The sequence below is a fragment of the Solidesulfovibrio sp. DCME genome, assembly GCF_049995385.1.
Taxonomy (GTDB): Bacteria; Desulfobacterota; Desulfovibrionia; order Desulfovibrionales; family Desulfovibrionaceae; genus Solidesulfovibrio.
In genome coordinates this window covers 2,291,866-2,348,619 of the sequence record NZ_CP188261.1, presented here as the reverse complement: position 1 = coordinate 2,348,619, position 56,754 = coordinate 2,291,866, and the positions used below count along the sequence as shown (strand labels likewise).

Annotated in this window: 52 protein-coding genes, 1 tRNA gene and 2 pseudogenes (2 of these 55 cut by a window edge); 28 read left to right on the top strand and 27 right to left on the bottom strand. The window is 61.7% G+C overall.

Translation table 11 applies throughout. The features are described 5' to 3' along the window. The 6 genes from ACP59X_RS10025 to ACP59X_RS10000 all read right to left on the bottom strand — a co-directional run. A protein-coding gene (locus tag ACP59X_RS10025) for an acyltransferase family protein (RefSeq protein ID WP_428568789.1) crosses the window boundary here: on the bottom strand, window positions 1-467 show its 5' portion. It extends 781 nt beyond the left edge of the window; the window shows 467 of its 1,248 coding nt (coding positions 1-467); the start codon lies at window positions 465-467; its stop codon lies beyond the left edge, outside the window. Between the two features lie 338 nt (window positions 468-805). Then, entirely contained in the window at window positions 806-1,249 is a 444-nt protein-coding gene (locus ACP59X_RS10020; RefSeq protein WP_428568786.1) for a MarR family winged helix-turn-helix transcriptional regulator, read from the bottom strand. A gap of 4 nt (window positions 1,250-1,253) precedes the next feature. After that, a complete protein-coding gene (locus ACP59X_RS10015) occupies window positions 1,254-3,158 on the bottom strand; it encodes a heavy metal translocating P-type ATPase (RefSeq protein ID WP_428568784.1) in 1,905 nt (634 codons plus the stop codon). A gap of 162 nt (window positions 3,159-3,320) precedes the next feature. Then, a complete protein-coding gene (gene gap, locus ACP59X_RS10010; protein WP_428568780.1) occupies window positions 3,321-4,337 on the bottom strand; it encodes a type I glyceraldehyde-3-phosphate dehydrogenase in 1,017 nt (338 codons plus the stop codon). Window positions 4,338-4,350: 13 nt separating this feature from the next. Then, entirely contained in the window at window positions 4,351-4,911 is a 561-nt protein-coding gene (locus tag ACP59X_RS10005; RefSeq protein ID WP_428568777.1) for a GAF domain-containing protein, read from the bottom strand. A 169-nt stretch (window positions 4,912-5,080) separates the two neighbouring features. Continuing rightward, complete coding sequence (locus ACP59X_RS10000; RefSeq protein WP_428568774.1) at window positions 5,081-6,151, bottom strand: GGDEF domain-containing protein; 1,071 nt, start codon at window positions 6,149-6,151, stop codon at window positions 5,081-5,083. 187 nt (window positions 6,152-6,338) lie between these two features. On the opposite strand from ACP59X_RS10000, the gene dksA reads away from it, so the two are divergent. The 5 genes from dksA (at window position 6,339) to ybeY (ending at window position 12,119) form a co-directional block, all read left to right on the top strand. Beyond that, the gene (gene dksA, locus ACP59X_RS09995; protein ID WP_428568771.1) at window positions 6,339-6,701 is read left to right on the top strand and encodes an RNA polymerase-binding protein DksA; all 363 of its coding nucleotides are present in this window, start codon (window positions 6,339-6,341) and stop codon (window positions 6,699-6,701) included. Between the two features lie 93 nt (window positions 6,702-6,794). Beyond that, window positions 6,795-8,327, top strand: a complete 1,533-nt coding sequence (locus ACP59X_RS09990; protein ID WP_428568768.1) for an NFACT RNA binding domain-containing protein — start codon at window positions 6,795-6,797, stop codon at window positions 8,325-8,327. Between the two features lie 96 nt (window positions 8,328-8,423). Continuing rightward, window positions 8,424-9,410 (top strand): PhoH family protein, encoded by a 987-nt coding sequence (locus ACP59X_RS09985; RefSeq protein WP_428568765.1) that lies wholly within the window; start codon window positions 8,424-8,426, stop codon window positions 9,408-9,410. Further along, window positions 9,373-11,679, top strand: a complete 2,307-nt coding sequence (locus ACP59X_RS09980) for an HD family phosphohydrolase (protein WP_428568762.1) — start codon at window positions 9,373-9,375, stop codon at window positions 11,677-11,679. Before ACP59X_RS09985 ends, ACP59X_RS09980 begins: the two co-directional genes overlap by 38 nt. After that, entirely contained in the window at window positions 11,676-12,119 is a 444-nt protein-coding gene (ybeY, locus tag ACP59X_RS09975) for an rRNA maturation RNase YbeY (RefSeq protein WP_428568760.1), read from the top strand. The genes ACP59X_RS09980 and ybeY overlap by 4 nt, the downstream gene beginning before the upstream one ends. Window positions 12,120-12,261: 142 nt before the next feature. Here ybeY and ACP59X_RS09970 read toward each other — a convergent pair whose 3' ends face one another. Next, on the bottom strand, window positions 12,262-13,905 hold the full coding sequence (locus ACP59X_RS09970; protein WP_428568755.1) for a PAS domain-containing sensor histidine kinase: 1,644 nt from the start codon (window positions 13,903-13,905) through the stop codon (window positions 12,262-12,264). Between the two features lie 131 nt (window positions 13,906-14,036). Between ACP59X_RS09970 and ACP59X_RS09965 the strand changes: the two genes are divergently transcribed. Next, window positions 14,037-14,372, top strand: coding sequence for a hypothetical protein (locus ACP59X_RS09965; protein ID WP_428568751.1), 336 nt, complete (start codon window positions 14,037-14,039; stop codon window positions 14,370-14,372). 16 nt (window positions 14,373-14,388) lie between these two features. Here the strand turns inward: ACP59X_RS09965 and ACP59X_RS09960 are convergent, their stop codons facing one another. The 5 genes from ACP59X_RS09960 to ACP59X_RS09940 all read right to left on the bottom strand — a co-directional run bounded on the left by ACP59X_RS09960 (window position 14,389) and on the right by ACP59X_RS09940 (window position 19,716). After that, window positions 14,389-16,494, bottom strand: coding sequence for an ATP-grasp domain-containing protein (locus ACP59X_RS09960; protein ID WP_428568748.1), 2,106 nt, complete (start codon window positions 16,492-16,494; stop codon window positions 14,389-14,391). 124 nt (window positions 16,495-16,618) lie between these two features. Continuing rightward, on the bottom strand, window positions 16,619-17,263 hold the full coding sequence (locus ACP59X_RS09955; protein ID WP_428568745.1) for a 2-oxoacid:acceptor oxidoreductase family protein: 645 nt from the start codon (window positions 17,261-17,263) through the stop codon (window positions 16,619-16,621). Next, window positions 17,260-18,096, bottom strand: coding sequence for a 2-oxoacid:ferredoxin oxidoreductase subunit beta (locus ACP59X_RS09950; protein ID WP_428568740.1), 837 nt, complete (start codon window positions 18,094-18,096; stop codon window positions 17,260-17,262). Before ACP59X_RS09950 ends, ACP59X_RS09955 begins: the two co-directional genes overlap by 4 nt. A 118-nt stretch (window positions 18,097-18,214) precedes the next feature. Next, window positions 18,215-19,357 (bottom strand): 2-oxoacid:acceptor oxidoreductase subunit alpha, encoded by a 1,143-nt coding sequence (locus ACP59X_RS09945; RefSeq protein ID WP_428568736.1) that lies wholly within the window; start codon window positions 19,355-19,357, stop codon window positions 18,215-18,217. Further along, the gene (locus ACP59X_RS09940) at window positions 19,354-19,716 is read right to left on the bottom strand and encodes a 4Fe-4S dicluster domain-containing protein (protein WP_428568733.1); all 363 of its coding nucleotides are present in this window, start codon (window positions 19,714-19,716) and stop codon (window positions 19,354-19,356) included. Before ACP59X_RS09940 ends, ACP59X_RS09945 begins: the two co-directional genes overlap by 4 nt. 149 nt (window positions 19,717-19,865) lie before the next feature. Between ACP59X_RS09940 and ACP59X_RS09935 the strand changes: the two genes are divergently transcribed. Both ACP59X_RS09935 and ACP59X_RS09930 read left to right on the top strand, forming a co-directional pair. Next, window positions 19,866-20,474, top strand: a complete 609-nt coding sequence (locus ACP59X_RS09935; protein WP_428568729.1) for a peptidylprolyl isomerase — start codon at window positions 19,866-19,868, stop codon at window positions 20,472-20,474. Between the two features lie 166 nt (window positions 20,475-20,640). Continuing rightward, window positions 20,641-20,717: transfer RNA gene (locus tag ACP59X_RS09930), tRNA-Arg, on the top strand. Window positions 20,718-20,994: 277 nt separating this feature from the next. Here ACP59X_RS09930 and ACP59X_RS09925 read toward each other — a convergent pair. Then, the gene (locus ACP59X_RS09925; protein WP_428568726.1) at window positions 20,995-21,783 is read right to left on the bottom strand and encodes a LexA family transcriptional regulator; all 789 of its coding nucleotides are present in this window, start codon (window positions 21,781-21,783) and stop codon (window positions 20,995-20,997) included. A 216-nt stretch (window positions 21,784-21,999) separates the two neighbouring features. On the opposite strand from ACP59X_RS09925, the gene ACP59X_RS09920 reads away from it, so the two are divergent. The 3 genes from ACP59X_RS09920 to ACP59X_RS09910 all read left to right on the top strand — a co-directional run bounded on the left by ACP59X_RS09920 (window position 22,000) and on the right by ACP59X_RS09910 (window position 24,409). Beyond that, complete coding sequence (locus ACP59X_RS09920; protein ID WP_428568722.1) at window positions 22,000-22,431, top strand: hypothetical protein; 432 nt, start codon at window positions 22,000-22,002, stop codon at window positions 22,429-22,431. Then, complete coding sequence (locus ACP59X_RS09915; RefSeq protein ID WP_428568719.1) at window positions 22,428-22,643, top strand: helix-turn-helix domain-containing protein; 216 nt, start codon at window positions 22,428-22,430, stop codon at window positions 22,641-22,643. Before ACP59X_RS09920 ends, ACP59X_RS09915 begins: the two co-directional genes overlap by 4 nt. A gap of 203 nt (window positions 22,644-22,846) precedes the next feature. Beyond that, the gene (locus ACP59X_RS09910) at window positions 22,847-24,409 is read left to right on the top strand and encodes an integrase catalytic domain-containing protein (RefSeq protein WP_428568716.1); all 1,563 of its coding nucleotides are present in this window, start codon (window positions 22,847-22,849) and stop codon (window positions 24,407-24,409) included. Window positions 24,410-24,593: 184 nt separating this feature from the next. Here the strand turns inward: ACP59X_RS09910 and ACP59X_RS09905 are convergent, their stop codons facing one another. Beyond that, on the bottom strand, window positions 24,594-25,040 hold the full coding sequence (locus ACP59X_RS09905) for a hypothetical protein (protein ID WP_428568712.1): 447 nt from the start codon (window positions 25,038-25,040) through the stop codon (window positions 24,594-24,596). Window positions 25,041-25,222: 182 nt separating this feature from the next. Between ACP59X_RS09905 and ACP59X_RS09900 the strand changes: the two genes are divergently transcribed. The 8 genes from ACP59X_RS09900 (at window position 25,223) to ACP59X_RS09865 (ending at window position 30,383) form a co-directional block, all read left to right on the top strand. After that, window positions 25,223-26,368, top strand: a complete 1,146-nt coding sequence (locus tag ACP59X_RS09900) for a phage protease (RefSeq protein WP_428568709.1) — start codon at window positions 25,223-25,225, stop codon at window positions 26,366-26,368. Beyond that, entirely contained in the window at window positions 26,368-26,766 is a 399-nt protein-coding gene (locus ACP59X_RS09895; RefSeq protein WP_428568706.1) for a hypothetical protein, read from the top strand. Before ACP59X_RS09900 ends, ACP59X_RS09895 begins: the two co-directional genes overlap by 1 nt. An 11-nt stretch (window positions 26,767-26,777) precedes the next feature. Then, window positions 26,778-27,653, top strand: a complete 876-nt coding sequence (locus ACP59X_RS09890) for a Mu-like prophage major head subunit gpT family protein (protein ID WP_428568703.1) — start codon at window positions 26,778-26,780, stop codon at window positions 27,651-27,653. A gap of 28 nt (window positions 27,654-27,681) precedes the next feature. Next, on the top strand, window positions 27,682-28,305 hold the full coding sequence (locus ACP59X_RS09885) for a phage major tropism determinant (protein WP_428568701.1): 624 nt from the start codon (window positions 27,682-27,684) through the stop codon (window positions 28,303-28,305). After that, window positions 28,230-28,571, top strand: a complete 342-nt coding sequence (locus ACP59X_RS09880; protein WP_428568698.1) for a hypothetical protein — start codon at window positions 28,230-28,232, stop codon at window positions 28,569-28,571. The genes ACP59X_RS09885 and ACP59X_RS09880 overlap by 76 nt, the downstream gene beginning before the upstream one ends. Continuing rightward, entirely contained in the window at window positions 28,568-29,218 is a 651-nt protein-coding gene (locus ACP59X_RS09875; protein WP_428568696.1) for a DNA-methyltransferase, read from the top strand. The genes ACP59X_RS09880 and ACP59X_RS09875 overlap by 4 nt, the downstream gene beginning before the upstream one ends. Before the next feature lie 32 nt (window positions 29,219-29,250). Continuing rightward, complete coding sequence (locus ACP59X_RS09870) at window positions 29,251-29,676, top strand: hypothetical protein (protein WP_428560457.1); 426 nt, start codon at window positions 29,251-29,253, stop codon at window positions 29,674-29,676. A gap of 500 nt (window positions 29,677-30,176) precedes the next feature. Continuing rightward, a complete protein-coding gene (locus tag ACP59X_RS09865) occupies window positions 30,177-30,383 on the top strand; it encodes a hypothetical protein (protein ID WP_428568693.1) in 207 nt (68 codons plus the stop codon). 56 nt (window positions 30,384-30,439) lie between these two features. Here ACP59X_RS09865 and ACP59X_RS09860 read toward each other — a convergent pair whose 3' ends face one another. The 3 genes from ACP59X_RS09860 to ACP59X_RS09850 are packed head-to-tail and all read right to left on the bottom strand — an operon-like array spanning window position 30,440 to window position 33,822. Further along, window positions 30,440-31,489, bottom strand: a complete 1,050-nt coding sequence (locus ACP59X_RS09860) for a GNAT family N-acetyltransferase (RefSeq protein ID WP_428568690.1) — start codon at window positions 31,487-31,489, stop codon at window positions 30,440-30,442. A gap of 54 nt (window positions 31,490-31,543) precedes the next feature. Continuing rightward, window positions 31,544-32,347, bottom strand: coding sequence for a ThiF family adenylyltransferase (locus tag ACP59X_RS09855; RefSeq protein ID WP_428568687.1), 804 nt, complete (start codon window positions 32,345-32,347; stop codon window positions 31,544-31,546). Further along, window positions 32,344-33,822, bottom strand: coding sequence for an adenine nucleotide alpha hydrolase family protein (locus ACP59X_RS09850; RefSeq protein WP_428568685.1), 1,479 nt, complete (start codon window positions 33,820-33,822; stop codon window positions 32,344-32,346). The genes ACP59X_RS09855 and ACP59X_RS09850 overlap by 4 nt, the downstream gene beginning before the upstream one ends. A 369-nt stretch (window positions 33,823-34,191) precedes the next feature. Between ACP59X_RS09850 and ACP59X_RS09845 the strand changes: the two genes are divergently transcribed. After that, window positions 34,192-35,508: a hypothetical protein gene (locus tag ACP59X_RS09845; protein WP_428568683.1), complete on the top strand. Its 1,317-nt coding sequence runs from the start codon at window positions 34,192-34,194 to the stop codon at window positions 35,506-35,508. Continuing rightward, a pseudogene (locus ACP59X_RS09840) lies at window positions 35,492-36,600 on the top strand (pyridoxal phosphate-dependent aminotransferase). The gene ACP59X_RS09845 and the pseudogene ACP59X_RS09840 overlap by 17 nt, the downstream one beginning before the upstream one ends. On the opposite strand, the gene ACP59X_RS09835 reads toward ACP59X_RS09840, so the two are convergent. Both ACP59X_RS09835 and ACP59X_RS09830 read right to left on the bottom strand, forming a co-directional pair. Beyond that, the gene (locus ACP59X_RS09835) at window positions 36,530-37,756 is read right to left on the bottom strand and encodes an ABC transporter substrate-binding protein (RefSeq protein ID WP_428568680.1); all 1,227 of its coding nucleotides are present in this window, start codon (window positions 37,754-37,756) and stop codon (window positions 36,530-36,532) included. The pseudogene ACP59X_RS09840 and the gene ACP59X_RS09835 sit on opposite strands and share 71 nt — an antisense overlap. A 26-nt stretch (window positions 37,757-37,782) precedes the next feature. Continuing rightward, window positions 37,783-38,397 carry a Fe-only nitrogenase accessory AnfO family protein gene (locus ACP59X_RS09830; RefSeq protein WP_428568677.1) on the bottom strand — a complete coding sequence of 205 codons (615 nt, stop codon included), beginning with the start codon at window positions 38,395-38,397 and terminating at the stop codon, window positions 37,783-37,785. Window positions 38,398-38,707: 310 nt separating this feature from the next. Between ACP59X_RS09830 and ACP59X_RS09825 the strand changes: the two genes are divergently transcribed. From ACP59X_RS09825 to ACP59X_RS09800, 6 genes and pseudogenes are all read left to right on the top strand, one after another. Further along, window positions 38,708-39,706, top strand: coding sequence for a SphA family protein (locus ACP59X_RS09825; protein ID WP_428568672.1), 999 nt, complete (start codon window positions 38,708-38,710; stop codon window positions 39,704-39,706). A gap of 10 nt (window positions 39,707-39,716) precedes the next feature. Continuing rightward, a complete protein-coding gene (locus tag ACP59X_RS09820) occupies window positions 39,717-39,956 on the top strand; it encodes a hypothetical protein (protein ID WP_428568669.1) in 240 nt (79 codons plus the stop codon). Window positions 39,957-40,123: 167 nt separating this feature from the next. After that, window positions 40,124-41,128, top strand: a complete 1,005-nt coding sequence (locus ACP59X_RS09815; protein ID WP_428568665.1) for an HAD family hydrolase — start codon at window positions 40,124-40,126, stop codon at window positions 41,126-41,128. Window positions 41,129-41,454: 326 nt separating this feature from the next. Beyond that, window positions 41,455-42,462: a transporter substrate-binding domain-containing protein gene (locus ACP59X_RS09810; RefSeq protein WP_428568660.1), complete on the top strand. Its 1,008-nt coding sequence runs from the start codon at window positions 41,455-41,457 to the stop codon at window positions 42,460-42,462. 141 nt (window positions 42,463-42,603) lie between these two features. Further along, window positions 42,604-43,446, top strand: a pseudogene (locus ACP59X_RS09805) (ArsB/NhaD family transporter). A gap of 6 nt (window positions 43,447-43,452) precedes the next feature. Further along, window positions 43,453-43,944: an SLC13 family permease gene (locus ACP59X_RS09800; RefSeq protein WP_428569847.1), complete on the top strand. Its 492-nt coding sequence runs from the start codon at window positions 43,453-43,455 to the stop codon at window positions 43,942-43,944. Between the two features lie 64 nt (window positions 43,945-44,008). Here ACP59X_RS09800 and ACP59X_RS09795 read toward each other — a convergent pair whose 3' ends face one another. From ACP59X_RS09795 to ACP59X_RS09770, 6 genes are all read right to left on the bottom strand, one after another. Then, window positions 44,009-44,830, bottom strand: coding sequence for a methyltransferase domain-containing protein (locus tag ACP59X_RS09795; RefSeq protein ID WP_428568656.1), 822 nt, complete (start codon window positions 44,828-44,830; stop codon window positions 44,009-44,011). Next, on the bottom strand, window positions 44,827-47,448 hold the full coding sequence (locus ACP59X_RS09790) for a hypothetical protein (protein ID WP_428568654.1): 2,622 nt from the start codon (window positions 47,446-47,448) through the stop codon (window positions 44,827-44,829). The genes ACP59X_RS09795 and ACP59X_RS09790 overlap by 4 nt, the downstream gene beginning before the upstream one ends. A 450-nt stretch (window positions 47,449-47,898) precedes the next feature. Continuing rightward, window positions 47,899-48,837 carry a glycosyltransferase family 2 protein gene (locus tag ACP59X_RS09785; protein WP_428568650.1) on the bottom strand — a complete coding sequence of 313 codons (939 nt, stop codon included), beginning with the start codon at window positions 48,835-48,837 and terminating at the stop codon, window positions 47,899-47,901. A gap of 43 nt (window positions 48,838-48,880) precedes the next feature. Beyond that, complete coding sequence (locus tag ACP59X_RS09780) at window positions 48,881-50,257, bottom strand: hypothetical protein (RefSeq protein ID WP_428568648.1); 1,377 nt, start codon at window positions 50,255-50,257, stop codon at window positions 48,881-48,883. Window position 50,258: 1 nt separating this feature from the next. Continuing rightward, window positions 50,259-50,774, bottom strand: a complete 516-nt coding sequence (locus ACP59X_RS09775; protein ID WP_428568645.1) for a hypothetical protein — start codon at window positions 50,772-50,774, stop codon at window positions 50,259-50,261. Between the two features lie 370 nt (window positions 50,775-51,144). After that, entirely contained in the window at window positions 51,145-52,407 is a 1,263-nt protein-coding gene (locus tag ACP59X_RS09770) for a hypothetical protein (protein ID WP_428568642.1), read from the bottom strand. Between the two features lie 840 nt (window positions 52,408-53,247). On the opposite strand from ACP59X_RS09770, the gene ACP59X_RS09765 reads away from it, so the two are divergent. Continuing rightward, window positions 53,248-54,603, top strand: a complete 1,356-nt coding sequence (locus tag ACP59X_RS09765) for a 6-hydroxymethylpterin diphosphokinase MptE-like protein (RefSeq protein WP_428568639.1) — start codon at window positions 53,248-53,250, stop codon at window positions 54,601-54,603. Window positions 54,604-54,614: 11 nt separating this feature from the next. Here the strand turns inward: ACP59X_RS09765 and ACP59X_RS09760 are convergent, their stop codons facing one another. Together ACP59X_RS09760 and ACP59X_RS09755 are read right to left on the bottom strand one after the other, a co-directional pair. Next, window positions 54,615-55,571: a glycosyltransferase family protein gene (locus ACP59X_RS09760; RefSeq protein ID WP_428568636.1), complete on the bottom strand. Its 957-nt coding sequence runs from the start codon at window positions 55,569-55,571 to the stop codon at window positions 54,615-54,617. A gap of 147 nt (window positions 55,572-55,718) precedes the next feature. After that, window positions 55,719-56,754, bottom strand: the 3' portion of a protein-coding gene (locus tag ACP59X_RS09755; protein ID WP_428568632.1) for an N-acetylneuraminate synthase family protein. 98 nt of this gene lie beyond the right edge of the window; the window shows 1,036 of its 1,134 coding nt (coding positions 99-1,134); the start codon falls outside the window, past its right edge; its stop codon occupies window positions 55,719-55,721.

The following is a 56,754-nucleotide window of genomic DNA, read 5'->3' as shown; positions in this document are numbered from 1 at the left end:
TTGAGGTCGTGTTCGCCGGGCGTGTGGCCTAAAATCCCCACCCAGACCGTGAAGGCCGCGACCGCGGCCACGGCAAACGAAAGGTAGATGCCGAAAAAGCGGCCGAAAAAATAGTCGCGCAGGTCGAACCGGCCCCGGCGGCGCACGGCCAGCCACAGGGAAAAGCCGCTTAGGGCGTAGAAGGAAAAATTGAGCGACCAGAACATCAGGCCGCCGGCCAGGGCCGTGCGGTCGAGCAGCCCGCCCTGCCCGGCCAGGACGGCCAGGAAGGCGGCCAGGGACCCCGGCCCGGCCGGATAGCCCAGGCCGGCCGGCGCGTAAACGGCCCAGAAATCGCCCAGCAGCAGGGCATGGCCGACCACGATGCCGCCCATGAGCACCAGCCGGGCCAGGGAAATGGCGACGCTGACGCGCTGGTCGAAGGCCTCGCGGCCGGTTTGGGCCTGGCGCTTTTTCCCGTCGTTCATGGCCGCAACCGCCTAGCACGGCGGCGCGGCCTTGGCCAGGGGCTGCCGTATCGCCTTTCCGGCGCGGCCATGGCCAGGTGCCGCCGCATCGCCTTCCCGGCGCGGCCTTGGCCAGGGGCCGCCGCATCGCCTTCCCGGCGCGTCGGGCGGCCCCGGCCAAGGCCGGCAGACAGGCCCCGGCCGGCAGGCGGGGCTGGCGGCCCCCGGCCAAGGCCGGCCGGGAGGTCCTGACCGGCAGGCGAGTCTGGTGGCCGGGCCGGGGAAAGCCGCAGGCTGGCGGTCGTACCGTCTTGGGCCGCGACCAGGGCGCTGCCCGGGTCGCCAGACCGGGGAAAGGCCTACAGGCAGGCGGACAGCCGGGCCAGCATGCCGGCCAGGGCCTGCCCCTCCTCGGGGGTCAGGGCGCACAGGATCTCCTGGGTGAGCCGTTCGTGCAGGGCGTGGTGCTCGGCGAAAAGCCGGGCGCCCTCCTCGGTCAGACCCACCCGGATGGAGCGGCGGTCGGTCTCGTGGGGCTTGCGGGCCACGTAGCCCCCCCGCTCCAGCCGGTCCACCAGCACGGTCAGCGACCCGGTGGTCACGCCCATGCGCGAGGCCAGTTCGGTCATGCGCAAGTCGCCGTCGGCGCCGAGGATCTCCAGGGTGTGCATCTGGGGCAGGGTCAGGCCGCTTTCCTTGACCACGCCGTGTTCCCAGGACGAGAATTTCTCGTAGAATTCGATGAGCAGCCGGGTGAGGCCTTCGGTGGGCGCCCGTTGCGCCTGGGGCGTGGCATCGGCCATGGCTTCAGGCCGCCTTGGCCCCAAGGGCCGGTTGGGAGGTGAAGGCCAGGCTGGCCGAGGACAGCACCACCACGACCGAGCCCACGTTGTGGAAGACGGCCGCGGCCACGGGGCTCAGGATCCCGTAGGCCCCGCCCAGGATGGCCACGGTGTTGAAAAAAAGCCCCAGGCCGATGTTGATGCCGATCATGCGGACCATGCGTCGGCCAAGGTACACCAGAAACGGCAGCCGGCCAATATCGTCATCGGCCAGGGCGATGTCGGCGGTTTCGAGCGCCACGTCCGCGCCGGCCGCGCCCATGGCCACGCCCACGTTGGCCCGGGCCAGGGCCGGGGCGTCGTTGACGCCGTCGCCGACAAAAAGAACCCGATGCCCCTCGGCCTGGAGCCGGGAGAGGATCTCGAGCTTGCCCTCGGGCTTGAGCTGCGCCCAGACGTCGGTGATGCCCACGTTTTTGGCCAGGGTCGCGACCGCCTTCTGGTGGTCGCCCGAGAGGATGCCGACGATGCCGATACCCAGGCCGCGCAGGGCCGCGACGGTGCGCCGGGCCGTCTCCCGGGCGGTGTCGGCCACGCCGATGACCCCGGTGACCTTGCCCTCGCGCCGGACGATCAGGGCCGTGGCCCCCTGCTCCCGGATGTCCTCCAGGCAGGCGCGCAGGCCCTCGGGCAGGGCCGCCTCGCCGCCGGCCATTTCCGGGCTGCCGACCTCCACGGCCGCGCCGCCGACCACCCCGCGTACGCCAAGCCCCACCACCGTGACCATGGATTCGGGCGCCCCCACGTCCAGGCCGTCGCGTCGGGCCCGCTCCAGGATGGCCGTGGCCAGCGGATGGGAGCAGTCGCGCTCCAGGCAGGCGGCGCAGCCGACCACGCCCGATTCGGTCTCGCCGTCCGCCGCCGCGACCACAGTCACTTCCGGCCGGCCCAAGGTCAGGGTGCCGGTCTTGTCGAAAAGGACCGCGTCGGCCCGGGCCGCCTCCTCCAGGAACTGGCCGCCCTTGACCAGAATGCCCCGTTTGGCGGCCAGGCCCACGGCGGCCACCGTGGCCGTGGGGCCGGCCATGATCAGGGCGCAGGGGCAGCCCGCCACCAGCACGGCCACGGCCCGGTCGAGGTCGCCGAACAGCCAGGCCAAAACGGCCACCAACAACACCGTGGGCGTGAACCAGGCGGCGTAGCGGTCAACCAGCCTCGCCGCCCGGGGCTTGCCGGCCTCGGCCGCGACCACGAGCCTGACCACCTTGCCGAAGGTGGAGTCCTCGCCCACCTTGACGGCCCGGGCTTCCACCCGGCCGGTGTAGTTGAGGGTGCCGGCCAGGATGGTATCGCCCGGACGGCGCTCCCGGGGCAGGGATTCGCCGGTGAGCGCCGATTCGTCCACAGCCGTCTCCCCGGAGACGATGACCGCGTCCACGGGGATGCGCTCGCCCGGCCGCACCAGGACCCGGTCACCGGGCGCAATCGCGGCCACGGGCACGGTTTCCTCGACTCCGTCCTGGCCGATGCGCACGGCCTCCTGGGGGGTGAGCGCGGCCAGGGCCTCGATGGAGCGCCGAGCCCGGTCGCTGACCGCCTCCTCGACCAGGGCGCCCAGGGTCATGATGCAGCTCACCACGGCGGCGGTGACGATTTCGCCCTGGAAAAGCGAGGCCACGATGGCCAGGCTGACCAGCTCGTCCACGTTGACCTGGCGGGCCAGCACGCCCCGGATGGCGCCGCTGACGATGGGCGCGCCGTTTATGGCCACCGCGGCCAGGCCCAACAGAACCGACGGCCAGGACAGCCCGGTTTCGGGTTGCAGCAGGGAGGCGATCAGGGCGAGCAGGCCGCCGGACAGGCACAACGCGATTTCCTTGAAGGCGAAAAGCCCCTTGTAGGCGCCAAGGCTCGAAAAACGACCGATCATGGGTACTCCCGAAAAAACGTCTTTATGGCGAAGATTCTTTATGGGATTATTTTTTGATAGTCAAACTATTTGATCCGAGAAATACACCGCCACAAAAAAGCGCGGGAGGGCAACCGCCCTCCCGCGCCGTTTTCCTGGGGAAAATGCCGGCTGGGTGCCGGGTTACAAGCCTTTTTGGGCCATGAAGGTGACCAGGTCGGCCACGCGGCAGGAATAGCCCCATTCGTTGTCGTACCAGGACAGGACCTTGACCATGTCGCCGCCCTGCACGGTGGTGTACTCGGCGTCGACGATGCTCGAATGGAAATCGCCCTTGAAGTCCATGGACACGAGCTGCTTCTCGCAAAAGGCCAGGATGCCGGCCAGCGGCCCCTGGGCGGCCTCCTTGAGCCTGGCCCGGACTTCCTCGGTGGTGGTGGGCTTTTCGACCTGCACCACGAAGTCGACCAGGGACACGGTGGGGGTGGGCACGCGCACGGACAGGCCGGAGAACTTGCCCTTGAGTTCCGGGATGACGAGCGCCACGGCCTGGGCGGCGCCGGTAGAGGTCGGGATCATGTTGCAGGCGGCGGCCCTGGCCCGGCGCAGGTCCTTGTGGGGCAGGTCCAGGATGCGCTGGTCGTTGGTGTAGGAGTGGATGGTGGTCATCACGCCCTTGACGATGCCGAAGTGGTCGAAAATGACCTTGGCCACGGGCGCCAGGCAGTTGGTGGTGCAGGAGGCGTTGGACAGGATGTGGTGCCTGGCCGGGTCGTAGGCGTCCTGGTTGACGCCGAGCACGATGGTGAGGTCCTCTTCCTTGGCCGGGGCGGTGATGATGACCTTCTTGGCGCCGGCCTCGATGTGGGCCTGGCATTTGGGGCCGGTGCGGAAGATGCCGGTGGATTCGATGACCACGTCCACGCCGTATTCGGCCCAGGGCAGGACATGGGGGTCGCGTTCGGCGAAATTCTTGATCCGCCAGTCGCCGACGACCATGATGTCGCCATCGACCGCGGCTTCCACGGGAAGCTTGCCGTAGTTCGTGTCATAGCTGAGCAGATGGGCGTTGGTAGCCACGTCGAAGAGGTCGTTTATGGCCACCACTTCCATGGCGTCGGCGTGGTGCTCGAGCATGGCCTTGAAGACCTGGCGGCCGATGCGGCCGAAACCGTTGATGGCGATGCGAAGTTTCGTCATGTGCCTGCTCCCGCTACTCGTGAAAGGTGTAGTCGTAGGCCGTGAGGAGTTCGTAGTCGGTTTTGAGCGCCTGGTGCAGCCGGGCGTTCTCGATGGCGATGGCGCTTAGGTTGGCGATGGCCGTGGCGAAGTCGATCTCGCTCTGGTCGAAGGCGCGGGCGTTGGCGCAGTAGAGGCGCAGCACGCCGATGGACCGGCCCTCGACGGTCAGCGGCAGGGCCATGACCGAGACGATGCCCTCCTCCTTGGCCGCTTCGGGGTACTGGAAGCGGGGGTCGCTGGCCGCGTCGGCGACCTGGACCACGGCGCCGGCCAGGGTCTCCTGGTCGATCCTGCTCTTGGCCACCTCGACCGGCCCCTTGCGCAGGTAGCCCTTGCTGAGGCCATAGGAGGTGCTGGCCAAAAGGGTCACCCCTTTGCGGTCGAGCAGCCGGATGGAACAGGCCTTGGCATCCAGGGCCTTGGCCACCTGCTCGACGATGGCCCGCAGCACCGTGACGGGTTCGAGGCTGGAATTGATGCCCTTGGCCACTTCATACAGGGTGCGGTAATAGGCGCATTCCTTTTCGCTCATGTGTCCCTCCTGAAGGGGATGGTTCCGCCCAGAGTCCGCGGCCGACCCGCGAACCGAGAGCGCTGACGATGCCAAAAGCCGGGGCGTACCGCGTGGCGAACCGGTGGCACCATACGTCTTTTGCATGAAATGAAAAGGCTCGAAAGGCAAGGGTTGCGTGACCGGCCGGTCAGGATGCGGCCGGCGGCGTGAAGACAGCCACGTTGTTGCGGCCCGCCCCCTTGACCCGGTACATGGCCTTGTCGGCGGCGTCCACCAGGTCGGCCGGCGTCATGCCCGGCCGGTAGGCGGCCACGCCGATGGACACGGTGAAGCGGATGGGGGTGTCGGCCAGGCGCCCGTCGATGCGCGGCCGGAATTCGTATTGCTGCACGGCCAGCCGGATGGCGTCGGCATGCAGCTCGGCCTGCTCGCCGGACAGGGCGGCGACGAGCACCAGTTCGTCGCCGCCGTAGCGGGCGGCAAAGGAGCCATGGCACTCGGCGTGGCGGAAGGTGATGCCGGCCAGGGTGCGCAGCACGTCGTCGCCCACGGCGTGGCCGTAGACGTCGTTGATGGTGGTCTTGAAGTTGTCCACGTCGATCATGAGCACGGACAGGGGCGCGCCCTCGTCCCTGGCCAGGGTCACGGCCTTCTCCAAGTAGTCGTCGAGGCTGCGGCGGTTGTGCAGGGGAGCGAGGAGCGGATCGACGAGCATGGCCTGTTCGAGCTGATTGGCCCGCAGTTCCCAGTTCCTGGCCTCCTCGCGGTAGTGGGTGAGCATGTCCGTGACCAGCTCGCGCATCCTCGGGACCATGATGGCCGGGTCGTCGCCGCTGTCCAGGGTCTCCACGGCCTCGTTGCCGAAACGGCGCATGAGCTTGTCGCGCTCCCGCTCCGAGGTCAGGGTTTCGCGCAAAAACGCCCCCACCGAAACGGCCAGGTCGCGCACGGACCGTTTTTCGCTCTCGAGCTCCCGGGCCAGGCCCCGGGCCTTGTCGCTGTCCTCGAGAAAGGCTTCCAGGCCGTCGAGCACCTGGCGCAGATGACCCTCGGAGGCGTCGCGCTTGGCCAGTTCGCCGAACACGAACTGCTGGAGCTCCTTTTTGCGGGCATCGCCGAGCGACGTAAACCGGCGGACCAGGTCGCGCACGAAAAGGAGAATCCCAAGCCAGGCCGGTTCCGCGCCACAACCGAGTTTATGGAGCTCTCCGCACAGGTTGCGGATGGCGCAAGGTTCTTCGTGACAGCTGCGGGCCATGGCTCTCCTTCCGGCGGCCCCGGCACGTCTTGGGCGCGATCACTCCCTATAATCCCGGTCACGCCTCCTGGGCAAGGGCGTGAACAGGCGCGGCGCGGGCCTCCCCCTCTTTACCTTCATGCGGGATTGCAGTAGAGGAGTCAATTTCCAAACCGGAGCCGTCGAGACAAAAGGCCGAGGAGGACCCATGGATCCCAAGGACGTCGAATTTTTCCGCGAGCTTCTCAACAGCATGTTACAGGACATCCTCAAAAAGGGCGAGGAGACCATCGAGGACATGACCGACACCGTGGAGATCTATGCCGATCCCGCCGACCGGGCCACGGCCGAATCCGACCGGGCCTTCACCCTGCGCCTGCGCGACCGCGAGCGCCGGCTGATCAAGAAGATCAAGGAAGCCCTGGAGCGCATCGACGAAGGCACCTACGGCGAATGCGTGGAGTGCGGCGAGGACATCAGCGTCGCCCGCATGAAGGCCCGCCCGGTCACGACCCTGTGCATCAAATGCAAGAGCCGTCAGGAAGCCGACGAGAACCTGCGCGGGGAGTAGCCCGCCCGCGCCAAAGCCCCATGCGCCCGTCACGCGCCCCGCTTTGCCGCCACGCCGCCCGGGCGGCCTGACCACCCGGCGGACCCACGCATCATGGAGGCCGTTTTTTTCCGGTTCCTGGCCCGGGAGCTGGCCCAGGCCCTGCCCGGCGGCCGGGTGGAAAAGGCCTTCGCCCCGGCGCCCAACGTCCTGACCCTGGCCCTGTACCTGCCGCAGGGGCTGGCCCTGCCCGGGCTCGCCACCGGGAAAAAGACCCTGTACCTGCATGCCCGCTACGGCACGGGCCGTTTCTTCCTCTTCCTTTCGCCACTCAAGACCATGCAGCCCGAACGGGCGCCCATGACGGCCATGCGGCTGCGCAAGCACCTTGGCGGCCGGCGCATCGCCGGGGCGCTGGCCGACTGGCCGGACCGCCGCCTGACCCTGGTCATGGCCGGGGACGGGCCGTCGCTGCTGCTCGACCCCCGCGCCTTCCCGCAGCTCGTGGCCGCCCCGGCCGCCCCGCCGGCCCAGGATACCACCTGGCCGTCCCTTTCCGCCGTGCTGGCCGACCCCGACATCTGGCAGCGCCATCCCCAGCTCTCCCCGTCCCTGCGCCGGCGCCTGGCCGGGCTGCCGCGGGGGCTGGCCGAGGAGGCCTACGCCAGGCTGTGCGCCCCCGAGGCCGAAGGGTTTTTCGTGGAATACGCCAAGGGCGCGCCCGAGGCCGTCTGGCCGCTGCGCTGGCCCGGGCGCCCGGCCCCGGGCCGGGAGGTGCGGGAATACCCGAGCGCCCTGGCCGCGGCCGCCGCCTTCGGCGAACCGCTGGCCTTCGGCGAGGTGACCGGCCGCGAAAACGCCCCCCAGGCCGCGGCCGAAACCGCCCGGGTGCGCCGGCTGTCCCGAGCCCTGGCCAAACTCGACGCCGACCAGACCCGCATGCAGGCATTTATTGCCCGCCGGGCCGAAGCCGACCTCCTGGCCGCCCAGCTCCACGGTTTGGACAAACAGGCTAAAATTACGGAACTTTCCCTTGAGGGCCCCCAAGGAGAGCCCGTAACCCTGCGCCTCGACCCGTCCCTGTCCGTGGTACGCAATATGCAAAAACTCTATGATTTGGCGGCAAAGGGCGAACGGGGCCTGGCCGCCATCGCCCGGCGGCGGGAGGACTTGCGTGGCGGGAAAAAAGACTTAGAAGGTCGGGAACGCGGCGCGCCCCAAACGGCGTCGGCCCGCCCCCTGCCCGGCCCCCTCGCCGACATCGCGGCGAACCGCTACCGCACCACAGACGGCTTCCTGGTCCTTCGCGGCAAGAACGCCAAGGCCGGGGAACAGCTCCTGCGCAAGGCCAGCCCCTTCGACCTGTGGCTGCACGTGGCCGACGGCCCGGGCGCCCACGTGATCCTGCGCCGGGACCACCCCCGCCGCGAGGTGCCGCGGGAAAGCCTGCTCCAGGCGGCCGGCCTGGCCGGCCTGGCCAGCTTCGCCGCCGGCGCCGGCGCGGCCGAGGTCATGGTCGCCCGGGTGGCCGACGTGCGGCCCATACGGGGCGCGGCCGCCGGCAAGGTGGCGGTTGCGGCGCTACAGGAAACGGTGCGGGTGGACCTTGACCCGCGCCTGGAAGAATTGTTGCGGCAACTGCCCTAATCGCGCGGATACACTTGTCCTTGTCGCGTTGTTGTATTAGGAGCGAGACCGGGCCATGCGCAGAATGCTTCGTACCGTAACCGCGTTGTGACGCCAATGATGGAAACGCTTGGGCACGAACGGCGGCTGGAGTTCGACGACTCGGAGCTGGCCAGGGACCTTTTCGGCCCCCACAATGAAAACCTCGCCCTGATCGCCGGCAAGTCCGGGGCGCGTCTCGACACCCGGGGCAACGCCGTGGTCCTGCGGGCCGATTCCGAGGAAACCCTTTCCCATGTGGCCAACGTGCTGGTGCAGCTCTACGGGCTTTTGCGCCAGGGCAAGCCCGTCTATCCGGCCGACGTGGAACAGGCCATAAGCGTCCTGGCCCGCGAGCCCGAGGCCAGCCTCCAGCGCGTCTACCGCGAAGAGGCCCTGGCCATTTCCCCAAAAAAGACCGTTGCCCCCAAAACCGCCACCCAGCGGGACTACCTGGCCGCCATCCGCAAAAACGACCTGGTCTTCGGCATCGGCCCGGCCGGCACGGGCAAGACCTATCTGGCCGTGGCCATGGGCGTGCACTTTCTGCTCGACCGCCGGGTCAAACGGCTCATCCTCACCCGCCCGGCCGTGGAAGCCGGCGAGAAACTGGGTTTTTTGCCCGGCGACATGGTGGAGAAGGTCAACCCCTACCTGCGCCCGCTCTACGACGCCCTCCACGACATGCTCGACTTCCGCAAGGTGCGGGAAATGCTCGACACGGGCGTGATCGAAGTGGCCCCGCTGGCCTTCATGCGCGGCCGCACCTTAAACGACGCCCTGATCATCCTCGACGAGGCCCAAAACACCACGCCCGAGCAGATGAAAATGTTCCTCACCCGCCTGGGCCTGGCCTCCAAGGCCGTGGTCACGGGCGATGTGACCCAGATCGACCTGCCCCCCCGGTCCGTGTCCGGACTGGTGGAGGCCAGACGGGTGCTGCGCGAGGTGCGCGGCATCGCCTTCATATCGTTTAGCGACGCGGACGTGATCCGCCATCCCCTGGTGGGAAGGATCGTCAAGGCCTATGAGCGAGATAGTCAACAAGGTCAAACGGAAGCTTAAGGGCGCCACCAACGGCCAGCCGACCCGCGCCGCCCTGCCCCCGGGCCTGCCCGGGTTCCTGTTCTTCCTGACCGCCGTCTTCACCCTGTGTTTCGTGGCCAGGCTCGGGCTCGACAACTCGGTGAAGCTGTTCACGGCCGGCGAAATCGCCACCCAGGACGTGGCCGCCGACCAGAACCTCCAGATCGAGGACGTGGAGGCCACCAGCCGCAAACGCGATCAGGTGGCCGAATCCCAGCCCCCGGTCTTCGACGTCAGCCCCCTGCCCTACGAGGCCCTGGCCAAGACCGCCACGGACATCGTGGCCGCCGTGCGCGCCGCCGGCGGCGAGGACGTGGAGAAGCTGCGCTGGCAGATCGCCGAGAACCTCAACACCGAGGTCGGCCCGGACGTCATGGAGGTCTGGCGCCTGGACGACTTCAAGAGCCTGCTGGAACACGACGTCCTGCCCTGGCTCAAGCAGGGCTACGAATCCGGCGTGGTGGCCGCCTCGGCCCAGTTCGCACCCTATAAAAACGGCATCCTCATCCGCGACCTGCCCTCCATGATGGAGACGCTGCGCGTGGAGACCCGCGACATCAAGGACCTCAAGCAGGTCAAGGACGACATGGAGCACATGCTCAAAGTCTCCATGAACAAGCCCTTCCGCCTGCGCAAGGCCGTCTACGTCCTGGTCTATCCGCTGCTCGCCCCCAACATGACCTTCAACCAGGAAACCACCCAAGCCCGCAAGCGCGAGATCACCCGGGCCGTGGAGCCGCTGTACTACATCATCAAGAAGGGCGAGATCATCGTGCGCCAGGGCGAGCGGGTGGGCCCGGTCCAGCAGCTCAAGCTCCAGGCCCTCTACTCCCACCGCAAAGGACCCTACAACCTCTACCGGGCCCTGGGCCTTTTCGGCATGTGCCTGATGTTTTTGGCCGTATTGGCCGTCTCGTTGGAGCGCTCGGGGCTGCGGCGCGTGCGCGGCACGGACTGGGTCTTCCTGAGCGTGATCCTGCTCATCTTCGGCCTTCTGGCCAAGATCGCCGACGTGGTCACCTTGCCCGGCGGCGGCGGCCTGCCCGAGGCCACCCGGTCCATGTACTTCGCCATCAGCCTGCCCATGGCCGGGGCGGCGGGCATCCTGGCGCTTTTTTTCTCCAAGCGCCTGTGCATCTTCGTCAGCCTCATCCTGTCGTTTCTGGCCGCCAACATGGTCTACGGCGGGGTCGGCATCTTCTGCTACTATTTCGTCGGCTGCATGATCTACGTCTACCTCATGAAGCGCTCCGAGACCCGGCCGCAGGTGCTGCGCTCGGCTGTGCCGCTTTTCGCGGCGCTGTGCCTCATGTGGGGCTCGGTCAACCTGATGGACCTCGGCGACCCGTCGGTGGCCGGCACGGGCGTGGCCTTCACGGCCTTGTCTGCCTTTCTGTCGCTTCTGGCCGTGGTGGGCATCGCGCCCATCATGGAGCTCATTTTCGGCTACACCTCGCGCTTTCGCCTGATGGAGCTTTTAAACCTCGAACAGCCCCTGCTCCAGGAGCTCATGGTCAAGGCGCCGGGCACCTACCACCATTCGTTGATCGTCTCCAACATGGTCGAGGCCGGAGCCCGGGTCATCGGGGCCAATCCCCTTTTGGCCAAGGTGGCGGCGCTCTATCACGACATCGGCAAGCTCAAGAGCCCCCATTATTTCATCGAGAACATCTCCTGCAAGGAAAACCGCCACAACAAGCTGGCCCCGTCCATGAGCGCGCTGATCCTCATCGCCCACGTGAAAAAGGGCGTGGAACTGGCCAAGGAGCATCGCCTGGGCCAGCAGATCACCGACCTCATCGGCCAGCACCACGGCACCACGCTCATTGCCTACTTCCACCACAAGGCCAAGGAACTGGCCGAGTCCAAGGGCGACGACCCCATCCGCGAGGAGGATTACCGCTATCCCGGCCCCAAGCCCCAGACCAAGGAAGCCGGGCTCATTTTGCTCGCCGACGCCATCGAGGCCTCCAGCCGCACCCTGGTCGACCCCACGCCCAGCCGCATCCGGGGCCACATCCACAACATCGTGCGCAAGATCCACGACGAGGGCGAGCTCGACGACTGCCAGCTGACCCTCAAGGACCTGTCGCTTCTAAGCGACACCTTCCAGCGCATCCTGACCGGCATCTTCCACCAGCGCATCGAATACCCCAGCGCCAAGGCCGCGGACGACAGAAACGGCAAGCCCCGCGAGGAGCCGCCCTGCGCCGTGACGCCCAAGGGCGCGGCGGAACACGCCGCATGATCGGCCTGGCCAGGGGGCTGTGCCATCCGGAGCTTCCGGTTTCGCGGTCGGAGTTGGCCGGGCTTTGCCGGCGGCTTTTGGCGGCGCTCGACCTGGAGGGGCGCGATTTCGACCTGACGGTCGTGGGCGACGCGGCCATGGCCCGGCTCAACCGGGACTATCTGGGGCTTGGCGGCCCGACCAACGTGCTGAGCTTTCCGGCCGACGACCCGGCCCGGCCGGGCTATCTCGGGGAAATGGCCGTAAGCGGCGACACCGTGGCCCGGGAGGCCTTCCTCTACGGCCAGGACCCGGCCGGCCACCTGGCGCGGCTGCTGGCCCACGGCTTCCTGCACCTGGCCGGCTTCGACCACGGGCCGCTCATGGACGCGCTCACCGACGCGGCCGTGGACGCGCTCACCGACGCGGCCGTGGACGCGGTCCAATCGGCCAAGGCCTGACGCCGCCCGGGGCGCCGGGGGACGGGCAAGCAGCCCGGCCGACGGCGCGCCGTCTCGGGGCCAAAGCCTCCCCGCTTCCCCGTGCTCTTGAAGGCGTCCGTGGCCAACCGGCGGTTCGCCGTCTCGGGGGCGTCACGGGGGCCTAAACCTCGCCCTCCGCGTCCTCCAGCAGGCCAAACGGCGCGCTGAAACAAAAAACGCTCCCCACCCCCGGCTCGCTTTCCACATCCAGGACGCCGCCCATGGCCTCGGCCACCTTGCGGGCAATGGCCAGCCCCATGCCCACGCCGCCAAACCGCCGGGTCATGCTGCCGTCGACCTGGCGGAAGGGCTCGAAAATGGACCGGCGCTCCGCGGCCGACAGGCCGATGCCGGAGTCGCGCACGGCAAAGGACAGGACCACGGCCCCGTCACGCGGCGTCTCCAGCGCCCCCGGCCGGCAGCCGTGGCCGGGCATGACCTCCACCGCCACCGTGCCCGCGTCGGTGAACTTGACGGCGTTGCTGGCCAAGGCGGCCAGGATCCGGCGCAGGCCCGCCCCGTCGCCGACCACCACTTCGGGCACGCCGGGGTGGATGCGGGAGGACAGCGCCAGGCCTTTTTGCATGGCCGAGGCACCGAAGGAATTGATCGCCCCCTGGACGATGTCCCCGATGTGAAAGGGGTCGTTTCGGGTCGCCTCGCCGCCGGCGTCCAGGCGGACGTAGTCCAGGATGCCCACCAGCAATTCGGTCAGGTTCCCGGCGCTGTGGCGCAGGGTCTCGACCAGGTCGCGCTGTTCCTCGGAAAGTTCCGTGCCGGCCAGGACCTCGGCCATGCCCATGATGCCGTTGAGGGGCGTGCGGATCTCATGGGTCATGTTGTCCATGAACTCCCGTTTGAGGCGCTCGGCGGCCCGGGTGGCCTCCTCGGCCATCTGGCGCTCGGTCACGTCCTCCATGAGCCAGACGGAACCGGCTTGCGGCTTGTCGGGATCGAGGACCTGGCCGATGATGCGGCACCAGAAAGTCGAGCCGTCGCAACGGCGCATGGGGTGCACGATGTCGACCCGCTCGCCGCGGGCGATCAGGGGGTAGTACCGTTCGCCGAAGGCCTCGTAAGCGGCGGCGTCGGGGTAGAAGGCGGAGGTGGGCTTGCCGACGATGCCGCTCAGCGGGCAGGCGAAGAGCGCGTGGAAATGCGGGTTGGCCCGGCGCACGACGCGGTCGGTCACGAACGAGATGCCGATGGGGCTGTTCTCGAAGATGAGGTTGAGGCTGCGCAGCGATTCCTCCAGGGCCTTTTCGGCCTTGTGACGCTGGATGATCTGGCGGCGCAGTTCCTGGTTGACGCGGCGCAGGTCCTCGGCCTGCTCGGCCAGGTCCTTTTCCAGTTCGCGCCGGGCGAGCCGGGCGTCGACTTCCAGGCGCTTGCGGGTGGTGATGTTGCGGGCGGTGCAGAAAATCCCGTTGATGCGGCCCGAGCCGTCGCGCACCGGTGTCTTGAGTACCTGCAGCCAGACCGCGCGGGCCTCGTGCACGACCTCGTATTCGAAGGAGGCGAACCGGCCGGTAGCCAGCACGGTCTGATCGGCCCGGTAATGGCGGGCGGCGTTGTCGCCGGGAAAGATCTCGAAATCGGTATGGCCGATGATCGCGTCGCGAGACAGTGCGAACAGGTCGCAGAAGGCCTTGTTGACATAACGGTAGACGCAACCCGCGTCCTTGAAAAAGAACAGATCCGGCGAGGCCTCCATGAGCGAGGCCACAAAGGCGGGGTCGTCCAGGGGCAGGGATGCATCCGTCATGGTCCGTTCCTACGTCATCCCGGCGCGCTTGACCAGGGAGGCAGGGAAGTTGCGGCCATTGCCGGGAGCCGGGAAATGTGATTGATTCCTGCGGATGCGATTGCGGCCCATGCGGCCGTCAGGGAGAATGCATGCGCAACAAGGTTGTCGTTTCGCTTTTCTGTTCGGCCATGGTCTTGGCCGCGGCCGCCATGGCCCTGGCCGCCGACCCGACCCCGGCGCCCCAGGCCCAGCCGCCGGCCCAGCAACAGCCGGCCACCCCGGCCAAACCCCACCCCTCCAATCCCAAAACGGACGCGGCCGAAGCCCGCTACCGGGCCTGGTCCGAACGCGAGCACGCCAAGGACGCGGCGGAATTCGCCAAGGACAAGTCCAAGATCGAGGACAAGTACAAAGGCTACGTGCGGCCCAAGCGGGAAAAAAAGCCGGCCGCCAAGGACCAGTCGCCTCCGGCCCCGGGCAATTGAGCCACCCCGCCCGCCACTAGCCACACAACAATCCGGCCATCACCCCGGCCACGTCGCCCAGTTCCGGACAGACCGCGATGCCGGCCCGGGACAGGCAGGCCAGCTTCTCCACCACTCCGCCGGGGCGTTCGAGCAGGGCGCCGGCATGGCCCAGCGCCCGGCCCGGCGGGGCGGTCAGCCCGGCCACGAAGGCCGCCACGGGCTTGGGATAGCCCTCCGCCAGCACGCAGGCCGCCGCGTCCTCCTCGGCCCGGCCGCCGACCTCGCCGATGAGCATGACCGCCCGCACCCGGTCGTCGTCGCGCACCATGCGCAGAAGCTCCACGAAGCCCGCCCCGCCGAAGGGGTCGCCGCCGATGCCGGCGGCCAGGGCCTGGCCGATGCCGGCCGCCGACAGCCGCGAGCAGACTTCGTAGGTCAGGGTGCCGCTTCGTGAAAAGACCGCCACCGGCCCGGGCAGGAAGGGCTCGGGTGGCATGATGCCGGCCTGCATGCGCCCGGGCAGGAGCATCCCGGGCGTATTGGGGCCGAGAAACAGCGTGGCCCGGCCGCAAAGCGCCGCCCGCACGGCCAGCATGTCCTTTTGGGGCACGCCGTCGGTGATGCAGACAATGCGCGCGATACCGGCCTCGGCCGCTTCCAGGACGGCGTCGGCCGCGCCCGGGGCCGGAACGAAGATCACCGAAAGGGCGATGTCGTGGTGGCGCACGGCCTTTGCCACGGTGTCGTAAACCGGCACTCCGTCCACGTCCTCGCCGCCGCGAAAAGGCGTCACCCCGGCCACGACGCGCGTGCCGTAGGCCCGCATGCGCGCCGCGTGCAGCCGTCCGGCCCGGCCGGTCAGGCCCTGGACGAGCACCCCGCTTTCCCCGTCCAGATCGAGCAGCGACGGAAGCCTCACGACGCCGGCGGCGAGGCCGGTCGTCCCCGGCCCCAGCGGCGCCATGCGGCAAGCCTCGGCGGCCGGGGTATCCAGGCCGCGCCGGGGGCCCACGGGCACGAGTTCGGACAGCATGGCCACGGCCTGGTCCATGTCCTCGGCCACGAGCAGGGCTGGCATGCCGAGGCGACGCAGCATGTCCGCCCCCTTGGCGGCGCTGTTGCCGGCAAAGCGCACCACCACGGGCCGGGCCGGCGGCGCGTCGCCCAGGGCCTCGATGAGCGCCCCGGCCACATCGGCGCAGGACAGGATGCCGCCGAACATGTTGACCAGGCAGGCGGCCACGCGCGCGTCGGCGAAAAGCAGGTCAAAGGCCGCCCGCAGCCGCACGGCGTCGGCCGTGCCGCCGAAATCCAGGAAATTGGCCGCCGGCAACCCGGCCGATTCCAGGGCGTCCATGGTGGCCATGGCCAGCCCGGCGCCGTTGGCCAAAAGCCCCACCCGGCCCGGCAGGCCGACAAAGGCCAGGCCATAGGCTGCGGCCCGGCGCTCGGCGGCAGGTTTCAAGCGGTCGTCGCCGAGGCGGCGCAGGTCGGGCCGCAGGGCCACCACGCTGTCGTCGAGGATCATCTTGGCGTCCAGGGCGACGCACCGTCCGTCCGGGGTCACGGCCAGGGGGTTGATCTCGGCCAGCAGCAGGCCGTTGTCGGCCACGGCCGCAAAAAGCCGCTTAAGCAGCGACTCGAACGCCGGCCAGATCGCCTTGGGCAAGCCCAGGTGGAAAAACGCCCGCCTGGCCAGGCGGGAGGTCAGGAGAAACGGCGGCGGCACGTCGAGGACGAGCAAGGCGTCGCTGCCGGCCAGCCCCTCCACGTCCACCCCGCCCTGGCCGGCCACGGTCAGGCACAAACTCCGCCGCTGCCGCGAAACGCCCAGGGACAGGTACACGGCCCGGTCATGGGGGACGGCCGGCTCCAGCAGCAAAAAAGGCGGCGTCGCCCCGCCGATGGCCAGGGCGAACAGGCCTTCGGCGGCCGGGGCGATGGCCTCGGCCGCCTCCAGCCGCACCACGCCGCCGGCCTTGCCCCGGCCGCCGGCCAGGACTTGCGCCTTGAGGTACCAGGGGCCAGGCCAGGGCGGCGAAACCCGGGCCTCCTCACCCGGCCCGACGACGAGGCCGGGCGGCACTTCGATGCCGGCTGCGCGCAGAAGCGCCTTGCCGGCGTGTTCGGTCAGGTGCATGGACGCTTCTCCCCGGCCCGGGCTGGGAACGCACGGGCCGCCTCCTGCCTTGACGTGGCGGTCTGGTCCCTTTCCCTAGCCTATTTCCCCGGGAAAAATCCATCCATGCGCGGCCCGTCCGCCGTCAATCGTCGGCCATGACGTTGCACAAATCCATGCGTTCCTCATCCTGCCCGTCAGCGCCGGCCACGTCGGGGATGGTCATGGGCTCGCCCAGGCGCTTTTTCGCCTCGGTGTAGCCGAGGTTGAAGGCCCGCAGGTTGACCGCCCGGATCTTTTCCGGCAGCGAGGCCTTGAGGCTCTTGCGCACGGCCTCGGGCTTGGCGAAGGGCAAAAGCCAGGTCACGGCGCCAAGGGCCACCACGTTGGTAGCCTGGGGCACGCCCACCGTGTCCCGGGCCAGGGCGGTAAAGGGCAGGCCCAGGAAGACGTTGGACGGGGTCTGGCGCACGAGTTCCGTGTCGATGACCAGTGTCCCCCGGGGCTTGAGGTAGTGGGCGTAGCTGGCCACGGCCTCCTGGGACAGAGCCACCAGCAGGTCGAGGTATTCGGTCTTGGGGTAGCTGATGGGCTCGGAACTGACGACCAGGTCGGCCCGGCTGGCCCCGCCCCGGGCCTCGGGGCCGTAGCTCTGGGTCTGGGTGACGTGGTAGTCGTGGTAGAGGGCCAGGGCCTGGCCCAAAAGCCGGCCCATGGTCAGGATGCCCTGGCCGCCGAGGCCCGAAAGCCGGATTTCGTAGCGCGCAAGCACCGTATCCTTGCCGTTCATGCCGCGCCTCCCTTTTTGGCCCGAACCGCCTCGCGCATGGCGGCGTAGCGCGTTTCCAGCCCCGGGGCGTCGCGCTTGACGAAGACGCCTATGGGGATGCGCCCGGCCTTGTCCTCGAGCTTTGCATACGTTTCCAGGGGCACGGCCTTTTCCTTGAGCCACTTGAACATGTCCACGGCGCTTTTGAAGCCGTTGCCCCGGCCGTACTGGGTGAAACACGGGGTGAGCGCCTCGACCAGGTTGAAGCCGGGCTGGGTCAGGGCGGCGGTGATGAGGCCGTCCAGGGCCTTGACGTGGAAAACCGTGCCCCGGGCCACGCCGGAAGCCCCGGCGGCCCGGGTCAGCTCCACGATGTCGAAGGCGGCCTCGAGCTGGCCCATGGGGCTGGTGTGGGAATAGGCGCCTTCTGGGGTGGTGGACGAGCACTGGCCGCCGGTCATGCCGTAGATGAAGTTGTTAAGCACCAGCGCCGTCACGCCGATGTTGCGCCGGGCGGCGTGGATCAAGTGGTTGCCGCCGATGGAAAAGGCGTCGCCGTCGCCCATGACGGCGATGACGGTGAGCCCCGGGTTGGCCATCTTGATGCCCGTGGCGATGGTCAGCGCCCGGCCGTGGGTGGCGTGGACGGTGTTGAAGTCGACGTAGGCGGCGATGCGGCCGGAGCAGCCGATGCCGGCCACGATGACCACCTCGTCCTTGGAAAGCCCCAGGGCGTGGACGCTGCGCACCAGCGACCCGAGCACGATGCCGTGGCCGCAGCCCGGGCAGAAAACCAGCGGAAACTTCTTGTTGTGGCGCAGGTACTGGTGGATGAGCTGGGTGACCTCGGCCATCAGGCGATCTCCTTGGCTTGCCGGGACGGGGCGCTGCCGCCGGTCCCGTTGGCGCGACGCCGGGACGGGGCTTCCTCCCCGCTCCCGTGGGCACGACACATTCCGGGCACCGTCCCTGTCAGGCGATTTCCTTGAGTATCTGGGACGGTGTGATGATCTGGCCGTCGATGCGGTTGATCGTGCGCACGGCGACATAGCCCTCGTTGACGCGTTTGACCTCGCGGGAGATCTGGCCCACGTTGAGTTCGGGCACCACCACCAGCCGGCAGTTGCGCATGAGCTTTTCCGCATGGACCCGGGGGAAGGGATAGAGCGTCCTGAGGATGAGCAGCCCGGCCTTGACCCCGGCCTCCCGGGCCTGGCGCACGGCCAGCCGGGCCGAGCGGGCCACGCAGCCGTAGGCGATGACCAGCACCTCGGCGTCGTCGGTGTCCACGTGCTCCACGAGCTGGATGTCGTGGAAGAAACGGTCGATCTTGCGGAACTGCCGCTCGACCATGGTCCGGACTTCCTCGGGCCGGGCCGTGGGAAAGCCCAGGGGGTCGTGGGACAGCCCCGTGACGTGGAAACGGTAGCCCGAGCCCACCGGCGGCATGGGCGGCACGCCGCGCAGGGTTTCCTCGTAGGGCTTGTACCATTCCGGGGGCATGGTCGGGACGAGGCGGGAAAAGACCTCGAAATCGCCGGGCTCGGGCAGGCTGATCTTCTCCCGGGTGTGGGCCGTGATCTCGTCGAGGAGCAGGATGACCGGTGTGCGGTATTTTTCGGCGAAATTGAAGGCCACGACCGTCATTTCCAGGCATTCGGGCACATCCGAGGCCGACAGCACGATGATGGGATGGTCGCCGTGGGCGCCCCAGCGGGCCTGCTGCACGTCGCCCTGGCCGGGGCTGGTGGGCAGCCCGGTGCTGGCCCCGCCGCGCATGACGTCCACGAGCACCAGCGGCGTCTCGGTCATGGCGGCGTAGCCGATCTGCTCCTGCATGAGCGAAAACCCGGGGCCGGAGGTGGCGGTCATGGCCTTGCGCCCGGCCAGGGAGGCGCCGATGACCGCGCCCATGGAGGCGATCTCGTCCTCCATCTGGAGGAAGACGCCGTCCTCGAGCAGGGGCAGGCGCTTGGCCATGGTTTCCATGATTTCCGTGGAGGGCGTGATGGGGTAGCCGGCGTAGAAGGTGCAGCCGGCGGCCAGGGCGCCTTCGACCACGGCCTCGTTGCCCAGCAGGAAGGCTTCGCGGCGTTTTTTGCGGACCTGGCTCACGGCTGTCCCTCCTTGTCCGGGGCGGCTGGCGTCGGGGGCGATGGTTGGGCGGCCGGTAGGGCCTCGTCGGCCGGCGTCGGGGGCGAGGGGTCGCCGGCCGGTTCGGCCTCTTTTGTGGCGGGCTTGGGCCCGCCATTGCGGCCATTGCCGTTTCGCGGCGCCACGACGATGGCGAAATCCGGGCAATGGGGTTCACAGAATCCGCAGTTGACGCAGGCGTCCTCGTCCACGACCCTGGCCTTGCCATCGGGGCCGGTGGCGAGTACGTGTTTCGGGCAAAATGCGACACAGATGCCGCAGCCCTTGCACCAATCGGGATAGACGACGACGCGGTTTTGTCCTCTTTTCGGCTCGGTCATGCACGTACCCGGGATGAAAGGGTTTCGATTGGCGGGGACTGTGACGTTTTCGTCGGAAAATGGCAATGGAAACCGACGATTGTTTTTTACTCTCGACGGGAATGCAAATTTCCTTTAGGGCGGTACAACTTTTTTCGGAGGGTTACGTTATGGTGACACATGGCCGGATTTCCTGGCTGCGGGCGCTTGTGGCGCTTTGCTGCGTTCTGGCCGCAACCCTGGGCGGCGTCCCTGTCGCCCGGGCCGAGGGAGGAAAACCCATGGTCAAGCTGACGACCAGCAAAGGCGACATCGTCATCGAACTGGACAAGGAAAAAGCCCCGATCACGACCGAGAACTTCCTCAAGTACGTCAAGGCCGGCCATTACGACGGCCTGGTGTTCCACCGGGTGATCAACGGCTTCATGATCCAGGGCGGCGGCATGGACAAGACCATGAAGGAGCGCGGCACCCAGGCCCCGATCCAGAACGAGGCCGACAACGGGCTGAAAAACAAGGCCTACACCGTCGCCATGGCCCGCACGGCCGATCCGCATTCGGCCACGGCCCAGTTTTTCATCAACGTGGCGGACAACGGATTCCTGGACCACACCGGCAAGAACCCGCAGGGCTGGGGTTACGCGGTTTTTGGCAAGGTGGTTTCGGGCCAGGAAGTGGTGGACGCCATCAAGGCCGTGCCGACGATGACCAAGGGATTCCACGAGAACGTGCCCGTGGTGCCGGTGATCATCGAGAAGGCGGAAGTGGTCAGCGAGTAGTCCGATTGCCCGGTCTTTCCAGGCCGCTGCGGCATGCCCGTGGCGGCCTCTTTTGTTGTACGGTTCGCCAGGCGGCTGACAGGCGAAAAAAACCAGGGAAATGGGCACGGGCGCAAAAAAGTGTTGACGGTCCCGGGCAAGGCGCGTAGACATCCTTTTCTCGAGTGCGCCCGTAGCTCAGCTGGATAGAGTGCCGGACTACGAATCCGTAGGTCGCAGGTTCGAATCCTGCCGGGCGCACCAAAAATTTCAACGGGTTAGGGCAAAATCCTAACCCGTTGTTTTTTGTGGGCCGATTTTACCCCGCCCCTGCCCCGCCCTTTTTGTGCCCTGACACTTAGTTTTGAAGGGGGAGCGATCCGGGATATGCCGGGAGGAGGTGGGATATGATGGGACGGGAAGGCCCGGGCCGGGCGGTTTTACGGGGTGTCAAGCGTCGTCGGGGGCCTGTGAAGCGAGACAGGGCCGACGACGCTTAGTTTTGGTCAAACGTCGCGATGACGACGGATAGTTTTGAAGGTCAACGCACGTACTCACGGCAGCTCCAGACGACGCGGCCGATGATCCGCACCGTTTCGGCCAGGTCGCCGGACATATCCACTTCAATCGGCGCGTAGCGTTCGTTTCGGCTACGGAAACTGAGCTTGCCAGGCAAGGCGTCGACATATTTCACAAGCACTGCCGAATCAATCCCTACCGCAAAAAGCCCGCCGGCTATTATAGAATTCTGGCTTTCGTCAATAAGGACCGTGTCAGAATCCATCAAGACGGGCTCCATGCTGTCGCCTATTATATCCATCAAGACCATTTTGCTTGCGCGGCCCTTACGTTTTAGAAAATCGGTCTTGAAGGCATAATAGCCGATCACCTTCCCTTCCGTCTCCAGGCTCCCCGTGCCGGCCGCCAGGCGCGCCTGAACCTTGGGTATCAGGCTGTAACCCATGCGGGGCGCGGCTTCCGGGCTCATCCATTGGGGTTCGCCCTCCGGGATGGTGGCGACGTTTTGCGCTCCAGCTGGCGCAATTTGAGTTTTGTCTATGACCTTGTTTCCGATACCGAAAAACAACCAGTCTGTTGAAACTCCATATTTAACAGCTATTTGCTCTATCCATCCACTGGGTATTTTTAGCCTTTTTTTTGCCACCCCTATTGAACCTTGCGTAATATCAAGACATCTCGCCAATGCGGAATCATTCGTTGCCCCGCAGGCTTCTTTTAGCCGGGCAAATCGATACTCAAATTCCTTCGCAGAACGAGTTCCGTCCTGTGAAGTGTTCTGTGAAGTCTCTCCAGAAGGTGTAATAGACATAATTCTAAACCATTTCTGATAGTTATGAATTTTTGCAAGTATCCTTCATAAAATTTTTCTATGAAGTAGAATTTTGTCTTGACCCATATGGGTTATGACTTTAATTCTAGCCTTGCAAGGGATACGGAAATCCCGGGAGCCTCATGTCTAGCAGGGGTGGGGGTTAAGGACAATGTCCGGCCCACCGGAAAAATCGGATCGAGGGTTACGGATTTGATGACCACCGCCAGACGCCTCAGCCTGCTGGACCTGCCCAGCCTCAACATGGACGCGGACATCGCGGCGTCCATGAGCCGGATCGTCGAGGCGTCGGGCCTGTCGCGGGCCGAGGCCGTGGATCGGCTCAACGAAGCGGCCAGGCGCTACGGCGTGCGGCTGTGCGGCGGAAACGCCGAGACCCTGACCCTGGCCACCCTCGAAAAGTGGCTCAATCCCAACGAATCCAAGAACGTGCCGAGCACCAGGGCCTTGAACGTCTTTTGCCACGCCTTCGGCTCGCCGGAGCCCCTCGACCTGCTGGCCCGGTCGCACGGCCAGGGCTGGCGGGTCATCGACGGCGAGGACGCCAAGCTGCTGGAATGGGCGAGAACGGAACAAGAGATCAAGCGCCTGCGGGCGAAAAAACGCAAGCTGGAGTCTGGAATATGAGACAGGGCCGGAAAATACGCGCCTGGATGGTCGGGGAAGGCCTTACGAACGTCGAGGTGGCCAGCCGGGCGGCGGCCAGGCCCGAGTATGTCTCCGAAACCATCCACGGCAAGCGGCATCATCGCCGGGTGTTGCAGGTGCTGGTCGATGCGGGGTGTCCCGTGCGTTTTCTGGATTTGCCGGAAGACATGAAAGGGAAGGAGGCGGCCTAGCATAGGCCGAAACGGCGATGGAAGACAGGGTTACGGCAAAGCGGATCGCGAAGGCGATGGGAATCTCGGAGCGGGCTGTCTACGACAGGGCGTCCGATGAGTCCTGGCCTTTTGTCGAGGAGATTGGACGCGGCCGTGGCGGTAAACGCCGCCTTTACCCGCTCGAAACCCTCCCCGCCGACGTCCGCGAGGCCTTGGGGCGCGTGGCAGCCTCGGAGGCGGCGGCGGCCGGCCGGCGCGAGGGCCTCAAGCTTAAGCTCGAACAGGAAACCGCCAAGGCCGTGTCCGACGCCGCGCGCCAGGAAGGGCTGGCCAAGTACGTTCGCCTGGGCGGCAAGGCCAAGGCCCGCGCCGAGGCCCGGGCCACCTTGCTTGCCGCCTTCGAGGCGTACCTCGCTTCCTCGGGCCTGCCGCCCTCGACCGCCCGCCATGTCTTCGCTGTCCAGTACAACGACGGCACGGTCCAGGTCGACGCCGACGTCCGCGCCCTGCTCCCTTCGGTGTGCGCGACCAGTATCTTGAACTGGCAACAAACCATTGCCGAAAAAGGAATTTCGCGGCTGGCCGGCAACTACGGCCACCGCCTGGGCACGGGGAAAATCGATCGCAACCCGGAGATCGTCGAATTCATCAAGGGCGAACTGTATGTCAGCCCCGCCATTGCCGCAAAACGGGTGTTGAAGGGGCTTGACGTAAGATTTCCCGGCGCTGGCATCACGCAAAAGATGGTCCAGGACTGGCTGAAAGCGTTTCGCAAGAACAATCCGCGCCTCGTGCTGGACATTACCAGCCCCGACGCCTGCCGCTCCAAGTACCAGCCGGCCACGGGAAGCCGCTACGAAGGCATCGAGCGCCCGAATCAACGCTGGGAGATGGACAGCACCAAGGGTGACGTCATGTTGTGGGACGGGCAGAAGAAGTCCCGGCACATCATCGTGGCCTGCATCGACGTCTACACCAGACGGGTACGTTTTTTGGTGTCGCGGTCCTCGAATTCGGCCGCCGTGGCCGCTTGCTTGCGCCGCTGCCTGCTTGATTGGGGGCAGGTCGAGACCCTGGTCACGGACAACGGCTCGGATTTCGTCAGCAAGCATATCACCCGCATCGCCCTGGCCCTGGGCATCGACCGCGACGTCGCCCCGCCGTTTACCCCGGAGCACAAGCCTTACGTGGAGCGGGTTTTCGGGACGTTCCTTCGCGACCTTTTCGAGGATTTGCCCGGGTACGTCGGCCATAGCGTGGCCGAACGCAAGGCCATCGAGGACCGGAAGGCGTTTGCGGAGCGCATGTCCCGGGGACTTCGCAAAGGCGAGCTGAAAAAAGCCCCGGAATTCCTGCTTTCTCCCGACATGCTCCAGAAATTTTGCGACGAATGGACCGATGCCGTCTACGCCCACGAACCGCACTCCGGCGAGGGCATGGACGGCAAAACGCCGTGGCAGAAGGCGGCGGAATGGCCGCATCCCATCCCGAAGATCACGGACGAGCGCGCCCTGGACGTGCTGCTCTCCCCGGTGCCGGGCAAGAAGGGCGACGGCTACCGCGACGTCGGCAAGAAGGGGCTTGAGATCGGCGGCTATTTCTACACGGCCCCGGAACTTGGCGGCCACGAGGGCCGGCGCTTGCTGTGCCTCGAGGACGCCGCCGATTGGGGCGCGGTCCACGTTTTTCTTCCCCGCGACCAGCAGGAGGAAGACGGCGGCCTGGAATACCTGTGCCGGGCCGTGTGCCCATCGACTCGTGGGCCACCATGGCCCGCACGATGACGACCGGCAGTTGGTAGCTGCCGGCCATGGTCACGACCAGGCCGTCCTGGCTCGGGGCCGAGGCCGGCGCGGGGACTGGGACGGCAGGGGCGACCGGCGCGGCGGCGCGAAGTTGCGCCAACTCGTCACGAGTGGCGGTCATCATCCCGACGAAATCGTTGAAACTGATAGGGCCGACCATAACCTACATCCCAGCCGCGCTCGTCACGGCGAGCCCTTGCACCAGGTCGGCGACCGTGCCGATGGCATCCCGGGCCTGGCGCCACAGGGTCTTGGCGTCGTCGACCGACCCTTGCCGGGCGACCGCCTCGACGTGCGCGATCAGCTCCCGCGCGGTTTCGAGCCGCTTCTCGATCACGGCCGCCGCGTTGGGCGCGACGGCCGCCACAACGGCCAGCTTGCTTTTGAGGCCCACCACCGACGACCACAGCCACTCCAGGCCGGACGACAGCTCGGCGTCCGTGTCCGCGCTTCCGGCGTCGGCCGGCGGCGCGGCGTCCGGCCCGACGTCGGCGGCCGCCGGACCGATGGTGGACGCCGTCATTTTGGCGGCAAGGACGCCCAATCCGGTGCAGCCGGAAAGCGCCCAGGACATGGCCACCACGCACAACAACCCGAGAATGCGTCGCATAACGGCTCCATCACCAGGGCTTCGGCCCCTGTCCGGGGTTGCCTCGGGATGCCCCGCAGGGGTACGAGGCGGGAACACCTCCCGGCCGTCCCCGGCCGCCGTCTCCCCGTCCCCGATAAAACGCCTGGGTCGGACATTTGTCCGCCCCACCTTCCGCCGCCCGGGCCGCTAAGGTCCGGGCCATGCTGCGACGCGCCCACAACTCCATGCCCCTGGCCGCCGGCCCCGCCGGCGAGGCCCCGAAATGGGTGCAGCTCCTGCCGGCCGGCACGTTTACCGGCCGGGACGGGGCCGGTCCCTACAGCCTGGACGATCCCCAGGCCGTCATCGACGCCACCCTGGCGGCGGCGGCCGGCGCGGACCTGCCCATCGACTACGACCATCAAACCCTCTGGAGCCGCGACAACGGGCAGCCCGCGATCGCCGGGGGCTGGCTCAAGGCCTACGAGGCCCGGGAGGATGGCGTGTGGGCGCGCGTGGACTGGACGCCGACGGCGGCCGCGCGCATCGCGGCCCGCGAGTACCGCTACCTGTCACCCGTCTTTTGGCACGACGCCGCCGGCCGGATCATCCGCGTCGAGCACGCGGCGCTCACCAACACCCCCAACCTTGAGCTGGAGGCCATCGCCTCCAGGTCCCCCAACGGAGGCGAGATGGACCCCAAACAGTTTGCCGCGCTCCTGGCCGCCCTGGGCCTGCCGGCCGACACCAAGCCCGAGCAATTGGCCGCCCATGCCAAGACGCTGGCCGATCTGGCCAGGGAGACCGGCCAGACGTTGGCCGTCATGGCCAAGCGCCTGGGGCTGCCCGAGGACGCCAAGGTGATCGTCATCGACCAGGCCCTGGCCGGCTGCCTGGAGGCCGTCAACGAAACTGCCCAGGCCCTGGGCGAAACCGGCCCCGTGCCCCCGGCCCGGCTGGCCGCCTGCGCCAAGGCGCTGATGACCCAGCGGGGGCAGGGCGCCGGCCCCGATCCCGCCAAGTTCGTGCCCACGGAGCAGTTTCAGGCCGTGGCCAGCAGGCTCAAGGCCCTGGAGGATGCCCAGGCCACGGAAAAGGCCACCACCGCCGTGGCGGCGGCCATGGAGGCCGGCAAGGTCATCCCCTCCACCAAGGAATGGGCCATGGACTACGCCTCCCGGGACCCCGCCGGCTTCGCGGCCTACGTCGCCGCCATGCCGGCCATCGTCAATCCCGGCCAGGAAGGCCCCGGCGGCCGCCCGCCGGCCACCGCCGGCCAAATCGACGAGGCCGGCCTGGCCGTGTGCTCCCAGCTCGGGCTTTCGGCCGAGGACTACAAACGCAACATCGGCAAGGAGGTGGGCTGATGGCCGCCCTGACCAAGGACCGCGATACCAAGGCCCGTTCCGGCCAGCGCTACGGCGACCCTGTCGCGGCCGGCGCGGTGATCTTCGCTGGGGCGATGGTGGCGCTCAACGCCTCGGGATACGCCGTGCCGGCCTCCACGGCCACGGGGCTTACGGGGCGCGGCCGCGCCCTGGAGTCTGTGGACAATTCCGGCGGCGCGGCCGGCGCCGTCGCCGTTCCCGTCGAGCGCGGCGTTTTCTGTTTCGCCAATAACGGCGAGGTCACCCGCGCCCACATCAACGGCAAGGCCTACGCCGTGGACGACCAAACCGTGGCCCCCACCGACGGGACCGGCACCAGGTCGGCCGTGGGCACCATCCGCGACCTGGACGTCTTCGGTGTCTGGGTCGAGTTCTAAGGAGCGCCCCCATGATCATCAATTCCCAAAGCCTCGTCGCCGCGCGCACCGGCTTCAAGATGCTGTTCCAAAGCGCCTTCGACGGGGCGCAGAGCGACTACGACAAGGTTGCCATGACGGTGCCCAGCACCAAGGCCCAGGAAGTCTACCCGTGGCTCGGCAAGACGACCACTTTCCGTGAATGGGTCGGCGACCGGGTCGTCCAGAACCTGGCGAGCCACGACTTCACCATCAAGAACCGGAGCTTCGAGAACACCGTCGGCGTGGATCGCGACGACATCGAGGACGACTCCCTGGGCGTCTACTCCCCGCTGTTCACCCAGCTCGGCCAGGACGCCAAGACGCATCCCGACACCCTGGTCTTCGCCCTGCTGGCGGCCGGCTTCAACACGGCCTGCTACGACGGCCAGTATTTCTTCGACACCGACCACCCCGTCGGCGCCCAGGGCCAGGAGCAGAGCGTCAGCAACTACGGCGGCGGTGCCGGCACGGCCTGGTACCTCCTCGACGCCACCCGCGCCATCCGGCCCTTCATCTTCCAGACGCGCCGCAGCTACCAGTTCGTGGCCATGGATTTACGACCCGACCAACGGCGAGCCCGAGTTGCCGGGCGCCCCGGACCGGTACATCGCCTCGGTCACGGCCAACGGCTGGACGGCGGGCCGCATCTACCAATTCGCGCCGCCTCTTGGTCCGTGGGTGGAGACCATCCCGGTCACCGGGGCGCTTGCCGTCATCGGAGACGTCCCATACCAATACGACGGCACAACGTGGGAGCAGGTGGCCTACTATGCCGCCGCGCCGGGGGCGTACCATCGGAGCGCCGCGTGGACCGTCGGCGCAGCGCACACCGAACTCGATGCACCAGTGATATATCTTCGGCTTAACGAGCGCGGGTATCGCATCGGCGCGTATGTGTCGATCTCCCTCAACGAGGCCGAGGCATGGTGCGCCGCCGATATTGATGTGTACGGCGATTTCACTAACCCGTTGTTACGGGCCGGCAAGGACTTTTACCTGTATGCGATTGAGTCGGCAAGCGGAGCGTCAATATTGGTCTCGCCACGATCGACGTATCCGACGGGCTACACCGAGGCTACTTCACGCAAGATAGGCGGGTTTCACTGCCTCTGCACCGACGTCGGCGTCATCTCCGGCCATCCGCTTTCCGGCTACGTGGCCGGCGACATCCTGCCGGCCAGCGTCTGGGACCTCAAGCACCGTCCCGTCTGCGCCCCCGAGGGCATGGTGTATGTCGCGGGCATCAACCGCTGGGTGGATATCTACCTGGCATCGGTCTCCGGCGGCAAGTTGGTCAGCGTCAACGGCGGCGCCATCGCCGACGGGGCATCCGCGACCGCGTTCCACTGGTACAAATTTAGCCAGTGGCTGGGGGCCATCGGTAAGCGGATGCCGACGCAACACGATTTCGTCGCGGCCTCACGGCCGCCGAGGCCGTGGCCATGGGCGCCGAGGATCGCGAGGTCTCCGCGCCGGCCGACGACATGGAGGCCGTGCGCGCGACGGCCAAGGCGATGATCGATGGCTGGGTCAGCGCCAGGATGTATGGGCGGTTTGTCGACAGCCAAGGCCGCGTCTATTCGGTCCATCGCTCCGCGCGGGACTGGATGACCGGCCTCGAGGCCAAGCTGGCCGGGGGCATGGTGCTGCCGGACGGCTGGACCTGGGACGATGCCGCAGGCAACGCCATCGTCCACACGGCGGCGACGTTCAAGCAGCTCACCACCGAGATCACGCTGTGGACCGACGTTCTGTACCGCACCTGCACGCGGGCGCCCTCTTGACCGACCCGCCCTATTCGAGCGGCGGGTTGCATGCCGGGGCGAGGCGGGTCGAGCCGGCCCAAAAATACCTTGATGCAGCGGCCAAACGCTCCTATCCGCCAATGCTCGGTGATATCAAGGACCAGCGGTCCTTTGTGATGTGGGCTACGCTGTGGTTATCCGAGTGCTGGCGGCTGGCCAAGCCGGGCGCGCCGGTCATGGTCTTTTCCGACTGGCGTCAACTTCCAGTCGTCACGGACGCGGTCCAGGCGGCCGGATTCGAGTGGCGGGGCATTGTCGTCTGGCACAAGCCGTCGGCTCGCCCGATGCTTGGGTCGTTTCGCCGGGACTGCGAGTTTGTGGTCCATGCGGTCAAATCCCCGTCCCGGACGTTTACTCGGCGCTGCTTCCCGGGTGTCTACCGCCACCCGGTAAACCCGGCTGCAAAGGTCCACCTGACGAGTAAGCCTATCAAGCTGTTGGTAGACCTCCTGGCCATCACACCCGAGGGGGGTGCGATCCTTGACCCGTTCCTGGGTGGCGGCACAACGGCCCTTGCCTGTATCGAGACTGGCCGGCGGTTCGTCGGCGTGGAGCTATCCACTGAATACTATCGGCTAGCCGGAGAGCGGATCAAAGCCGAGGAACTTGCCCGGACGCGGTCATAATGGCACGGTGGGCAAAGGACAGGAGGGCACCAATGAGCGTTGACCTGATCGCGGCAAAGCTGGCGCGTATGCAGTTGATGGATGTGGACGGTGAGGGTGTGTCCGTGGCCATGGTCGGCCCGATGCTCTACGTGAGTGATGGGTCATCCGGGTTCTACACGGACCCCAAGGCCGCCTGGCGGGGCATCAAGGCGATGGACAAGTGTTCGCCGGATGAGTTTTGGGACCGTGCCTGGTTGGATGCCCCGTCCTATGATTCTCTGGCCGAGGTGTGGGATTCGCTGGACACCCCCCAATTCGACGCCGCCGATCGTCCCCCACGGTCCCCGGAGTTCCTCCCCGTGGGGCGTTTGCGCAAGTTCGGCCCCCGGGAATATTTGCTCCAAACCGACACCGGCGACTACGGCGTCGTCGACGAAAAACAGGTGGCAAAATGGCGGCTGACGCCGCTGGATTAAAACCGCCCCGGCAGGGTCGGGTGAGCTTCAAAACTATGCGTCGTTGTATACAAAACTAAACGTCGCCCTACACTTTTGAATCACGCGCCCCGGTCGGTCCACAATGATGCTATGGCCGGGAATCGTGGATCGATTGTCCCGCCCGCCAATCCGGGCCGGTCCGGACGCCCCGACGACGCCCCACAATGGCCCACAATCGACGTTTGCGCCGTCGCCCGCACCAAATCATCAGCCCGCGCCCAAACGGGGCTAAAATGGGCGTATATACATCGGGTCATTTTCACCCATCACACCATTTCTCGCTGACTCGCTTTATTCAAGGTTCTAGGGGGTTACCCTACTTTGAAGCGGCCTTAGCCTTCTTTGCGCCTGCCTTTCGCTCTTCTTCAGCCTGGGCAGAGTGTCTGTCGCCGACATGCCCCTCGCTGCCCGAGGATGCGCGGCAGGCTTTTGCCGCCACTCTGCTAGCCGGCGATCCCGGGCCGGATTCCCCTCCCGCCGTGGCCGCCGGAAACCTGCCTGCGACGGAAGCCCCGGCCGGGTTGCCGCGCTCCCTGGCCCAGCTCACGAGGCTCCAGCGTGAAACCGCCCTGGCCAGGCTGGCCTCCGTGCGCGAGATCGAGCGCGCCGTGCCGCGGGTTGGCAAGGAGGCGGCCATCCGCAACCTAATTCGGGCGGCCAGGCGTGTGGACCATGGCCAGGCGTGATCCAGACGCAGGAACGTTGCCGGAAGGAGGCGTGCCCTCCTTTTCCAACCAGCAGATCAGGCAGACCTGTGCTCCCGGCATCGGGTCCGCTCGAAATCCTCGCGAACCATGTCGCGTATGACGGCGGCATTGCGGTCAACGCCTTGGATGGCGTCCCAGTCCGGTTCCCGGCCGACCTTCTGCATGAGCAGGCCGTCCGCACCGAACCAATAAGGCTGCAGCCCGGCCAGAAAGTACCCCCTGTCGCGCAGCACCTCCACGGCCTGGGGAGCGGCCCCGTCGCCGAGATTCAGGAAGAGCTGGAGCACGCCTCGTGGTCCGGCCTTGGCTTCGGCCGCAGCAACAACCTCGGCAAAATCCCTGCCGGCCCGGGTTACGGTCAGGCGCATGAGGCCGGTCTCCTGAATAAAGAAAGGGCTCGCCAAGGTCTCTCCCGTGAGTGCCGCCGCAGAAGAAAACACCCGAGGGAGCGCCTGTTCCGCGTATATTGTCTCGCAAAACGTCCGGTATGGCTCAGGCAAATACACGTCACAGGAAGTCTTTTCGAACAACTTGAACATCAGGAAAAGCGAGATGTTGTGGGACGCGTCGTCCTCCTTGGCGTGGACGCCAGGCGGCATGCATTCCACCTCGAGTCCGGTGAATACCAAGCCCCTGGGGAGAGCGATACGCTGGGAAACCGAATGGTTGCTCACGGCCTCGAGAAAGACCACGGGTATCCCCAACTGCCTGGGCAGGCTGTCGAGGGCGATCTTGCTGAATTCCGTACTGAGGTGCCTGTTCCGATAACTCTTGAGAACCATAAGCTGGCCGGATTCGTAGACGTTGGGATTGGGGGCGTGGCGAAACAGTCCGATCAGTCCGACGATCTCCCCTCGCGGCGTCCGGGCGACCACGGTGTATTGGTCGTCCGTGGCATTACGGCGGATGATTTCCCTGGGATCGTAGACATGCTCCAGCGGAAAGGTGTCGCCGTATGTCTCATAATACGCCAGGGCGACGCCGAGGGCATCCTCGGGACGAAAAGAGTCTATCGTGACCTCCTGGCCGGGCTCGATCACCCGGTGCGACTCCTGGAGCTTTCGGATCAATTCCTCGCGTCCCATTCGCATCTCCTTGGCTCTCCGTGGGGTCCATGTCCTCGGCAGGAGAGGAAACGGTCACGCTCCAAGGCTGACATCGCCCACCACCAGTTTTTGGTTGAGGAAATCCACCATGGAAAATCGCGGGGCAAAGACCGGTTCGCGGTCCACAAGCCCGGTTCCTCGCAGCAGGCAGGTCAGGACTTCGCAGGCGAGCAGCGTGTTCGCCGCCAGAGCCCCAATGGCCGTTGTGGGCACAATGTCGCAAGCATGTCCCTCGGCGATGCGTGCCATGACCGGACGGTTGAAGACATCCCCGAAATACGACGGCAGCAAGCCCTGGTTGCCTTCGGACCGCTCCTGTACGCGCCGCCAGAATGCTTCCGGCATCATGCCGCCCGGCTCGTGGGCCACCAGCAGGGCGCCGAACCCGATGGCCCCACAGGTGAACATGGGCAGACCGTGCTTCTCGAGGAGAGGCGGGGTCATGGCCTTGACGTCGTGGCCTTTTTCCACGTCGATGACGCCGATATACACGTCGGCGCCGGCCAGAAAGCGTTCGAGGTCGTCCCCGGCAACCCCTTGCGGGAAGCACGCAAGCTCCAGATCGGGATTGATGGACCGGGCCAGCTCCACATAGACCTCGAGCTTGGGGCGTCCCATGGTCGGGCCAAAGGCCCCGGCCTGCCGGTTCATGTCCGGCGAGTCGAAAACGCCGTTTTCCGCCAGCCTAAAGCGGGTCACCCCGCAGCGGACCAGGGCCAGGAAGGCGCCGCCGCCCACGCCGCCCAGGCCGGCAAGGGCGACAACCTTGCGCCGCAGAACCGCCAGGCCGTCCTCGGTAAAAATGGGTACCGATCGGTTTAAAAAGTCCGCAGTCATGTTCCGCTCCGACGGCCCGTGCCGCAGTCGCAAAGGGAGTAAATGGTTTCGCCGTGGCTGTGGCGGTCGTCGTCGCTCATGCCCAGGTCGCCGAGCAGCTCGGCCATGACCGCAGGTTCCCGGTGGTAGCCGAGTTCCGCGACCTCCCGCAGCCCCTCTTCGCGGGAGAGCAGCCCGAAGTAGACCCCCGCGCCCACTTCCACGATGGATTGGGGGAAGGCGGTGGTGCGCATGTTGCGAAAGCGCAGGAACTGGCAGTAGTCCTTGACTTTTTCAATGCGACAGCTGGTATGCAGCAACCCCTTCTGGCCCGGAGGCATCTTCCAGTCCATTTCCCGTTGCATCAAGGCCGTGGCCTCTCCCCAGGAGCCGTACAGCGTGTTTGTCTGTAAGCGGAGGAACTGCGGCACGAAAACGGATTCGTCCTGCCTGGCCCGCGCAAGGAAGCGGTCAAGGGGCCCGTAGATCGGGTCCAGGCTGCTGCGGATGGACCGCTGGTAGCGGAAGTAATCCGCCATAAGGGAAAAGGGATCGGGCGGTTCGGGCGCGCCGGCCGCCATGCCCAGGAATTGGAGCGTCTGCTCGCGAATGGACGGGGGCGCCGGCCGGGATGGCCCTTTGCCTCCTTGCAGGTTGCGCATGACATAGCTCATGACCGCGAGCTGGACTTCCTCGACGCCCTGCATGACCACCGGGATCCGTTCTGCGGCGGCGAGCGGAAAAAAAAGGACGTGGGCCACGGTCGGGCAAAGGCAGGGCATCCCTACCTGGCCAAACTGGGAACGCATGGCGTCCCGGACGGCATTTGCCGGCAGGGTGCGTTCCACCAGTTCGACATCCGGCAGCAGTTCAAGGGCACGGCGGATATTCCTGCGGCAGGTGTCGTTGGTATAGGGCATGTTCCAGGACGCGGCCAGGACGCGCAGCCCGAGCTTTTTCGCCAGATACCACAACAGATAGGTGGAATCCTTGCCGCCGGTGCAAAGGACCATGACGTCGAAGCGGGAGTCCTTGTTGCCCTTGGCGATCGACCGTAAGGTGGCATCGTCCACCACATTGCGCGGCCCGGCGGAAGCTCCCATTTGCTCGGCCTGCGCGTAGCACTGGCAGAAGGCGCACACGCCACGGGCATCGAATTCCAGCCCCGGCAGCAAGTGGTCGTCGGCCACGCATCGGGTGCAGGTCTGCTTGTGATCGGCTGTGGACGGCCGCCGCTGGTCCTTTTGGTCCACGACGATGCCCTGCGAGACCAGTCGCAGGAAGTCCTCGCTTTCGCGCACGGTCTCAGGCAGGCTGTCCAGGGACGTCGCACCGTCAAGCCCGGCCAGGGCCTCGGCCAGAGCATCCCGCACGGGCAGGACCGTTTCCTGGTGCTGCGGCGGATTGCGCAGGCCGTAATGGACAAGGACCTTCCCGTCCCGACTGTCCCGCACCGCCCATCGGTACTGGAGTACGGGATGCGCTGGCATGTGCATGGTGACCTCGTTTGGCTTCGGCAAGTCCGCCTAAACGGCTTGCGCCCTGTTGGTATCGCTCCCCGTGCGCGGCGTGTTCCGATTTCGTGGGGTGGGTTGCCGCGATCCGCCATGAAGCACGGGCGCGTATTTTTCGTATGCCATGGGCGAGATGACGTCGAGCCTAACATCCCGCCGGCGCCGAGCCGGCACAACGGCTCGGCCATAACAGGCCGCGCGATCGGAACATTTCCTGTTGGCCTCGCGGGAGAAGAGCACGGCTTCCTTGGCCGGCCGGCATTGTCGGTTTGCCGCGCACAGGGGAATCCGATATTCTCCGAGGGCAGCAAGCGACCAACGGTCCACCAAGCCTGTTGCCGGGAGTGCCTTATGTCCGACGACGTCTGCGTGTCGCTGGAGATTCCGGCGGAAAACGCTTTTGCCTGTCCCGTGGCCGGCCTGGCCGACGTCCTGGCGGAACGCGCGGGTTTCGGCCAGAGGGAACGCTACCGTTTCCAACTGACCGTCGAGGAATTCTGCCTGTGCCTCGCGCGCCTCGCCAAGGGCAGCCGGCCGCTCGCCATTGGCCTCACCAGCAAACGGCACCAGTTGCGTGTCTCCTTTGCCTTCCAGGCGGACAACCTTTCCCTTGGCGCGCTCAACATTACATGCCGCGCCTCGTGCAGTACGGCCGACGACGCGCTGGCCGGGGATATCGGCCTGCTTTTGGCCGGCAAGGCTGCGGACCGCTACCATCTCAAGCACCAGGGCGCGGACCGGTTCCTCCTCGAAGCCACCGTGGACAGAGCGTATCCGCAAGTCGCACCGGTCCGCCTTCCCGAGGGCTTGCGCCCGCCCTTCGCGATCCACCCCAACCCCAGCCCGGCGCAACTCGCCCAAGCCGCCGTCCTGGCCGTCTCCGCCTATCCCCCCTGGCAATGCCCGAGCAGCTTCCTGACGCCCGGCAAGTTTCCCGATATGGTCGCCGACGGCCAGGTGGCTTGTTTCCTGGCCTGCGATGCCGCGGGACAAACCGCCGGCCTGTTGCCCTGGAGCCCGTGCAGCGGGCAGGCCCTTTATTTCTCCGGCCCCTTTGTCTTTACCCCGCCGGAAGCGGCGGGCGACGTGGCCAAGCTCCTGGTCGACGATTTTGTTTCGGCCGTGGCCCGGGGGCCCCACGGCATCGTGCTCAGTTTCCGGGCCACGGCCGATCTGCCGCAGGCCTCCTTCGAGACCCTGGGAGCGCTCCAATCCCTCACGGACGGTCGCCTGGAAAGCCATCCGGTGGTGTTTCGCCATCTGCGCGAGGATAACGGCCTGGCGGTCTGGTGCGCCCCGCAACTGGAGGACTTTTTGCGCCAGGCCTACGAGCGGCTGGCCCTGCCCCGGGACATCCTGCTGGTGGAGGCGCCGGCCGGCCGGCCCAGACGGGAGTCGCTTCTTGGCGCCTCCTATGATCGGATACGCAATTTCGCCGAATTGGAACCGTTTCTCGACGGCGAAGACCTGGCGGAAAACCTGGCGGGGCATGTGGCGGTCTTGCGGCACAAAGGCATCGGCACCATCCTGTACACGATGGATCTGTCCGCCCCATGGGAAGCGGCGCTGGCCGGAGACCTGCTCCAGGCCGGCTTCGCGCCGATGGCCGTCCTCCCCCAGGGGGGGCAGGCGGACAAGGTCATCTGGCAATATGCGCGGCTTGCTTGACCGCGTCCCGGACTACGTCCGGTCCTTCGAGCGCTACGTCCCCAGCCGGCCCGATCCGGTCCTCATGCGCCAGTTCGGCCTGACGCGCCTGTTTCGCCTCAACAACAACGAAAACGCCCTGGGGCCGCCGCCCTTGGCCCAGGAAGCCATTGCCGCCTTCCGGCCCGAGCGCGGCGCCATCTACCCGAGCGGCGACGCCTACGACCTGCGCCAGACCCTGGCCGCCCGTTTCGGCAAATCCCCGGACCGGTTCCTGGTCGGCAACGGCTCCTGCGAGGTCATCAGTTCCGTCATCCGGGCTTTCTGCGGGCCAGGCGACGCCATTGTGACCGCTGACAAAACCTTGCCGTCTACGAGTGGGTGGCGCAATTTTCCGGCATCGAACCCCGGCTGGTCCCCCTCGTAAACCAGGCCCTGTCCCCCGAGGCCATGCTGGCAGCCGTTACGCAGCACACCAAGATCGTCTTCGTGTGCAACCCCAACAATCCCACCGGGTCCTGGTGGAACCGGGCCGGCCTGGAGCGCTTTCTGACCGCCCTCGACGGCCGGGCCTGGGTGGTGGTCGACGAGGCGTACCGTGAATTCCTGGACGATCCGGACTTCCCCGACGGCCTGGAGGTCATGGAGCGCCACGCCAACGTCCTGGTCTTTCGCACCTTTTCCAAGATGTACGGCTTGGCCGGCTTTCGGATCGGCTACCTGTGCGGTTCCCTGGAGGCGGTGGATATCGTCCGGCGCACCCACATCGCCTATTCGATAAACAGCCTGGGACAGCTCGCGGCCACGGCGGCCCTCACCGACGACGCCGGTCACATCGCCGCTACCCGGCGCATGGTGGACGAAGCCAAAGGTTTTCTGCGCGACCGCTTCGACGCCATGGGGCTGGAATACATAAGCGGCGCCGGCAACTTCATCATGGTCCGCACGCCGATCTCCGACACGCTGCTCTACCGCAAGCTCATGCGCGAGGGCGTGATGGTGCGCACCATGACCGGCTTTCGCTACCCCAACTGGATTCGCGTCACCCTGGCCCAGCAACCGGCCATGGACGCCTTTGCCAAGGCCCTGCCCAAGGTCTTGGAGCACGCATGAACGCTGGCGATCCGACCGCGCCGAAACGCCCTGGCCCTGGTTCGGGCCACCCTGGTCGGCATGGGCTTGGCCCTTTGCGCCTACCTCGGCGCAGGGGCAGGTTGCCGGCGGTCTGTCGCCGGTAGGCGGCCGTGGCCCGGATGTCGTCGATGGGCGCGATGCCCTCCCGGATGCCTTGACCGAGCGCGTGCAAGGTTTCCCGGTCGAGACGGCGTCCGAGCGGAAACGCCTCGCCTCCCCGGCAGCGCAACACCGTTGGGGCCGGGCTGCCCACGGCGATGCGGGCCTCGGTCACCCGTCCCGCGGCATCCCGGACGATCAGGGCGGCCAGGCTGGCCACGGCAATGGCCAGGGCGTCGCGTCGCCCCACCTTTTCGAAATGCTGGAGGCAATCGGGCGGGGGCGGGGGGAGGCAAACGGCCAGGACGATTTCACCCGCGCCAAGGGCCATGCGCCCGGGGCCGACGAGCAGCTCGGCCAGGGGCATCCGACGCGTTCCCTCGCGCGAGGCCAGTTCCACCACGGCGCCAGGCACGAGTTCCTTGCCCACGCCGGACGTGAGCACGGCGGCGGCCGGGTCGTTGGTGAAAAGCGCGTCCACGGCCCCGGACTCCAGGGCCGAGCCCGACAGGGGCGGAGCCACGTTTTGCAGGGTCACCGCCGCCGGGTCGACGCCGTTTTTGGCCAGGATGGCCTCCAGCCAGAGCGTGTAGGCGATGGTGGGCAGGATGCCGACGCGCTTGCCCTTGAGGTCGGCGATACTTTGTATGGGCGAGTCCTTTTTGACCAGCAGCTTGCTGATGGGGTGCTGGGCGTCCTCCACCAGGCTCGTGAGGTAGTACAGCTCCTTTTTCGCCCGCAGCGAGGCATTCATGGTGATGGCGTAGGCGGTGTAGCCGGCCACGTCGACCTTGCCCGAGACCAGGGCGTCCATGAGGGGCTGGGCGGTCTCGAATTCCTCCAGGGTCACGTCCAGGCCGTTTTGGGCGAAAAGCCCCTGATCGGCCGCGACGAAGACCGGCAGGCTGATGATGAGCTTGCTGTCGCCTATGGTCACCTTGTCGGCCTGGGCCAAGGCCGTCGCGGCGGTGGAGGCGCACAGCATCGCCAGGCAAAACGCCCGAAGGACAACATGCGTGACCGAACGCAACGTCATGCAATACTCCTTGTCATCGTAACATGTTAAGAGGCTGGGCGGAAAACAAGGCGCAACTCGTCGGCATTGACCCATTCCTGGCTGCAGGTGAGCCCGCCGCTGCGGCAGCGTGCCTCCATCCAGGGCGGCATGTGGCTGCAGTAGACCTCCAGGCTCTTGAAGGGCGTGGCCTCCAGAAAGGCTTCGAGGACCTGCTTGGTGGTCAGGCCGCTGGCCTTGGCCTGGCTGCCCAGGAGCGAGACGGTGTAATGCCCGTCGCCCATGTCCCCCGGCGTGGGCCAGATGCTGTTTCGCTGCGCGACGCGCTCTTTTTCCTGCGCGACCTGCTCCCAGACATAGTCCAGCAGCAGTTCGGGCTCGGCCTCGTATTCCCAGAGCTGGATGCCCCGGTTGTGCAAGGCCCGCGCGAAGACCGAGGGCAGCTTGCCGGACAAAAAGATGGCGCACTGGCCCAGAAACAGCCGCACTTCCGCCGCGGTGCGGCGTATGTCGACCAGGCCCCGTTCCAGATGGACGCGAAGCGCGATCTCCCGGGCCGCAACCCAGGCCTGCCCCTCGAAACGGTAGACAACGACACGGCCCGGCTCCGTGACATCCCCGGCTTTCCCGTCCTGGCCCATGTGCACAGCGATTTCCATCATGCCCTTTCCCTTGCCGTGTCCTGGTTCGATGCCCCAAAAATGCCTGTCGCCACCCCATCTCCGGCGCAAAAGCGTCTGCGCCCCAAACTGCCTGGCAATTGACGTGCCAGAAAATATAAACAAAACATCTTTTATTTTTAGACAATTGCGGTCACCAATTTACAGAAAAAAGCAACTATAATTATGTTATAATAACCATATCGACTGCACAAAGTGGACCATGGCCGTGCAGCAAGCCTGTGCCAGGTTCACGTGGCTAGTGGGTGTACGCTGTTGCAGCATGTCACCAACAAGAAAAAGAAGGTCCAAAATGCCCTCCATTCCTCTGCGTACACATCATTGCCTGTCCTGGCTGGTCGTATGCCTTGCCGCCTGCCTGTTTCTTGCCCCCCGGCAGGCGGCGGCGGTCGAAGGCGGCACCAGCCACTATATTCAAGGCGCTTACGGCGACTTCCTCATGGGGTATATTCCGGCCCCGGGTTTTTACACCCGTAATGACACCATCTACCAGGCCGGCCAGATCGACGGCGCGCTCAAGGGCGGGCGCGCCTATGCCAAGCTCGACGTCTATTCGACCCTGAACCTCACCAAGTTGAGCTACATGTTCGACGTGCCGGCCATCGACGGCTTCCTCGGCATCGGCGCGGGCGTGCCCATCATCATCAACCTGCATGTCTCCGGCAACGCTTCGGCCAACTACCTGTCCCGCGACAACCTGGCCGGCGTTCCCCTGCCCGACCAGAAAAGCGTGGGCGGCTACGGCAACCGGGGCGGGCTGTCCGACATCTTCTTCATGCCGGTCATCGCCGGCTGGAACTTCGGCGAATGCCACCTCGTCGCCATGCCCATCGTGTTCTTGCCGACCGGCTACTACAACGCCAGCAAATTGACCAACCTCGGCATGAACTACTTCTCGTTCGACGGCAACGTGGCCTTCACGTGGCTGAGCAAAACGAATTTCGAACTGTCGCTTAACGCCGGCTACATGATCAACACCGTCAATCCGGCCACCAACTATCTGTCCGGCAACCTCCTGCACCTGGACTGGACAACGGCCTATCATTTCACGCCCCGCTTCGCCCTGGGCGCGACCGGCTACCTGCTGACCCAAACCACGCCGGATACCGGCTCCGGGGCGAAGCTCGGCGCCTTCCAAAGCTCCGGCTCGGGCATCGGCCCCGTCGCCAGTTACGCCATTCCCATCGGCGGCAAGGACCTCGTATTCATCGCCAAATGGATTCACGACCTGGGGTCGCAGCACAGTTTCCTCATGGACACGCTCTATGCTTCGTTTGCCATCAAGTTCTGAAACTGCGGCCATGGCACAGGAACGCTACGACATCTTCATGAACAACTACACCGAGCAAACCTGGACCCTGGCGAGCTTCAACCAAGCCATTGGCGACCTCATGAAGACCTACGTCAAGTACCCGCCGCGCAAGCTGCAAAGCGAAGGCTACTCGGGACCGATCACCCTGACCAAGTACCAGAACTTCCAATATATCCGCGAGTCCCTCAAAAAGGACGGCATCAGCCTCCCGATGCCGAGCGGCAACTGAGCCCGGCCCGGCTTTCGGGACGGCCGCCTTGACCGGATGCACACGGCTTGCCCTTGGGGGACCGCCCAACCCGAGGGCAAGCGCTTTCCCGGACCGGTGGCCGCAGGCCCTGCTGGCCCACGGGCACGGGCCTGTTGCCCCGCCCAACCCCTGATAGGACGTACGCCATGAAACGCAGCGCCATACAGCCAGGCAGCCTTTTCGCCGCCGCACTCGTCGTTTTCACATTGCTCGTAAGCCACCTCGCCTTCGCCCAGCCGGCCCATCCCCTGCCCTCCTGGAACGACGGCTCCAACAAGGCGGCCATCACCACCTTCGTCGACAAGGTAACCCGCGAAGGGTCGCCGGATTTCGTGCCCGTGCCGGAGCGCATCGCCACCTTTGACAACGACGGCACGCTCTGGGCCGAAAAACCGCTCTATTTCCAGGTCTACTTCATTCTGGACCGGATCAAGGCCCTTGCCCCACAGCATCCGGAATGGAAAACTCAGGAACCCTTCGCCTCGGTCCTTAAGGGGGACCTCAAGGGCGTGCTGGCCGGCGGCGACAAGGCCCTCATCGCACTGGCCATGGCCGCCCAGACAGGCATGTCCACGGCGGACTTCGAGCGGGTGGTCAAGGACTGGATCGCCACGGCCCGCCATCCACAGACGGGGAAGCTCTACACGGAGATGGTCTACCAGCCCATGCTCGAACTTTTGGCGTATCTGCGCGCCAACGGCTTCAAGACCTTCATCGTTTCCGGCGGCGGCATCGAGTTCATGCGCCCCTGGACCGAGGCGGTCTACGGCGTGCCGCTCGAGCAGGTCGTCGGTTCGAGCGTCAAAACGCAATACGAGATGCGCCCGGACGGCCCGGTCATCATGCGCCTGCCGCAAATCGCCTTCGTCGACGACAAGGCGGGCAAGCCCGTGGGCATCGACACCCACATCGGTCGCCGGCCCATCGCCGCTTGCGGCAATTCCGACGGCGACCAGCAGATGCTCGAGTGGACCACCGTCGGCCAGAAGGGGGCCCGGCTGGCCCTGCTCGTGCACCACACCGACACCAAGCGGGAATACGCCTACGACAAGGGCACGAAAAAGGCCCTGGAAGAGGCCAAGGCCAGGAATTGGAACGTGGTCGACATGCAGCGGGATTGGAAGGTCATCTATCCGCCCGAGAAGAAATAAGCCACCGTGGATTGCCGGCGGCAGGCCGGGCGTCCCGGGGCTCTCCGGGCACGGCAACCGTCGCAGCCAAGGGGCTGCCCCGGGACGCGCCAGCTGTGTTGCATCGACAGGTCCAGGCGTCGTCGAACGAGCAGCGGCGGCCCTGGCCGGACAGGCCTCTCCCGCAAAAGCGGAGCGACGGGGAACGTCGGATAATCCGCCAGCCATCTGCGGCGAAAACCGTGGCCCTCGCGGCTTTCCACAGTTGTTGCGGCGCCAGGCGCACTGCACTATCAAAACAACAAGCTCGGCTCCAACGAAAACAACGGCCGCGCCATGGAGGCAGGATGCGAACATTCCTTCTCACATGCAGTCTCATGTGGCTCATGGCCGGACCGGCCTTGGCCGGCGAAATCCTGTCCGTGGTCAAATCCGCCAAAACGGTCCGGTGCGGCGTCAGCACCGGCATTGCCGGTTTTTCCGAGCAGGACGGCAACGGGCGCTGGCGCGGCCTGGACGTGGATTTCTGCCGTGCCGTCGCGGCCGCCGTCGTGGGCGACCCCGAGCGGGTCTCCTACAAGGCCTTGCCGACACTGGCCCGGTTCACGGCCCTGATGAGCGGCGAGGTGGACATCCTGGCGCGCAACGCCACCTGGACCCTGCGCCGTGAAGTCACCCTCGGCCTGGTCTTCACCGGCCCCCTTGTCTACAGCACACAGGGTATTTTGGTCCGCTCGCAAAGCGCAATACAGTCGATTGCCGACCTCGACAGCACGAAGGTTTGCGTCGTCAAGGACTCCACCCAGGATGCTTCGCTCATGTTTTGGGCCAGGCGCAAGCAACTCCACCTGGAAAAAGTCGACTTCGATAGCGACGAACAGGCCCGCGAAGGGTTTTTCCAGGGCGTGTGCCAAGGCTATGCCAGCGACGCCGTCCTGTTGGCCTCCATGCGCCTTGGTGCGCCTGGCGGAAAAGACGCCTACACCATCATCAAGGACGACCTCACCCTGGACCCGCTTTCCCCGGCCGTTCGCCAGGGCGACCAGGAATGGCGCCAGCTCGTGGAGGCCGTCTGGGCCAGCCTGCTGCTGGCCGAGGAATTCGGCCTCAAACAGGCGGATTTCCAGCCCGGCGCGTCGCCCTCCCCGGCCAAGGAAGTATACCTTATCAAGTCCGACTTCCTGGCCAAACCCTTCGGTATCGAACCGGGCTGGGGCGCCCGGGTCATCGGCGCGGTCGGGAACTACGGCGAACTGTTCCGCCGCAACCTCGGCTCGGACAGCCCCCTGGGCCTCGAACCGGGGCCAAACCGCCTCTGGTCCCAGGGAGGGCTGTTTATCCCTCCGGATTTCTAAGGACGCGCTGCGAAAGCATGGAGCCCTCTGTTTCCGAAACAAGCAGCCATGGGCAGGTGTGCTCCCCGAGCGTTGCTGTCGCGACGGCCGCGCACCTGACACCCGCCACCCGGCGAAACGCCCAATACTGGAACACCCGTCATGCTGGAAACGCAAACGCTTTTCATCACCGTCGTTTTCGGGCTGGTCATCATCTGTATCGCCTGCAACGTCGCCGACATGACCTTGCTCGCCCTGCTTGGCCTGTCCCTGTTGACCATGGGCGGCGTGGTCACCCACAACGACATCTTCAACGCCACGAAGGCCTCCTCCGGTTCCCTGGCGCTGCTTTTCGGCGGCATGGTCGTGGCCCGGGTCCTCGCGCCGACCGGCATTTTCGACAATCTGGGCACACGCTTCCTCATCCTGACGGGTGGGAGCGGCCGGCGCTTCCTGTTGTTTTTAACGGCGCTCACCGCCGTGGTCTGCGCCATCCTCCCCAATGCCACGGCCGTCATCCTCATCGCACCCATCGTCATCCAGGTCTGCTAGGAGCTGGACACGGATTTCACCGGCCCGATCATCCTCACGGCCCTCATCAGCAATGCGGCAGGCCTCCTCACCTTGGTCGGCGATCCGGCCACCTTTCTCGTTGGTCAGGCCGCCGGCCTGTCTTTTGTGCACTATCTCGAAACCATCAGCCCCGGCGGGTTGCTCAGCATTCTCATCGTGATTCCGCTCATGCCTTGGCTGTTCCGGCCGGCCTGGAAGGCACGACGCCGTATGTCCCCGAACCTGCGGCCCAATCCCATCGCTCGCCCCGGGTTTTGCCTGCTGTCCCTTGGCGCCCTGGCGGTGATGGTGGGGCTGTTTCTTGTCGGCGACTACCTGCCCATCCCCATTATTCCGCCCAGTGCGGCCATCATCGGCGCGAGCCTGGCCCTGCTCGCCCTGCATGTGTCCCGCTACGAATCCACGGAAGCCGTCTTCCGGGACATCGACTAGCGCACGCTGGTCTTTATTTTCTGCATGATGTGTTTCGTCGAGGAGATCACCAAGACCGGTGTCATGAGCGGCTTGTCCCGAATGCTCTATGCCGCCTTTGGTGACCATGTGCTGGAAGCGTCCCTGGCACTCCTGGTGTCCATCGGATTCCTGTCTGGGTTTTTGGCCAACATCCCTGTCGTGGCCGCCGCGATCCTGCTGGCCAAAGGCTATCTTGTCATGACGAAGATGGTGCCCGAACTGGCTCTGGGATTTGGCTACACCGATTGGCCGCCGCAGTCGCTCCCCATTTTCGCGGGCATGATGTTCGGCGGCACGCTCGGCGGCAATGTCACGCTGATCGGCTCTTCGGCCACACTCGTGGCCGCCGGTATCAGTGCCAGCCATGGCAAGCCGATCCCTTTTACCGCGTTTATGCGCTACGGCGTGCCCATCGCCGGCAGTCAGTTGGCGGCGTCGGCGGGCTATGTCTGGCTGTTGTCAATGTGGCAGCGCTGAGGGTGAGGGCGCCAGCGTGCACTTGCGAAGATGAGGCCGCAAGCAGGCTCAAACGGAAGCAGTCTTATTTTTTAGCTCGTATATAAAAAGCGCTGGCAATAAGCTTGGCATTGGTATTGTGCTCAAGTAAGCAGTCAATATACTTGAGCGGTGAAGTCAGTACCACGAGAAAGAGGCTGAAGAGCGAACGAACTGTTTCATTTCCGAAGCTCAGGAGCAGGGCTAACCATTCACAGCCAATCCAAAGGAAACCGGAAGTTGGACCGGCACCAATACCCTGTTTGACCTGCGCAAAGCCAGAACAAAGAACCTTGCAGCCCTCCTCCGTCCAACGCTGAAAATCAGAAGGAGCGGCGTGAAAAGGTTGCATGAACGGGAGATAAAGCAGAAGTTCGCCATCCGGTTTGAGGACACGCCGAAATTCATTCACCATTGAAACAGGGTCGGCAATATGCTCGAGCGTAGCGATGCTTAGCAGCAAATCGACGCTGTTCGTATGAAACGGTAGCGGACCCGGCGCAACACAGACATCAACCGTTTCAAAGGGGAAAATATCCACATTAATGATATCACCGCGATTGTTGATCCGAGACGGCCCGCTGCCGATATTAACAATCACGGCCGTTTCGTCATACTGTTTTAAAACAGCATCAAGTTCGCGCTTGAATTGTGCTGCGATACGGACCGACGTGAAGAACGAAATCAGTATGGAATAAAGCGCAGGATATTGCTTCAGGAAGTCCTTCAACCTGCCGACAAGGCCTTCCCCGGCTGTACCGTGAGCGGCAATATCAGCTTCACCCAGCAACACGTGCCCATCGACAAACTGCAATGCAACGTCACAGGCGGCAAAAGAACGGATCTTGGCTAACTTATCGGGATTCATCTGAGAAAAGTTGTCCTTAAGGCGATAAAATGCTCGCCGGCCATGACAGGGATTGCAACGCAACCCGCCGGACCAGGCGTTACCTGGACGCGTTGTCCATCTACCTCGGCCACCCAATACTTATGAAACGGCAAAGCAAAAAAAACTCTTCCAGAATCAAAATTTGTAAAATGGACAAAGGCTTGCCGAGAATCAATAGCGCAAGAATCAACGTTTGGCAACTTTTGCAGTCGAAGAGGAGAAGCTGACAGCGCGTGAACGATTATATTTCCTGAATCTGCGGTGGTATTAATTTCATAGTCAATACTTCCATCCGAGTTTGCAACAGTATACGGCAACAAAACGTCATGATATCCGGGACCAATCAGATAAGACTGTGTATGTCCTGAACTTTTGATCAAAACATCCACAGTAGTGTCCGTTTCAATAACCAGACGAACCTCTATAGCAGTCACATTACCAGCGAGCAGAAATTCTTGCGGGTAAAGGGTTCCATAAGTTTTCAACGGTCGTTCAAGGAAGCGTCCATGGGTCCTCTGGAGCGTGTTCCGTTCACGGGGAAGCGACTCGGGAGCAAAGAACACCTGGCCAAGATAATCGATATTTTTAAAAATACCAATTTTACGAGGCTGCCCTTCAAACGTGGCCTCAAACTGCTGCATGAACTCGAAACGTTTTCCAGACCTGCCAAGTGTATGTGTCAGAAAGGCAGATTCTGGGCGCATATCAGCAACGACATACTTCACGCCCCAAAGAGGTAAACAGAGGGGGTCAGCCTGATGCACATACGTCAAAGGAGATGTGCGATAGCGCACAGCCCCAGCAAAAGCTTGCGTCGGGAAAGGAACAATGGTCTGTTGTGTTTTACGAAATAAATCTAACGAGATCGGATAAAAATGCATTCCTTGAAATTGCATGATATTGAATTGCTGCTCCATATCACGCCGCAAAAACCGACCGATGTCATACTCAAGATTCCAAGGAGAAAAAGAGGGTGACTTCTGAGGCAAAGAACTTTTTCGCGCATACAGTTCGAAAACTTCTTCCTGGTAAAGATCATAACGATTGTGGGGCAACTCACTACCGGCATTGAAACAAGCAGCAAGATCATATTCCGGAAGAGCTAAAGCTTTGGCAACCGGCGAAGGGCGCACCCACAAAATATAGTCCGGCAGATATTGCGCAGCTAGCGAAGCATCTTTTCCAACAGGAACAACACGATACCGAAAAGGATCAACACGAATAAGTGAATCAATAACGTTCGAAAATCTCTCGACAGGTACGCCAATGGAAGCACCAGGGACAAGATTGTTATCTATCCAATGCAAGAAATTTTGCCTATCTGTCCGTGACGTCAAATACTGAAGAACAGCGACCTGTGATTTAAAAGAAAAAAACAGTGCAGCACAAAACAAAGGGATTACGACAAACGCAATACTCGGAATCATCTTCAAAACACGAATCCTAAGCCAAGCAAAGCATGATGCCATAAGTGGAATCAACAAAATGGCGTGTGAATAGTAATAATATGTCGTATTTGCCAAAGCCCCTCGAAACGACAGGCTAAAGTAAATCGTTTGAAGAATCAAAAGAGAAAGCAAAGTACCAAAAAATGCTCGGTTTTCTTTGAAACGACAAGTTAAATAAATCGAAAAAACCAAAACAGGTGGAATTAACCACAAAAAAACTGGACCAAAAAAAATATCAAACGAGGACCACCGCAGCCATAAAGCATGCAATGTACCGATAGAAGAATTTGAATTTTCACCAAGATGTTTAGCAATTGAAGTAAAATAAACATACCACCCGGGAATCACCATCGGATTGGCCAAAACATAAACAGTTAGAAAAACAATAGCAGCTTGCGTGCCAACCCTTAAAAAATAACGAAGACGCTGAGCGCATTTTATCGAGCAATACACCAGAAAACATATCAGTGTCAGTCCCGTAGTGATCAAAATTAATTTCATTGAAAGAGAAAGGCCTAACCAAGCTGCGGCAAAAATACAATAGCGAGGTTGTCGCGTTCGCAAAAATTGAATCTGATGCATTACGGACAATAATCCGACAGCAACAGCGAGAACATCAACTTTCAACCGCACTTCAAAACCGGGTACAAAAGGCATGGCAGCAAATATCAAAACAGCAAAAATACCAGATAACTTCGTGAAAAAATTTGTGCATAACCAATAAAGCACCAGAGGAACCAGCATCAACAAAACAGCTTTATATACAGCAAAAGTCTTCCAAACAGTTCTATAAGCATCGGGATATAAGAGGTAAAGGGATGGATCACTAAACAGAGTAACCAGACCAAGACGTTCAGCCACCAGGAGAACGAATCGTCCAAGATATATATAAGGCCCCCCAATATCGATTCCATAAGGCAGATATCGAGGAAGATTCTTTCCTTGACCCAATGCGAGTGCGAGATTAGCAGAACCGTCATCTTCGTAAGTATTAAGAGAAAAAATACGGGATGTATTTAACAGATAGCCTTCACCATCGCCAACCCCACGCACTTTTCCTATCGCCATTAATTGAACCGCAAGCACGAACACAATAACCACCCAAACCAATGGATGAACATTATAGTGAATACGCAACGTATCCTTCATAAGTGTTTAACCAAAGTATTTTGTGTAGCAGCACGTTGAAGCGGTCTGGACAAGTCAAATGTGTATGCGACAAGGTAAACGATCATCAGATTGAAGTTCAAACTACCAACTCAGTTGCAAAGATCATTGACTCACCGTAGCAAGAAGTAGCTTGCATTAACATTAATTCCATCAGTAACCAGGGATCGGTCGGCAAATCAAAACGTTTCTTCAAGAAATCGCCAGCAAAAGTGGTACGGTATCCTGCACACTCACTTTATCACAGCGATCCGGGAAAGGGGATGGCGTCAAGATCAATGCTAAAGAGCTTGACCAACAGCAAGAACTTAGCGTCAGAAATCATTGAACAAGAAAAGTACATATTACCAACTGGGAAGACGAGCAATTAGCAGAATCAACTCCTTTCTTCCAGGCAATGATCATCAATAATATATCCAGCAAGACAATAAATCAATTATATATAGCATCAATCACATAATGCGGCCTTCTCTTTACTTCAAAATATATACGCCCAATATACTCGCCAATAAGACCCAAACACATCATTTGCACACCTCCTAGAAAAAATAAAGCAACGACAATTGTTGTCCAACCCACTACACCTGCTGTCCAAATTTTTGTGATAAAAGCCAACAATATACAAAGTGAAAAAGCAATACTTAACAATGAAATAACAAAGCCAATGATAGAAATAACCTTAAGTGGAATCATTGAAAATGATAATATCGCATCCAGTGCATTGTTTATCATCTTAAAAATGTTATATTTTGTTTTTCCAGCGGACCGGGGACTATAATCAATCTCCACACCAGCCCATCTAAAACCAACCCAAGAGTTCAGTGCAGTAATAAACCGCACACGCTCCGGCATCTTATTTATTGCATCCACACACTTACGATTCATTATCCGCATTACCGAAGCATTCAAAGGCTGTTGGTGTTTGACAAGTTTATTAAAAAGATATATATACGATAACGACCCCACTCTTTTAAAAATCGAACCACCGAGTGATTTTCTGACACCATAAACAACATCATACCCTTCATTCATCTTAGCAAGTAAAGGAAGAATCGCTTCGGGAGGCTCCTGCAAATCAGCATCCATCCATACTACACGTTCACCTTTACAATAATCGAGAGCAGCTTGTGCAGCAAAATGTTGTCCAAAATTACGCGAAAGTTTAATCAATACGATCTTATCATTGATTTGTTTTGCTTGAAGAATATTTTCGACAGTACTATCAGTGGACCCATCGTCAACAAATATTATTTCATAACTCTGTGTAACAGATTCAATAACAGGCACAAGGCGATCTACCAGCGGAAAAATATTATCCGCTTCATTCATAACAGGGAGAAGTACAGAAATTTGCATAAGCCTAACGCCCACACGTCCTTACAATCTAGTAAGATATGTTAAACACACACGAAGATCAGTGAGCCATAGAACTAGAAGCTAATTTGGTAGAGATTACATCGGCAACAATTTTCTGTCCAGTAGGATTCATATGCATATCAAACTCAAAGTAAGGAAGAGCACTAGGCGAAATCAATATAGGCAACGAATCAACATACGATTCAAGATATGGCGAGGTATCTATAAAACCAATTTCATTTTTCAAGCAAAAAACTTCAAGAGCCTTCCTTTCTATTTTGCCATAATCCATATCATCTGGAATTGATTTTCCGAGAATTCTTTTATAATACACAGTATATCTTGAAGGAAAATAAATAACAACAACTTTGGCGTTTTTTGTATCAGCCATCCGCTTAATTTTTATGAAACTTTCCATTGTTTTTGTCCATTCTGGAGAATTACCGATCAATTTTATAGCAGACGCATTGTAATCTATATATTTTAAATCATCATAGTAACGCAGAAATACATCATTCTTAAGTTCTGCACTACTAAAAGCCGTGTTTGTTATTTTTTTCGAAAAAAGTGGATCATTCTGGCTTACAATAAACATAAGAACTGAAAGAAGAGGCGATCTAGTAACAAAACGCACCTCTTGTCTGCCTAGTAACAAATGCTGGTCAGCAAGAGCGGCCAACCCTTGTTTTTGTATCATGCCTTTTGAGTGATCAGTAAGTTTGAGGAAAAGACTTTCACGTTGAAAAATAGTTTCTGTATAACCAATAAAAACGTACTGAGGCGAAAAGCTTTGCGCGTAGAATTCATATGTTGCTGCCATTTGGCTCGGTGCATACCCATGGACACCCATAGAGTAAGTAGAAAACCCTTTAGCCCCTAATAATGTTTCCCAGGTATTTTCAATTTTGCACCCCATGGCTTCGGTAAAACTATCGCCTAAAGCCACTGCCTTGATGGGCATTTTCAATAATCTTGGATCATTTTTATATCCTAAATCATCTGTATGCCAACTATACGAAAAGCGATCGGAAGGCTCCCTGAACCCAGGAAGTTGCACTAGCACATTTGGTTTGAACTTCATCCATGGTGAGTGGTCCAGATATTGAATTATAGCTTGCCGTTGGCTTTGGTTATCATCTTTCAAAAATATTTTTATCTGATAGGGTAATAAATCTGAAAATAATCGACCACATATATCCATAAACAAAATTGCAAAAAAAACTGAACAAAGAACAAGTTGAATGTTCGAGGCCATTTTCCCGACGAGTCTTCTGTTAAAAGAAAGAATGAAAATCATTACACAAAGAATCTCAAGACCTAATACAAAAAACTTTGCGTCTTTAATATTTACATCAATTGCAAACCAGAATAATAACGGTAGCAAAATTGTCGGCAGTCCAACAACAAAATGCATAGTGTTTTTTTTCATTTGCATATTATTTCATAGAAATCGTAAAATTCCGATATTTTACAGCAAAGCGTCTTGTATCTGTTGAACTACTGCCCTCCTGCCCAGTCCAATGAGAATATGATATCTCTAAAATATTACGACCCTGGATTGCATTTCCTTCAATGCTAAAAACAAGAGGGGCAGATTTATTTTCATTTTTTGGAAGATCAGAAAGTGTCAACAATGACTGGCCATTTAAAGTAAAAATCATTGACTGTCTCAAATGAGGATTCTCGAAAGCACCAGAAATAATGACAGGACCTGGGTTATCCATATAGAAATAAAGCCGAGAACTATCACCTATTCCCCAACGCCATCTATCAGAAGTACTTCCTTCGGTTGGATATAGCCCGCTAAGAACAAAAACAGCCCGTGTGTCTGCCTCATCTAGTGTCACTAACTCGGCTATTTCTTTATTTTGTTGCGAACAAGAAACCAGCATCAAAAGAAACAGAAAAACATATATTCTTGCTGAACAAAAGCAAAATATTTTCGTAGGCATATAACTTAAACTTCTCCTAGCATTGATCAATAGCATGGCATTTACAAAAAGCTAACCAAACAAACAACACAATGCATACAGTCTTCCAAAAACAATATTTAACTAGATGCACAGCATATTGGAACAGTATGTAATCAAAAAATCTAGGCAATAAATATTTCAAACCGGCATCCTAGTCAAAAAAAACAACTTTCACAGAGGCATCTCGACGCAAAGCATTTTGTTACACTTGCTAATATTCATACAAAACATTTTAAAGGAAAATTAGATGCAAATCACACTACTTATCGATTTACCTTGCTCACCAATTCGTTTCAATACACAGCCTGTCAAAGAAAACGTTCTATTATTAATGGGCATCAATAGAGCGTTATTGGTTGTCCTGAACAAACAGTGTAGAAGCAATATATTTACTAATCGCAAAAGCTGCCAGACTAATTCCGTCATCGTTCCAATGAATGTTTTGATACTCGTGCAATGCGTCTTGATTATTCTTAAACGAATCAAATAAATCGACATAATGAGTATTTGTCGAACGTGCTACTGTAACAACCTTATCTTTATATCCATACTCGGCAAATTTTCTGTGCATCTGACTTGCTCGATAATTAAATTCATCTCGCTGAAGAGTATTTGGAATTGAACAATCATCAGAAATTGCAACGACAAAGGTGAAATTATGCACCTTTGCAAGTTCTTCAAACTCCATCAATGTGCATTTAGTCGAATTCAATGCATCTCTAAATACCGATGGCAGGCCATCCACAGGGACCCAAAACATACTATTTATATCTAGATCTCTTGGAAAGTACCAATCGGAAAGAATCTTATTGAACTGTGGCATTGAACGCAATTGAAAGTATCTAAAAGCAAATTCATTATCCCTTGAGAGAAACACTTGACGATCTCTGCTCACAACAATATCATTAATCCAATTAAAAAGATGAAGGCGACCTAATGTTGACTGTAGAAACTGATCAATTTTTGTGTAAATCGTATTCGTCTGTTTTGCAGGAAGTTCTTGGAGTAAATACTGTTGGTAATCTGAATCTATCGGGATCCTGCGGCACTGTCCATTGCTCTCTTCAAAAAACAAACGCATTGGATGATCAGGATGCGCTCCCAACTTAATGGACTCTAGTATTCTCGAATTATTAGCAAAAGTTGAGGAGTTAAATATTGCGACAACAGCCACCGGGTTGAACTCGATACCATACTCTTCAACAAATGAATACATATTCCCAAGACCAATCCCAGGAAAACCCATCGGAATAACCTCAAATGACTCTGAAGGAACCTGCCTATTCAGATCCTCTTCTAATTGCGAAGCGAGTGTTGTGCCACTGACAAAGGAGTCGCCGACAAGGATGACCCTCTTTCTGTGTTTATCGCTTGGAGTACGGTTCTTATCTACAAACCCAAAATCATTGACAATACCTGGCGAGGCCGCGTGGTCGTAGACAAATCCGACTTTCTTGTTAAAAGTATACACTAACGGTGCAAAATACTTAGAAGTCATCCGAAGATACAACTCACTCACACCAATGACTAGAATAAGTAAAAGCACGATAGGAAATATTACTTTTGTCAATAAAAACGCACATCCATCATATATTCTTTTTACTATTTTCATGTCAGAATTTATAAACAATTAATATCTCTTTACCAACAAAACAACCCTTGCCAGACACATTGTAATACAAAAATGTCCAACCACAGCTTAAATCAACTTCCTCAGCTTTCCTGTAGCACATCACATGGCTACATCTACAGACTCTCGCAACGACAATACAAAACAATACCACTGATTGTTTTACAACCGAATCAAAACACAATACTTACAGTTATCAAATTTCATTTGCTTGGTGATGTAGCATGTAGAAAAATGCAGCTTAAGACACCGCAACCAAAACCACTTACATAGCCATATCACCTCTTCCTCCGAGCATCTGGATGATTGATTTCGTTAAAGTGTTTTCAACATAATCGGGACCTTTTCTTACTACATAATATTACAAGACCGGATTGTCCAGTCTTTGTCTCGCATCTGCATGAATGTTGCCTCCATAAAAGAAAACACGAATATACATGAAACCATTCAGACGCAACACTTTGTACTTCAGCCCAGCGCCAAGCCTCTTGCTCCTTCCGGCCTTACGGTTTATAGGCACCATATCATAACCGGACAAGGCAGCAGCTATGCTTCTCATTTGAACCAATACGTCCTGGCTTGCTCCATTTCAATAGCCAAAACAGGCGAGCACCCAGCACTTATTTGTGCCGCAAAAGCCTACGCTAACTAATCGCGGCGAGATCCCGCCTGGAGCCGCGAGGCCCGAGGCCCGAGGCCCGAGGCCCGAGGCCCGAGGCCCGAGGCCCGAGGCCCTGTCCAGGTTGGCACCCGAAAACCATAACCCGAAGTTGGCCTCACGCCAACAGACAAAAACGTCTCAACCCATGGCGCGGAGTTACAATGCTGACGATCAGCTGCGACGATCAGTGCTTCACACTGGCGATTGATGATCATACGATCACAACAATCCCATTATCATTACGTAATATTTATCAGCTTGATTTATTCTTTAAACAAATCTTTGTCAATGATGGCTACGTACAGGGTGTTCGTTTCAACTTTAATGAAAAATCTTACAATACCTATTCTTCCTTGCAGATGGAATTGCTCCTCCAAGTCATTTACCTTTCCTTGGTATATTATGTCTACCCTCGAATCAATGACAAATCACCGAACCGGCCAGTCAATGCCCGTGAGGACTTTGAGCATCATTATAATAGTATCAAAAACCTTTCTCTTTTTTGCTCAATGTACAATTGCCAAATTCTGAACGGATATGGTGTTGGCCATCCGGCAATCGTTGTGGCACCTGGTCCATCTATTGACCTCGATCAATTGCGTGGCCTGCGAGACAAAGTCATGGTCATTGCCGTTGGCCGAGTGCTTCCTCGCTTATTGCAGAGCGACATTGTTCCAGATATCGTATACATTCAAGAGACGACTTTCCGTGGTTGGGAAGACATTTTCGGACAAGACACCACGGTCTTGGACACGACTGTCATCTGTAATCCGGTCGGACCTATTCACGCTTTTGCCCACCGCGTGAAAACAATTTACAGAGCCTGGAATTATTATCCGTTTGAAATGGACCAAATGCCAAAACTGGACGAGATCGCTCCAAGCAGCACGACCGGTGCCTATTCCATTGCCAGGCTGCTCAAGGCCGATCCCATTATCTTCATGGGCTGCGATTGCGGTTCGATAGTATCCGAAAACAGCGCTGCTGCTTTATCCACGGCAACGAACCTCAGCGAAGTGGTCAAATCCAAGGCCGTTATTGAAACGCCACTCAATCAACTCGCGGAATACGTCCTTTCCGATTCCGGTCGAACTATCTTGACAAAATCCGATTATCTTGCTTGTACGCAATGGCTGAAAAACGTTTTTTTTCGCGATGCCCTACAGGAGAAAATAACCTTCTACGATTTTTCCCAAACGGGGCTGCTCCAGGGCAATGGCCTCGCCCGCCCCCTTCCGTCCGATTTCGATGCCCCCCCTTTCCTGAAACAACCCATGCCCCGCTATACCGTACGCGGGGATGTCACCACGCATCAAAACAGGCTTAGGCAACACTACACTTTCATCAAACGCCATCTTTTGCGCAGCGCCGCCATTCCGGAATCCGCCCTGCGTCCACCCTACAATTGCATCTTCACGGATATTCCCCGTTACGACGGCAGCCGGATCACGTTGGATGACACGGAACATGCCTTGGTGCTTGCCCGACTCGACCAGTTGCTTGAGGCGCTCGGCTGAGGACGGTTCGATCAAGCGAGGTTTTCGTAGAAGCGGACCAGATCGACGATCAGGCGGGCTTCGGTCCAGACCGTTTCCATAAACGTCCGGGAAATCGAGCCGATTCGGGTGCGTTCTTCGGTGTCGCCGACCAGGCGGCGCACGGCCGCGGCCAGGGATTGGCGGTCCCGGGCCACGACCCAAGGCAGGGGGCCGCAGTCGAAATAGCCGCGGATGGTCGCGCTGTTCCAGTCGTCCAGGCCGGCGATGACGGGCAGGCCCTGGGACAGGGCCTCCAGGGAGGCCATGCCGTAATAGCCCTGCATGTGGTCGAAGGCCAGGTCGCAGGCCTGCTTTCGGGCCAGGCACTCCACGTGCGGCACGTCGTCGATGAGTTCCAGTTCGAGCTGGGGCAGTTCGGCGGCCAGTTCCCGGCACACGGCCAGCAGGTCGTCGGTATTTTTGAGGTCCTTGCGCGTGGGCGAATGGGCCAGGCGCACCTTGCCGTCGGGCCGGCGCGGGCAGGGGCGGTAGGCCGTCAAATGCTCGGGCACGAGGTTGGGCTGCCAGCGCGCGCCCGGAAGCTTATGCAGCAGGTCGGGTGTGCTCACGAGCAGGTTGGTCCGGCCGAGCTCCCGGTACTTCTTCTGGAAGACCTCGGGCTGAGCCCGGAAGACATGGTGTCCGTGGTGGTGGTGAACAAGGCGCTTGCCGGGCAGAAACGGCGCGGCCGTGAGGTGGCCCAAGGGCATGTGCTCGTCGGCCAGCATGTGGAAATGGAAAATGTCGGCCGAGGCCAGGACCGATTCGAGTTCGTCGCGGCCGGCGGCGTCCAGGTCCGGCACGTGCAGATCCTTTTCCCAGGCGTGGGTGTAGCGCGTCTGGGTGGTGACCAGGCGGCAGACATGCCCGGTATGGCGGGCAAGCGCGCTGCGCAACAACGACCCGACACCGGCCGGGTCGTTTTCCGCGATCATAACGATACGCACGGCATCACTCCCGGCCGGGTCGGCGGGGCTTCACCAACCCGTGCCCAGGCGTCGCCGCGTCGCGCCCCCATGGGCCGTATCGCCGCCCGCCCGGCACGGCACCGGCTGGCCGCCGCAAAACCCGGCGACCCCCGGGCACCGTAAGCATCAGGAGCGGTTGCCCGCCGCCTGCTTGCGGCAGCGCTTGACCGGCCCGGGAACGGGGTCCGACGGGGCGGCGGCGCAAGGCGCCAGGGCGTTCCAGTCGACCAGTTCCTCGCAGGACACGCCCCGGGTCAGCCGCATGCCGAGGACCTCGTCCCACTGCACCGGGGAAATGCCGTTGCCCGGACACTTGAGCGTCACGTCGGCCGGGGTCAGCACATGGCCGGCCGGCAGGTCGCGGGCGTAGACGATACTCTTGCGCAGCTTGGCCGCCGAGGCCAGTTCGGCCGGGCAGACCTGCTTTTCCGTCAACATCATGGCCGCTTCGGCCTCGCGGATCATGGCCCGCATGGCGGCGAAGCCGGCCGGGTCGAGGGAGGCCTGGTGGTCGGTGCCGCGCTGGGCGCGGTCCAGGGTGAAATGGCGCTCCACCACGCAGGCCCCGAGCACGGCGGCGGCCACACTCGGCCCAAGCCCGGCCTCGTGGCCGGAATAGCCCACCGGGAGCCCATAGCGGCGCGACAGGGCGTGCATGACCGGCAGCCCCACCAGCTCGTCCGGGCAGGGGTAGGAACTGTTGCAATGCAGCAGGACGATGCGTTCGTGGTAGCGGCGCATCTCGGCCACGGCCACGTCGATGTCGTTCCACTGGCTCATGCCCGTGGACATGACCACCGGCACGCCCGTCTCGCCGACCAGGCGCAGTAGGGGAATGTTGACCACGTCAGCCGAGCAGACCTTGAAGAGCTCCATGCCCAGTTCCAGCATGTCCCGGGCGCTGACCAGGTCCCAGGCCGAGGCGAAAAAGACCAGCCCCAGGGATTCGGACAGGGCCTTGAGCTCGGCCATGGCCTCCAGGGGCAGTTCCAGGGCCAGCCGGTGCTCGCCGTAGGTGGCGCCGAAACTGTGCTTGCCGCCGTAGGGCGCGGTGAGGCCGGCCTGGGTGAACAGCGCGTTCATGTCGCGCTTTTGGAATTTGACGGCGTCGGCGCCGGCCGCGGCCGCGGCCTGGACCATCTCCCGGGCCATGGCCAGTTCG

Bases quoted from the DNA above. Each gene is read 5' to 3' on its own strand.
- ACP59X_RS10020 (WP_428568786.1), bottom strand. From the start codon at position 1,249: ATGGCCGATGCCACGCCCCAGGCGCAACGGGCGCCCACCGAAGGCCTC.
- ACP59X_RS10015 (WP_428568784.1), bottom strand. From the start codon at position 3,158: ATGATCGGTCGTTTTTCGAGCCTTGGCGCCTACAAGGGGCTTTTCGCC.
- gap (WP_428568780.1), bottom strand. From the start codon at position 4,337: ATGACGAAACTTCGCATCGCCATCAACGGTTTCGGCCGCATCGGCCGC.
- ACP59X_RS10005 (WP_428568777.1), bottom strand. From the start codon at position 4,911: ATGAGCGAAAAGGAATGCGCCTATTACCGCACCCTGTATGAAGTGGCC.
- ACP59X_RS10000 (WP_428568774.1), bottom strand. From the start codon at position 6,151: ATGGCCCGCAGCTGTCACGAAGAACCTTGCGCCATCCGCAACCTGTGC.
- dksA (WP_428568771.1), top strand. From the start codon at position 6,339: ATGGATCCCAAGGACGTCGAATTTTTCCGCGAGCTTCTCAACAGCATG.
- ACP59X_RS09990 (WP_428568768.1), top strand. From the start codon at position 6,795: ATGGAGGCCGTTTTTTTCCGGTTCCTGGCCCGGGAGCTGGCCCAGGCC.
- ACP59X_RS09985 (WP_428568765.1), top strand. From the start codon at position 8,424: ATGATGGAAACGCTTGGGCACGAACGGCGGCTGGAGTTCGACGACTCG.
- ACP59X_RS09980 (WP_428568762.1), top strand. From the start codon at position 9,373: ATGAGCGAGATAGTCAACAAGGTCAAACGGAAGCTTAAGGGCGCCACC.
- ybeY (WP_428568760.1), top strand. From the start codon at position 11,676: ATGATCGGCCTGGCCAGGGGGCTGTGCCATCCGGAGCTTCCGGTTTCG.
- ACP59X_RS09970 (WP_428568755.1), bottom strand. From the start codon at position 13,905: ATGACGGATGCATCCCTGCCCCTGGACGACCCCGCCTTTGTGGCCTCG.
- ACP59X_RS09965 (WP_428568751.1), top strand. From the start codon at position 14,037: ATGCGCAACAAGGTTGTCGTTTCGCTTTTCTGTTCGGCCATGGTCTTG.
- ACP59X_RS09960 (WP_428568748.1), bottom strand. From the start codon at position 16,494: ATGCACCTGACCGAACACGCCGGCAAGGCGCTTCTGCGCGCAGCCGGC.
- ACP59X_RS09955 (WP_428568745.1), bottom strand. From the start codon at position 17,263: ATGAACGGCAAGGATACGGTGCTTGCGCGCTACGAAATCCGGCTTTCG.
- ACP59X_RS09950 (WP_428568740.1), bottom strand. From the start codon at position 18,096: ATGGCCGAGGTCACCCAGCTCATCCACCAGTACCTGCGCCACAACAAG.
- ACP59X_RS09940 (WP_428568733.1), bottom strand. From the start codon at position 19,716: ATGACCGAGCCGAAAAGAGGACAAAACCGCGTCGTCGTCTATCCCGAT.
- ACP59X_RS09935 (WP_428568729.1), top strand. From the start codon at position 19,866: ATGGTGACACATGGCCGGATTTCCTGGCTGCGGGCGCTTGTGGCGCTT.
- ACP59X_RS09925 (WP_428568726.1), bottom strand. From the start codon at position 21,783: ATGTCTATTACACCTTCTGGAGAGACTTCACAGAACACTTCACAGGAC.
- ACP59X_RS09920 (WP_428568722.1), top strand. From the start codon at position 22,000: ATGACCACCGCCAGACGCCTCAGCCTGCTGGACCTGCCCAGCCTCAAC.
- ACP59X_RS09915 (WP_428568719.1), top strand. From the start codon at position 22,428: ATGAGACAGGGCCGGAAAATACGCGCCTGGATGGTCGGGGAAGGCCTT.
- ACP59X_RS09905 (WP_428568712.1), bottom strand. From the start codon at position 25,040: ATGCGACGCATTCTCGGGTTGTTGTGCGTGGTGGCCATGTCCTGGGCG.
- ACP59X_RS09900 (WP_428568709.1), top strand. From the start codon at position 25,223: ATGCTGCGACGCGCCCACAACTCCATGCCCCTGGCCGCCGGCCCCGCC.
- ACP59X_RS09895 (WP_428568706.1), top strand. From the start codon at position 26,368: ATGGCCGCCCTGACCAAGGACCGCGATACCAAGGCCCGTTCCGGCCAG.
- ACP59X_RS09890 (WP_428568703.1), top strand. From the start codon at position 26,778: ATGATCATCAATTCCCAAAGCCTCGTCGCCGCGCGCACCGGCTTCAAG.
- ACP59X_RS09880 (WP_428568698.1), top strand. From the start codon at position 28,230: ATGGGCGCCGAGGATCGCGAGGTCTCCGCGCCGGCCGACGACATGGAG.
- ACP59X_RS09870 (WP_428560457.1), top strand. From the start codon at position 29,251: ATGAGCGTTGACCTGATCGCGGCAAAGCTGGCGCGTATGCAGTTGATG.
- ACP59X_RS09860 (WP_428568690.1), bottom strand. From the start codon at position 31,489: ATGGGACGCGAGGAATTGATCCGAAAGCTCCAGGAGTCGCACCGGGTG.
- ACP59X_RS09855 (WP_428568687.1), bottom strand. From the start codon at position 32,347: ATGACTGCGGACTTTTTAAACCGATCGGTACCCATTTTTACCGAGGAC.
- ACP59X_RS09850 (WP_428568685.1), bottom strand. From the start codon at position 33,822: ATGCACATGCCAGCGCATCCCGTACTCCAGTACCGATGGGCGGTGCGG.
- ACP59X_RS09845 (WP_428568683.1), top strand. From the start codon at position 34,192: ATGTCCGACGACGTCTGCGTGTCGCTGGAGATTCCGGCGGAAAACGCT.
- ACP59X_RS09835 (WP_428568680.1), bottom strand. From the start codon at position 37,756: ATGACGTTGCGTTCGGTCACGCATGTTGTCCTTCGGGCGTTTTGCCTG.
- ACP59X_RS09830 (WP_428568677.1), bottom strand. From the start codon at position 38,397: ATGATGGAAATCGCTGTGCACATGGGCCAGGACGGGAAAGCCGGGGAT.
- ACP59X_RS09825 (WP_428568672.1), top strand. From the start codon at position 38,708: ATGCCCTCCATTCCTCTGCGTACACATCATTGCCTGTCCTGGCTGGTC.
- ACP59X_RS09820 (WP_428568669.1), top strand. From the start codon at position 39,717: ATGGCACAGGAACGCTACGACATCTTCATGAACAACTACACCGAGCAA.
- ACP59X_RS09815 (WP_428568665.1), top strand. From the start codon at position 40,124: ATGAAACGCAGCGCCATACAGCCAGGCAGCCTTTTCGCCGCCGCACTC.
- ACP59X_RS09810 (WP_428568660.1), top strand. From the start codon at position 41,455: ATGCGAACATTCCTTCTCACATGCAGTCTCATGTGGCTCATGGCCGGA.
- ACP59X_RS09795 (WP_428568656.1), bottom strand. From the start codon at position 44,830: ATGAATCCCGATAAGTTAGCCAAGATCCGTTCTTTTGCCGCCTGTGAC.
- ACP59X_RS09790 (WP_428568654.1), bottom strand. From the start codon at position 47,448: ATGAAGGATACGTTGCGTATTCACTATAATGTTCATCCATTGGTTTGG.
- ACP59X_RS09780 (WP_428568648.1), bottom strand. From the start codon at position 50,257: ATGCAAATGAAAAAAAACACTATGCATTTTGTTGTTGGACTGCCGACA.
- ACP59X_RS09775 (WP_428568645.1), bottom strand. From the start codon at position 50,774: ATGCCTACGAAAATATTTTGCTTTTGTTCAGCAAGAATATATGTTTTT.
- ACP59X_RS09770 (WP_428568642.1), bottom strand. From the start codon at position 52,407: ATGAAAATAGTAAAAAGAATATATGATGGATGTGCGTTTTTATTGACA.
- ACP59X_RS09765 (WP_428568639.1), top strand. From the start codon at position 53,248: ATGCTGACGATCAGCTGCGACGATCAGTGCTTCACACTGGCGATTGAT.